Origin of the sequence: Nocardia sp. NPDC005998 (genome assembly GCF_040614395.1) — a bacterium.
Taxonomy (GTDB): Bacteria; Actinomycetota; Actinomycetes; order Mycobacteriales; family Mycobacteriaceae; genus Nocardia.
Genome location: NZ_JBEXUI010000001.1, coordinates 663,576 through 720,516 on the forward strand (window position 1 = coordinate 663,576; position 56,941 = coordinate 720,516).

Sequence of the window (56,941 nt, forward strand, 5' to 3'; positions counted from 1 at the left end):
CGCAACGGCGCGGAACGCCAGGAGGTCAAGCAGTGAGTACAGAGCGTGACCCCGATATGGAGTTGGACTGCACGGCGGTACTGGCCGATGTCTGGCTGTTGCTCGATAACGAGTGCGACCAGGCCACGCGCGAGCGGCTGCAGCACCACATGGAGCACTGCTCGCCGTGCATCGAGGCCTACGGCATCGAGGAGAAGATCAAGAGCCTGCTGAGTCGCAAATGCGGTGGCGACCGGGCACCGGATACGCTGCGCGATCGGCTGAGCGTGGAGATCCGTCGTTCCGTCACGGTGACGCGAGTCGAGACCACCGAGTAGTCCCTCCTGGTTGTGCTCATCGCCCTGGACACAGAAACAGCTCCGCGACACAAAAAACACCGAGCGCCACGTTCTTCCTGGTGGAAGTTGCTGGCCCTCGGTGTTTTTCGTATTCGTTACGGCTCAGGCGTTAGGACGCTTGCCGTGGTTGGCTGCGCTTCCCTTGCGGCTGCGCTTCTTACGACCACGCTTACCCATCGGTAGTCTCCCTTCTGCGGATCACCCCCGCGTCCGCGGGGAGCACTCTGATCGAAGGTCATTGTTCCATGTGTGGTTGGCTGTACCTTCAGCGGATACAAGCGAACCAACGGATGGGGTGTCATGGCTGAGGAAGTGCTCTCGGAGCTGGTGTCGGTTGTGCAGGAGATCGTCGTTGCCGAGGGTGACGAGGTGCGTGAGGGTGACACGCTGGTGATCCTCGAGTCGATGAAGATGGAGATCCCGGTGCTGGCCGAGAGCGATGGCACGGTGACCTCGATCGGCGTCAAAGCGGGCGACGCGATCAAGGCCGGGCACCTAATCGCTGTCATCTCTTAGTATCTGGAGCGAGTATCTAGAGCGGGTAGACCGAATATGGCGACACTGAGTGAGCTGCTGGCCGAACACACCGACCTGCCCGGTGTCGCTGTTGACCATCTGCAGCGGGTGGTCGGAGATTGGCAACTGCTCGCCGATCTGTCCTTCGCGGATCTGCTGCTGTGGGTCGGCGCTGGCCCCATTGCCGACGGCGCGGATATCGTCTGCGTCGCGCAGTGCCGCCCGACGACGGCGCCCACTGTTCATCCCGAGGACCGGGTGGGTGGCATCGCCTCGCAGGCCGATCACCCGCAGGTTTTCGATGCGCTGATGACCGGCAGGATCGTGCGTGCGGATAGCGAGGTCGAGGCCCAGGGCGTCTACCATCCGCATCCGGTGCACGCGATCCGTGAGGCCATTCCGGTGCGCTGCGGTGACGATGTGATCGCCGTGCTCAGCCGCGATACCGATCTGCAGCGTTCGCGGGTGCGCAGCGCGCTGGAGGTCGCCTATGTGGCCTGTGCCGACGATCTGTGTCAGATGATCGCCGACGGCACCTTCCCGACCACCGAGGACCGCGCCGCGACACATTCCAGCCCGCGCGCTGGCGACGGCTTCATCCGCCTCGATACCGATGGCATCGTCGTCTACGCCAGTCCGAATGCGCTGTCCGCGTACCACCGGATGGGGCTGCAGTCCGATCTTGCGGGCCAGGATCTGGCCGTCACCACTCGCTCGCTGATCACCGATCCGTTCGACGCGCAGGAGGTCGTCGGGGATATCCAGGCCGCGCTGGCCGGACGCACCGGACGCCGGATGGAGGTCGAGGCGCGCGGTGCCACCGTGCTGCTGCGCACCCTGGTGCTGCGCCCGCACGGCGAACTGGCGGGGGCGGCGGTGCTGGTCCGTGACGTCACCGAGGTCAAGCGCCGCGATCGCGCGCTGCTCAGCAAGGACGCGACCATCCGGGAGATCCACCACCGGGTGAAGAACAATCTGCAGACCGTCGCCGCGCTGCTGCGGCTGCAGGCGCGGCGCACCGAGAACGAGGAGGCGCAGGTCGCGCTGACCGAATCGGTGCGCAGAGTCACCTCCATCGCCTCGGTACACGAGATGCTGTCGATGTCGGTGGACGAAGAGGTCGATCTCGACGAGGTCGTGGACCGGCTGCTGCCGATCATGGCCGATGTGGCGACCGTGCACACCGCCCGAATCAAAGTGCGCCGTGCAGGTTCGCTCGGCGTCTTCTCCGCCGAACGCGCCACCCCGCTGGTGATGGTGCTGACCGAATTGGTGCAGAACGCCATCGAGCACGCCTTCGATTCCGGCGAAAACGGCACTGTGACAATCCGTTCCGAGCGTTCGGCACGCTGGCTGGACGTGATCATCAGTGACGACGGTCGCGGCCTGCCGCCGGGTTTCAGCCTGGAATCCTCCGACCGCCTCGGCCTGCAGATCGTGCGCACCCTGGTGACCGCCGAACTCGGCGGCTCCATCGGTTTACACCCTGGCGCCGATATCGGTACCGACGCGGTGTTGCGCGTCCCTCTGGGGCGCCGCTCGGGGCGCTGAGACAATCACGAACTTGGCGGCAATCACGAACTTGGCTGGTAGCCAATAGGATTCAGATTCCACCAGGAGGCCGCGCCGCGGGCGCGGCAAATCGGATACGGGCACAAAATAGCCCGGCACCTTGGTGCCGGGCTTGACTGCGTTACCGGGCCGGGCTGGAAGGTCCGGTAACGCTTGTCGTCCTACTAGACGACGGTGCGGGTCCGCGTGCGAGCGTTGCGACGCTTGAGCGCGCGACGCTCGTCCTCGCTCATTCCACCCCACACGCCCGCATCCTGCCCGGACTTCAGGGCCCAGGACAGGCAATCGGCGGTAACGGGGCAGCGAGCGCAGACCAGCTTGGCATCGGCAATCTGCGCGAGCGCAGGACCGCTGTTACCCACCGGGAAGAACAGCTCGGGGTCCTCGTCGCGACAGATGGCCTTGTGGCGCCAGTCCATTCCTCTGCTCCTTTGCTGGGCGCCGCAAAGGGCGCCGATGGTTTGTGGATCGTTCACTTGTGCGACTCGAATGTTTCCGCACGGTTGCTTGTGAATGCTTTCACGAACACCGTAGATGTCAATAGGTATCTGGTGCACCGTGGGGAAGCTCACGCTCTCAAAGTCCCCCTACGGGGAACCTGCCCGGTCCTTTGTACTCGCTCTACCTGGTTTTCGCAGCACAACACCCGGATTTTTCGCGCGTTTCGCGCTCATTCCGGACGCGGAGCGACGACCTCGAGCACGTTCGGCACAGCTGTGAAATCCACCATGTTGCGTTTTCCGATAAAGTCGCCATCGATTTGCAAACCGATGGGTTCGCTGGCCACGATTCGCACCGTCGGTACATCGTCCTCGCGAAAGAGGTTGCGGGACTTGGGATTTCCGCCGGTAGCCAACAGCTGGCGGGCGAGCAGCAGGGTGGAGATCACCGACATCGACCGCACGGCAAACACGCCGAGACCCGTTTCGAAGGCCGTGCCCGGGTTGGTGTGCACCGGTGTGTCGTTCAGATAGGTCCACGGAGTCGCGTTCGTCACGAAGGCGTAATGGACGCCCTCGACGGGTTCGTATCCCGGAATCTCGAGCCGAACGGTCGGTTCCTTACCCTTCGCTTTGAAGAATTGTCGCACGGTTGTTCGAACATAGCGCGCGGGGGTGGCCGCATGACCATTGGCGCGACTGTTGTCGATCGCCTCGCACACGTCGGCGTCGAGGCCGACGCCCGCGCTGAAGCCGAACCAGCGGTCATCGGCCAGTCCGAGGCCGATTTTGCGGTCGCGGTCGAGAGTGAGCAGATCGATGAGCTGGTTGGTCGCGGTCACCGGATCCGGGGAGATGCCCAGTGCCCGCGCGAATACATTCGCCGAGCCGCCGGGGATCACGCCGAGCCGTGGCAGCCAGGCCTGTCCGTCGTTCAGTTCGGGTAGCGGCAGGAAACCGTTGATGGTCTCGTTGACCGTCCCATCGCCGCCGTGTACCACGATCAGGTCCATCTCGTTGGTCGATGCCCACTGCGCCAATTCCGCCGCGTGGCCGCGATGCTGGGTATGCGCGACGGTCAGCTGTGTCCGGCTCTCCAACGCGTGCGCGAGCAGATCCCGAGTCGCTGGTGTAGTCGAGGTGGCATTCGGGTTCACGATCAGCAGCGTCCGCACCTTCGGAAGCCTAATCGGCTGCCGGCCCGGTCCGAAAAGCCGGGAAGTGCGTTCTAGGCTTGGCGCGTGGCGGACAGCGGCAAGGACGAGGTTGACAGCGGCGCGCGGGCCGAGGGCGTGCCGGCGACGGTGCGTGGTGCCGGCGGGTTGGTCGCGCTGGAGGGTGCGGTCGCGGTGATCGTGGCGATCGTGCTGATCGTGCGCGGACTGCTCGGGCACGATCAGAGTGCCGCCAGCGGGTACGGCACGGCCGCATGGTTCGGCATTCTCGGCGGTGCGGTGCTCGCGGCCGGTATCGGTCTGGTGTTCGGACACCGGTGGGGACGGGCCATCGCCGTGATCGCGCAGGTGCTGCTGCTGCCGGTGACCTGGTCGCTGCTGACCGATTCGCATCAGCCGGTGTTCGGCGCGCTGCTCGGCGTTGTGGTGATCGGCGCACTGGTGCTGTTGTTCGCGCCCGCGTCGAATCGCTGGATGGCGGGGGGATACCCGACACCGCCGAGCTGACCGGCTTACGTCGGGTATCCCCAGACGCTGGATTGTGACCGGGACCGCTTCGCTCACCCGGTCGATGTCTGCCTATTCGGGGGTTGCAGATCCGAGCGAGCAGGGGTTCAGCGCACGGTGGCGTCGCGCAGTGCCCGACGGCACAGGTGATCGGCCTGCCGGGTGGTCTCGGGCTGGCGGTAGCGCGGGGTGAGTGCGAGCACCTGCGTGCATGCGGTGTCGAGGTCGATGAGATGTCCGACCGAGACGAATACCGGTTTGATGGCGCGCTGGGTGCGCAGGGCGCGCCCGACGAGCTGACCGTCCATGGTGATATCGCTGGCCGCACCACGTTCCGGGCCGGGCGGCCGATAGTCGCCCCACGGTGTCTTGGCGACGCCGATCGTCGGTGTGCCCGTGCGGATTCCGACATGGCAGGCCAGGCCGAAGCGGCGCGGGTGGGCCAGTCCCTGGCCATCGCAGATGAGCAGATCCGGTGTGGTGTCGAGCTTTTCGAGGGCGGCGAGGGTGGTCGGCAGCTCGCGGAAGGAGAGCAGACCCGGCACGTAGGGGAAGGTGACGGTACCGCGCGCCACCGCGGATTCGACGGGTTCAAGTGTGTCGCTGTCCAATACGACCACCGCCGTGGCGACGATGCCGGTCTCGTCGTCATAGGCCGAGTCGACTCCGGCGATGGTGCGGAACCGTGGTGGGCGCGGGTCGGATGCAATCACCAATGGCCGCAACGCATCCTGGACAGCTATCGCATCGTCCGCGGTGGTCGGCCATTCGGCCGGTGTGTCAACCTTCATCGCTGTACTCGAAATCCGAATTGCGCCAAGCTGATTCACTACCGAACGGATTCGGTCACCAGGCTTCGGCCGCGAGCTTGTCGATGGCCGCGCCGGTGAGGCGGTAGCCGACCCATTCGTCCTGGGGGTTGGCGCCGATGGATTTGTAGAACTCGATGGAGGGTGCGTTCCAGGTCAGCACCGACCAGTCGACCCGGCTGTAGCCATTGGCAGCGGCCTCCTCGGCGAGCGCGGCGAGCAGCGCCTTGCCGTACCCCTTGCCGCGGGTCTCCGGCTTGACGTACAGGTCCTCCAGGTAGATGCCGTGCACGCCGGTCCAGGTGGAGTAGTTCAGGAACCAGATCGCACAGCCGACCACACCCGTCTCATCCGCGGCGACGTGGGCGAAGACCGCGGGCGACGGTCCGAACAGGGCGGTGTGCAGCTGTTCGGTGGTGAGTGTGCACTCGTCGCGGGCCTTCTCGTATTCGGCGAGGTCTTCGACCAGGCCGACGAGCGCGGGTATATCGGCGGGGACGGCATGGCGGATCTGGCCGGGGTGAGTCATAGTGCGGCTCCATTGTTGGCGGGAACTAGGTTGTGCGCCAGGATGGTTCGATCCTCGTGTTCGTACCCGAGGACGGTGATCGCGGCGGTGGACATGGCAAAGCGCCGCCCCTCCCGGATATCGAGTTCGGCCCAGCGGGCGATCAGTGCCCGGGAGAAATGACCGTGCCCGACCAGCACGATATCCCGGTCCGGCAGCGTGGGTTCGACCGATGCGAGCACGCGGTCGGCGCGGGCGCTGACCTGCGCGGCGGTCTCGCCGCCCGGCACAGTTCCGGTCCAGATGGTCCATCCTGGATCGTGCTCGCGGATCTCGACGCTGGTCCGGCCCTCGTAGTCGCCGTAATCCCATTCGGCCAGATCGTCATCGACGACGGCATCGGTGAGTCCGGCGAGCGCCGCGGTGTGCACGGCACGCTCGCGTGGACTGGTGAGCACCAGCGGGTCGCGCAGCTTCAGCTCGCTCAGCAGTCCGCCCGCGGCGCGGGCCTGCGCCGCACCGCGTTCGGTGAGCGGCAGATCGGTGCGGCCGGTGTGGCGCCGCTGCTTCGACCAGGTGGTTTCGCCGTGCCGGAGCAGGACCAGCCGGGCGTCGTCGAGTGCGGACATAGCTAGCCCGCCTCCCCGAATCTTTTGCCGGTCGTCGGTGCCTCGATCGTCATCTTCCGGGCCGGCGGCAAGTGGGGGCGGATTCTTGGCCGTGCCCGACGAGCTACCCATGTTCTTACTAAATCAGTCATCACGAGCCCAGTGCGTACATCTCGGCTCCGCGTTTCTCCAGTACGGTCGTGCCGAGTACGGCGAGCGAGATGGGGGAGCCGTCGTAGCCGGGGCGGGCCACCGGAATCCGGGTGACCTCGGTGCCCGAGGTGGGGTCGAGGACAGCGATCGCGCCGTCCACCGGCATGAGCAGTCGGCCCGCCATGAAGACCGGGCTGCCGAGTGCGCCGGGGGCGGCCCAGATCGGATCGAATGTGCTGGCGTTCAAGGCGATCAGGCTATTGCCGGTGAATACCAGGAACAGTGAGCTGATCCGGGTGGTGGTCGTCTTATCGCTCAGCGGTGCGGAGAGTTGGTGCACCACCAGCGCATTCCCGGTGCTGTCGAAGACCTCGAGTCGCGGCGCGGTCGCCTCGGCGCCGGCGGTCGCCGCCGCACCGGGTAGGTACACCACGATTCGGTTGTCGGACACCGCGATTACGCGCGCGTCGGGGGAGTCCGCGCCGGTTCCGTTGAGTATGTGCGAGCCGTACTCTTCGGGCACCGTATTGTCCTTCGGTGCCGGATTGAGGACGGTCAGGCGGTCGGTGGGGTCTTCTGGGCAGCGCTCGAGTACGGCGAGCCGGGTGGAGCTCGAACTCGACGAGAGCAGTTTGCAGCCCTTGCGCGGCTGGGTTTTCACATTGACCGGTGCATCGACATAGCCGTATTCGATGGTGCGCACCAGATCCGAGCGCCACATTTCCAGCCGCCGCGGTCCCTGGGCCAGCACATAGGTGCCGTCTACGGATAGCTGCACCGCCGGATCCATATAGCTGCTGCGCGCGGTTCGCCGTGAACCGTCCTCACCGGCCAGCAGGATGGCCTGGCTGCAGCCGCGCTGATCCTTGTACACCGCGATCACCGTGCCGAATTGCGATTCGACGCCGCACAGGGATAGGTCGCGGCGATAGTGCCACAGGTCGGCGCCGGTGCGTGGATCGTGACCGGTGACCGTGCCGTCCGCGCCGGTGACCACCGTGCCAGCGGCCACCAGCGCGCGATTCGCCGCGGGGTCGGCGGCATGCCAGAGCTCGTGCAGACTGGTCGGCACCTGATCCGCGGCCGCCGGAGTGGAAAGCGGATGTTCGGCCGTCACCGACTCGGTACCCCTGGCGTCACTGCGCGCCCACACCACGACTGCCGCGATCACCACGACCACGGCGATCGCGACTGCGGAGATGATGTCGGCGCGCGTTCGCCGCTCGGGTGCGAGCACGTTTGCGAGACTACAACGTGTCGGCCGACCGATGTGAGCGGCTCTCGTCCGGATTGCCCCCCCACAGGCGCGCCCGTCCATGACGGACGCGCCCGGGTATCAACTATGCCGATGCGGTAACCGTCGCGGGGGCGGTATCCGCGGCCACTTCGTCCGCGGGCTTGCGACGGCGGCGGCGACGGCGCGCGGGCTGATCGGTGGTGTCGGCCTCGTCGGAGCTGGTGTCCGCCGCGGCGGGTGCGCCGTTTTCGTTGTCGCCGTTGCCATTCGACTCGGTGCCGGGCTCGGTGTCTCCGGCGGACCTGCGGCGACGGCGGCGGCGACGGGCGGGCTTATCCGCCGTGTCGTCGGCGTCACCGTTCGGCGCGGTGTCGGATGCCGCTGCGGCGGTATCGGTTTCGGCGTCGTCGAGCGCATCGCCGTCGGTGCCGTTGACCGCGCCGTCGATCGGCTGGCCGCCACGAGTGCGTCTGCGATTGCGCTTGCGCGGCGTGCGGGCGGGGCGCTCGACCACTTCGGCGTCCTCATCGCGCACCGGCCTGGCCTTGCGGATCGTGCCGGTGACACCTTCGGGAATGCCCAGGTCCGAGAACAGGTGCGGGGAGCGTGAATACGTCTCGACCGGGTCCGGGATGCCGAGGCCGAGAGCGGTGTCGATGGCGGCCCAGCGGTTCAGCTCATCCCAGTCGATCAGCGTCACCGCGACACCGGTGCGTCCGGCCCGGCCGGTGCGCCCGATCCGGTGCACGTAGGTCTTCTCATCCTCCGGGCACTGGTAGTTGATGACGTGGGTGACGTCGTCGATATCGATGCCGCGCGCGGCGACATCGGTCGCGACCAGCACGTCGATGGTGCCCTTGCGGAATTTGGCGAGCGCCTTCTCCCTGGCGATCTGCCCGAGGTCACCGTGTACGGCGCCGACGGCGAAGCCGCGCTCGGCGAGTTCATCGGCGACCTTCTGTGCGGTGCGCTTGGTCCGGGTGAAGACCATGGTCGCGCCGCGGCTCTCGGCCTGCAGCACCTTGGCGATCAGCTCGCTCTTGTCCAGTGCGTGCGCCCGGTAGACGAACTGCGCGGTGCGGTCGTGCACGGCGGAGTCGTGTGGCTCCTCGGCGCGGATATGGGTCGGCCGGGTAAGGAAGGTGCGGGCCAGGGTGATGATCGGGCCCGGCATGGTGGCCGAGAACAGCATGGTCTGGCGCTGCGCCGGAACCATGCCGAGAATGCGCTCGATATCGGGTAGGAAGCCCAGATCCAGCATTTCATCGGCCTCGTCCAGGACGAGTACGCCGATCTTGCCGAGAATCAGGTGGCCCTGATCGGCCAGATCCATGAGTCGGCCGGGAGTTCCGACCACGACGTCGACGCCCGCGCGCAGTGCGGCGATCTGGGATTCGTAAGGGCGGCCGCCGTAGATCGAGAGCACGCGCAGTTGACCCTGGTGGTTCTTCAGGTGCTTGCTCGCGTTCTCCAGATCCTCGGTGACCTGAATGCAGAGCTCACGCGTCGGCACGATGACCAGTGCCCGCGGGGTGCCGTCCAGCGGGGTCGTCCCGGAGTCGGCGGTGGTGATCCGGTGCAGCAGCGGCACCCCGAATCCGAAGGTCTTTCCCATACCGGTGCGGGCCTGACCGATGAGATCTTCACCGGCGAGTGCCAACGGCAGGGTCAGTTCCTGAATTGCGAAAGTTCGTTCGATTCCGATCTCACCGAGTGCTCGCACGATTTCATCGCGAACCCCCAATTCGGTGAATGTCGGGGCGGTGTGGGATTCGTCCAGTTCGGCGGTCAGCAGCGTATCTGCCAGACCTGGTTCTTGTTCGACAGTGATCTTGCTCAGGTTCGTGCCTTCCTCGTTATCGCGTCACGCGCGCACGAGGCGTGGGGCGGACCGGTCGGTCCGCGACGACCACGTATCCGCCTGTGATACTCACCTCGGCCACTGCCCTTGATGTCGGCGGGAGCTCGTCGTCGTGTCGGCTACCTCGGGAGACATCGGCGCGGCGCAAGGGTGATGCGGATCTGGTGCGCGCACATATTCCTGAACGTCGAAAACCTCGCCGCCGGAACTCTGGCGCCCAGGTGATCGGCGCCTCGATGGGACGAAATTTCCGTTGTCCGCAGAGATTGTAGCGTGATATTGTGCACGGCTCGAATTGCAGCCACGTTAGCGGCCGCATACGGGTCGCTGGAAAAGGTCCGCATTTCCGGGGCAAAAGTCCGGTTTCCTCGTATCGCTCTTCGACGTACGCTGCGCCACATGGTAATTCACTTGGCGCGCCGAATCTGGACCACGATCGAACCGCTACATGATGTGGTGTATTTCGGTGCGGGTGTCAAGGAGGCCGGAGTGGCGCTCGGGTTGCGCGGATTCTGGCAGACCTACTTCGCGTTCCGGGCCGCTCCGCTCGGCGCGGTGAGCGCGGGCACGGTATCGGCGACCTTCGCCGGATTCCATCCCGATATGGTCGGCAAGGCGGTGCCCGACGCGTGGGTCAGGACGACGCCGGGGGAATGTCTGGCGGCCCGGCTCGACTATTCGACCGGTCTGTTGCGCGGGGCCGGAGCCGGTGACGCCGAATGCGCCCGCGCGGTGGATCTGCTCGAACCGGTAGCGCGCGCGGCCGATGCGACCGGCCGGGCGCTCTACGCGGCGAATGCGGAATTGCCCCTGTCCGCCGATCCGGTGGCCGCGCTGTGGCAGCTCACCACCACACTGCGCGAGCACCGCGGTGACGGACATGTGGCGGTGCTGATCAGCCACGGGCTGACCGGATCGCAGGCGCTGGTACTACAGGTGGCGGCGGGTAAGGCGCCCGAATCGGTGATGCGGCCCGCGCGCGGCTGGTCGGAGCAGGAATGGTCCGATATCGCCGACGAGTTGCGGGCGCGCGGGTTGATCGAAGGTGAGCCGACCGGCCCGGCGCTGACCGGCGCTGGCGCCGAATTGCTCGATCAGGTGGAGGCCACTACCGACGAGGCCGCCTGGAACGGCGCGTTGTCGGCGCTGTCGCAGGACGCGATCGCCGAGTTGACCGATACGCTCGCGCCACTGGTGCAGCGCGTCCAGGAAAGCCTGGTGCCGCCGATCAACCCGATCGGCATGGTGCAGAGCTGAATCGGCGTGGCGTACGGCGGAATATGCGGTGGTGCTCACAAAACGAACTTGCCTGTTACCGCCGGTACCGAGATGTGAGAGATTCTTGGATGTGAGTCTCACCGACACCGTCACCATCGCTGCGCGCAATGCCTGGGCGCTGACCTTCGGCCAAGGCGTCGAAACACCGGATCCCGCCCCGTCGACGGTGCTGTGCGATGAACCGCATCGGCAGCTTCGCCGCTTCGAGGCGGGTGAATCCGCCACTGCCACAACGGATTCGGCGGTGCTGCTGGTGCCGCCGCTGGCCGCGCCCGCCAGTTGCTTCGATCTGCGCCCCGATCAGAGCGTGGCCAGATTCCTGCTCGAGACCGGCCGCACGCCCTATGTCGTCGACTATGGCGAGATCACCTTCGCCGACCGGCGGATGGGCTTCGAAACCTGGATCGACGACATCCTGCCGGAGGCGATTCTGCGCACCTCTGCCGATCGCGAGGGTAAACCCGTCGATCTGGTCGGCTGGTCCATCGGTGGCACTCTGGCGCTGCTGACCGCGGCGGCGCACGCCGAACTGCCGATCCGCTCCATCACCGCGGTCGGCTCGCCGCTGGACTACGACAAGATGACCGGCATTCCGCAGGTGCGCGCGGTCGCCAAATTGACCGGCGGCATCGCGACCTCGACCGCGGTGCGCGCGGCGGGCGGCATTCCGGCCGCGCTGACCAGAATCGCCTACCGGGTCACCGCATGGGACCGCGAACTCACCCGACCGTGGTTCGTCGCGAGCAATATCGCCCGCACCGAAACCCTGGCCAAGATGGAGTCCATCGACCGCTTCATGGCGCAGATGCCCGGCTATCCCGGCCGTTTCTACGGCCAGCTGTGGGGCCGCCTGATCCTCAACAACGACATCGGCCGCGGCGTCGTGTGGCTCGGCGACCGCCGCATCGAATTGGCCGAGGTGACCGCGCCGGTGCTGCTCGTGGGCGGACCCACCGATGTCATCACCCCGGCCGCCGCCGTCGCGGCCGGGCAGCGCACCCTCACCGGTGCGCGGTTCGTCCGCTACGAGACCGCCCCCGGCAGTCATCTCGGCATTCTCACCGGCGAAACCGCGCGCGATACCACTTGGACCTATCTCGACAAGTTCCTGGCCGAGCTGTCCTGAGCCACCGCCGGTTCCGGGCGTTCGCCGCCACGACTCCGACATGTACCGGGATGACGCTGACACGTAACGGGCCGGGGCTAGGCTGTCTCGATATGGGAGCACAGTCATCCGCAGCGCTAGGAGCACGGCAAGCTGCCGCGCAGGGGGTTTCATTGTCCGGCTCGTCCTTCGCGGCCGATGATCTCGGCGTGGTCGACCTGTTCGCGGTGCTCGCCTACGGTGAGATCTCCGCGTTCTATCGGCTGGCCGAGGAGGCCAAGCTATCGCCGACGCTGCGTGGCAAGGTGGCCGTCGCGAAGATGGCCGCCGCCGAGATGCGGCACTTCGAAACCCTGGAGTCCGCACTGGCCGAACGTGGCGTCGACATCTTCGACGCGATGGCGCCGTTCGTGCGTGCCCTGGACGCTTACCACGACTCCACCGATCCCTCGACCTGGCTCGAGTCGATGGTGAAGTTCTACGTCGGCGACGGTATCGCCGCCGACTTCTACACCGAGATCGCCGGTGCCCTTTCTCCCGAGGTCGCCGCCGTGGTCCGGGATGTGCTCGCCGAGACCAGCCACTCCGAATTCGTGGTCGAGGAGGTGCGCCGCGCGGTCGCGACGAGCCGCTCCGAGCGCGACCGGCTGACCCTGTGGGGCCGACGGCTGCTCGGTGAGGCGATCACCCAGGCGCAGTACGTGATGGCCCAGCGCGATGAGCTCACCGAGCTGGTGCTCAGCGCGACCGGTGATCTCAACGGCATTGCCGCGCTGTTCGAGCGCATGCAGGCCAGCCATGCCGAGCGCATGGCCGTGCTGGGCATCTGATCAGTCGTTCACGGCACGGACCAGTCGCAGGCCGGGGGATTGCGCCTGCGCCTGATCGGTGAGGCAGACGACGATGCTCTGATCGCGGTCGCCGTTGAGCGTTTCGAACGGGATATCGATATGGCCGTGCTCGGGATGGTCGAAGCGCAGCGTGCCGGAGATCAGTTCGTCGACATGTTGTGGCTGCCAACGGCTTTCGAATTCCGGATATTCGCGCAGGGTGGCGATCAGGTCGAGTAGCCGGTCCTCGCCCGGCCAAAGCACGGTTGCCCGGCGCAGTGCGGCCGAGAAGCTGTCGGCCACCTCGTCCCAGTTGCGCAGTACCTGCTTGGCGCGCGGATGGGTGAAGGTGAACCAGGCCAGATTCGAGGTTTCCGGATCGTCGAGCAGCCCAAGGGGTTTCGCGATGGCCTCCCACGCCGGATTCCAGCCGAGCACATTGAGCCGTCGCCCGAGCACAAAGGCCGGAGTCGGCTGCAGTGCACGCAGGATGGTCTCCATCGCGGATGTCGGATGTTCGGCAGCGGATTCGGTCGTGGGGCAGCGGGATTCGTTACTCGAAGTGACGGCGAGCCAGCCGAAGTGATGGCGATCCTTACCGTCGATCAGCAGCGCCTGCGCGAGCGCATCGATGACCGCGCCCGAGGGGTTGGTATCGCGGCCCTGCTCCAGCCGGGCCAGATAGTCGGCGCTGACTCCGGCGCGCACCGCGACCTCTTCGCGGCGCAGGCCCGGGGTCCGGCGGCGGCGGCCCTCCGGGAGACCCACATCCGAAGGCCGTAACTGGGCGCGCCGCGCCACGAGGTACTCCGCGAAGGGGTTCGGTGCCATGCGTTTCATCGTGCCCTGTCCTGGGATGGTTAGCCGCGCCCTGCGGGGTCCAGGATAACGGCGGTCTGGTTAACGGACCACGGTCCGGTCATGGTTTATCGCATGACATCTTCTACCGAATCCACCACCGCCACCGCGCTCGCCCCGGGTTCCTGGACCCTGGACGCCATGCACTCCCAGGTCCAATTCACCATCCGCCACCTCGGCATTTCCAAGGTCCGCGGCCGTTTCAGCAAGTTCGAGACCGAGTTCGTCGTCGACGACAAGGGCTTTGCCACCCTCGGCGCCACCATCTACCTCGACTCCTTCGACACCGGCAATGCCGACCGCGACAACCACGTCCGGACCGCCGATTTCCTCGATGTCGCCAACCGCCCCACCCTGACCTTCCGCGCGGTCGAGCCGGTGCAGGTCGCCGAATCGTTCGTGGTCGAGGGCGAGGCCACCCTCGGCGGGATCACCAAGCCGGTCACCCTCGACGTGGAGTGGGGCGGTGTGCAGGTATTCGCCGGAACCGGGGACCGGCATGCGGGTTTCTCCGCGACCGGCGCCATCAAGCGCACCGACTTCGGCGTCGGCGGCCCGCTGCCCGGCATGCTCAGCGATACGGTCAAGATCGAGTTGGAAATCCAGCTCATCGAGCCCAAGTAGTGGCATTTCCGCCGAGTGGGTACGGCGTTCGCGACAGGCGAACGTCAGCCCGCGCGCTCGGCGGAGCGGGCTGTCGATTCCGGACGTGACCACTGATTTCGCAGGTACATGGGTAACTCGTCGGGAACGCCCAGAGCTGAATTGTTGCCCGAGGCGTCGGCCGCCGACGTGGATTTCGCGGCTGCTAGTGGGGCGCTGAATACCCGGGGAGGCGGGGGAGCATTAGCCTTGATTTCGACAGCACACAGGACTCTAGGTTCGGAGGTTGGCCGTGGAGGTCAAGATCGGTATTTCGGATAGCCCGCGCGAGCTCGTGATCAATAGCGGGCAGACCCCGGACGAGGTCGAGGCGCTGGTGTCCGGTGCGCTGAGCGGCGAGGGCGGCGTCGTCGCGCTCACCGACGAGAAGGGCCGTAAGTTCCTGATCCAGGCCTCGAAGGTCGCCTACGTCGAGATCGGCGCCGCCACCGGCGGGCGGGTCGGCTTCGCTGCCGTCTGAGCCGAACCGCGGCACGACAGCCAACAGCCCCTGCACTCACGCGAGTGCAGGGGCTGTTGTCGTTTTCGTCCGCGGTGTCGGCTCGGCTCAGTTGATCGGGTGCAGCGGCACGTGCGACAGACCGCCCCAGGCCAGCGCGACAGTGGTGTCGACCGCCTCTTCCTTCGGGATCGGTCGGTCCGCCTCCAGCCAGTACCGCGCGGTGAACTGGCTGGTGCCGACCAGCCCGACCGCGAGGATCCGGGCCCGGTAGGGATCCAGGCCGGAATCGTGGGCGACCAGATCGAAGACCGCGTCCACACAGGCCTCGGTGGCCTGCTCGACCCGGCGCTGCACCTGCGGCTCGCTGATCAGATCGGATTCGAAAACCAGTCGGAAGCCCTGCATTTCATTGTCGACGAAGTCGAAGTAGGCCTGCACGGCGGCACGGACGCGCTGACGGTTGTCGGTGGTCGAGCGCAGCGCCTGGCGCACACTCGACACCAGCATGTCGACGTAGTTCTGTAGCACCGCCAGGTAGAGCTCGAGCTTGCTGGCGAAGTGCTGATACAGCACCGGCTTGCTGACTCCGGCGCACTGCGAGATCTCGTCCATGCCAGCGGCGTGGTAACCGCGTTGCACGAAGACCTCACTGGCCGCCAGGAGTAGCTGTTGACGACGCTCGTCGCGCGGAAGCCGGGTACCGCGCTTGGTCGGCGCCATGGCGTCGGACGACGTTCTGCGCGACGTCATCCGGTCCACGAGGTCAGTCATTTCGGCTCTCCCAGTCGATGCCCCGGTTATATGGGGTTGTACACCGGGTATCCAATGAACGATACCCGGTCGTAGCTCACATGCGGCTCGGGGCCGGAGATCAAGCCCACTCGGTGAGATATGTCGCATCCGTTCCGGCCCGTATCCGGCCCGGTTCAGCGGTATTGCCCCCTGTGAGACGCTGGTCAGTGTGACCGACCGCGCGGAAAGATCCTCCGGCGGCGGGCGAGATGAGCACCGCCCCGCTGGCTACACCGCGTTCGGTTCCGTAGTCTCGGGCCCTGTGGAAAGGCCGGACCCCGAGGTGCGTACGGGGGCAGCCGCTAGAAATGGTGCTGCTGCCCGAGCTCGCGTCGAGGTCTCCAACGACCGGTCGTCCAGACTCGGGGCGGCGCAGCGGGATAAGAGCGATGTCGAGATCTACGATCCGCTCGGCCTGTACGAACCGCCCATCGATCGCTCCTATCAGCCGCTGCGAGCGCGCTGGGATCCCACCGCCGCCGACGAGAATCGCTCGCGCCCACCGAGACCGGAGCGCGATGCCAAGAAACAGAGCGCACTCGGTCGCTTCATCCGCACCTACGGTTGGCGTGCCTACGCCCTGCCCGTGCTGTTCGTGGTCACCGTGCTGGTGATCGTGGACGCGGTGCGCGGCGGCACCGATCCCGCGAAGATCGCAGGCGGCGCACCGGGATTCGGGCAGCTCAGTCCGCACACGGCCTCCGCCGGCATCATCGGCGCACCGCCCGGCGACGGCCACTTCCCGGCCAACCTGCCGACCGGTGCGCTGCCCGACGGTGGACCGTTCACCGAAATCGGTGCGGGCACATGGCATGTGGTGCCGGGTAGCACCGTGCAGGTGGGCACCGGATCGGGATCCCAGTTCAAGTACACGGTCGAAATCGAGGACGGCATCGACACTTCCGGATTCGGCGGGGACGAATCCGTTGCCAAGCTGGTCGACAGCACACTGAACAATCCGAAGAGCTGGGCGCACGACAGCAAATTCGCCTTCCGGCGCATCGATCACGGCGAACCGGACTTCCGCATTTCGCTGGCCTCCCGCGAATCCTCGCGCAAGGCATGCGGTTTCGATATTCCGATCGACTCCTCCTGTTTCAATGCCGACCTGCGCCGGGTGGTGCTGTCGGAGGTGCGCTGGGTGCGCGGTGCGCTGGCCTTCGAGGGCGATATCGGCTCCTACCGGCAGTACCAGGTCAACCACGAGGTCGGCCACGCCATCGGCTATCACCAGCATCAGCCGTGTGAGACCGACGGCGGGCTGGCGCCGGTGATGATGCAGCAGACCTTCGGCACCAAGAACAACGACATCGCCGCGCTCGACCCCGACGGCGTGGTCCCGATGGACGGCAAACGCTGTCGGTTCAACCCCTGGCCATATCCCCGCGGGTGAGTCTGTTCGCCGTGCTTTCGTGTGATGGTGCTGGCGGCCGTGCTTCGTGTGATTGTGCCGATGGTCGTGCCTTGCGTGACTGAGCCGATGGCCGTGTCTTCGTGTGATGGTGCTGGTGGTCGTGCCTTTGCGTGATGGTGCTGGTGGCCGTGCTTTCGTGTGACGGTGCTGGTGGCCGTGTCTTCGTGTGATGGTGCTGGTGGCCGTGCTTTCGTGTGATGGTGCTGGTGGCCGTGCTTTCGTGTGATGGTGCTGGTGGCCGTGCTTTCGTGTAATGGTGCTGGTGGCGCACCTTCGCGTGACTGTGCCGATGGCCGAGCCTTTGCGGTGACTGTGCCGATGGCCGAGCCTTTGCGGTGACTGAGTCGATGGCCGTGCCTTCGCGCGGACCTGGGACGGGCCGCGAACTGGTCTCTCGTAAGACTCTCGGCGTGGTGGCCGCCGCGAGCGGGGCGGTTGCCGGGCTCGGTTGTCGATACGAGACGATAGGCGGGAAGAACGGTCCGGTTGTCGGTGTTGATTAGTAGGCGCTGAGCCACCACAGTGCGATCGGCCAATTGATTCGAGGAGTCCAGGACGTGTCATCACCGAAGTCCCTGCCACCGCTGGTCGAACCGGCCGCGGAGCTGACCAAGGACGAGATCGCGCGCTATAGCCGTCATTTGATCATTCCGGATCTGGGCGTCGACGGGCAGAAACGTCTGAAGAACGCCAAGGTGCTGGTGATCGGTGCTGGCGGCCTCGGCTCCCCCGCACTGCTCTACCTTGCGGCCGCCGGTGTCGGCACGCTGGGCATTGTCGAATTCGACGAGGTCGACGCCTCCAATCTGCAGCGCCAGATCATCCACGGCGAATCCGATATCGGCCGCCCGAAGGCCGATAGCGCGCGCGATTCCATCCTGGAGATCAACTCCGGCATCGACGTCCGGCTGCATAAGATCCGCCTGGAGCCGGAGAACGCCGTCGAACTGTTCGCCGAATACGACCTGATCGTCGACGGCACCGATAACTTCGCCACCCGCTACCTGGTCAACGATGCCGCGGTGCTGGCGGGCAAGCCCTACGTCTGGGGCTCCATCTACCGCTTCGAGGGCCAGGTCTCGGTCTTCTGGGAGGACGCACCCGACGGCCGCGGCATCAACTACCGCGATCTCTACCCGGAGGCCCCGCCGCCCGGCATGGTGCCCTCCTGCGCCGAGGGTGGCGTACTCGGCGTGCTGTGCGCCTCCATCGGTTCGATCATGGTGACCGAGGCGATCAAGCTGATCACCGGCATCGGTGAGCCGCTGCTCGGCCGTCTGATGGTCTACGACGCACTGGATATGAACTACCGGACCATCAAGCTGCGCCGCGATCCGGAGCGTCAGCCGATCACCGAACTGATCGACTACGAGGCGTTCTGCGGTGTGGTCTCCGAGGAGGGCCAGGCCGCGGCCGCGGGTTCGACGATCACCGCGCGCGAACTCAAGGAGCTCATCGACGCGGGCAAGGAAATCGAGCTCATCGACGTCCGCGAACCCGTCGAATGGGACATCGTGCATATCGATGGCGCCAAACTGATCCCGAAGGATCGGTTCCTCTCCGGTGAGGCGCTCGCGGATCTGCCACAGAACCGGCCGATCGTCCTGCACTGCAAGACGGGTATCCGCTCGGCCGAGGTGCTCGCGGTGCTCAAGAGCGCGGGCTTTTCCGACGCCACGCACGTGCAGGGCGGCATCGTCGCCTGGGCCAACCAGGTCGACAAGTCACTGCCGGTGTACTGAGTCCGACCGCGCCGGCCTGCTCGGCGCGGCGCCTCTGTCCGCATTGACCCCCAGCGGTACCGTACGGCCGTGACTTCTGTGGAACCCCCCGAGCACGTGCGCGCCACGTTCGGTCTGCGCGAAGTGACCCCGGTTTCCCTGGGAGACTGGGACGGCGGCTGGCGCCTCGGTGATGTGGTGCTGAGCCCGGTCGCCGACCATGCCAGGGCGGCATGGTCGGCGAAGACTCGCGAAACCCTGAAGGTAGACGGTCTACGCCTGGCCCGCCCCGTGCGCGCCACCGACGGCCGCTATGTCGTATCCGGTTGGCGCGCAGACACATATCTGGAGGGTGTGCCGGAGCCGCGGCACGACGAAGTCGTCTCGGTATCGCTGCGACTGCATCAGGCCACCGCCCAACTCGAACGTCCGCGCTTCCTGGTCCAGCCGCCGACCGCGCCCTGGGTGGATGTGGATGTATTCGTAGCCGCCGACCGCGCCGCCTGGGAGGCGGTACCGCTGCGCGGTCTGCACGCGGGCGGGACGCCGTCTGCGACCTCGCCGGACGGTCAGCGCAGTTTGGAACTCATCGGCCAATTGGCGACGCTGCGCAAACCGGTCCGAACACCTGCCCAACTGGTCCACGGGGATCTGTTCGGCACCGTTCTGTTCGCCGGAGTATTCACTCCCGGTCTTACCGACATCACGCCGTACTGGCGACCGGCGCCATGGGCCGCCGGTGTCATCGTCATCGACGCACTCGCCTGGGGTGGTGCCGACGACGGTCTGCTCGAGCGCTGGTCCGATCTCCCCGAATGGCCGCAGATGTTGTTGCGCGCGGTCATGTTTCGGCTTGCAGTGCATGCGTTGCATCCGCGATCCACCCCGGACGCATTTCCGGGGTTGGCGCGCACCGCGGATATGGTTCGACTGATGCTATGACGACCACTGAACACTGGCAACTGTCCAGTGATCCGATTCCGGCCATGTGCCGAACCGGTTGCTCTATGCTCTGACAACCGCCATTGGATTCGGCGGTCACTTCAAGCTCTGCGGGCCGCCGAATGCTCCGTGGTTGCCCGTGCTCCGAAAATAGATGTTCTATTTCGGAAATACCGGGCAGTTGGTTTGGGGATACCGGAATGGGACTTTTTGTGGGGCCGCATTGCGGTGGTGTCCGTGTTATTTTGACGTTCGCAGCAGCGAGGTGGATGAGCGCCGCCTGCGACATGGGGTGAGGACGGCGGCAGGTGAGAATCCAACCGAGACAACAGATTCTGGATGTGTGGCGGGCGCTGGTCGATGCGTGCTGGGATGCGAAGTCCTGGCGCTGGGACGGTGTGATGCCGGCCAATTCCATCAGCGATTCCGAGCAGTTGCTCTGCCTGCTCTATCCCGCAACCGAGATCGAGACCTTCGCTCTCGACGAACCGGATCGCATGGAGGAAGACGTCGTTTCGGTCCTCGGCGGCAAGCTGGGCGATCCGAAGCAAATCGGCACCTTCATAGTGTCGCTGCTCGAGGAGTACATCGAGCACAATACGCGCGAGGACGGACAGCCGAACTTTTCGGCGGGTAGTTATCTGCGTTCCGGTGAAAAGCGCGAACCCACTGAGGAACAGCGCAAGATCGAGGTTGTCGACTCGTATTCGATGTCGCTGACCGTCTGCATGGCAGGTCTGCGTTTCCTGCGCTCCTTCGAGCGTACTGCGCGCGGGCGACTGAAAGACCGGATCGAGGAGCTGTCCGGCCAGCTGAGCACGCGACTCACCGCCGCCATGACGGGCCTGGTCCGTAGTTTCGTCGTCAATACGGTGCGGCCGAAATCCCCTGAGGGACAAGCGATGCTCGGCATGCTGAATCAGACCGGCATGTCCGAGGATGCCCTGCTCCAGGGTGTGCGCAGCAGCTTGTCGCGGGTCAGGGCGCGACTGCGCAGCGATGTCACCCTTGGCCAGGAAGAGACGGTCAAGGAGCTCGAAGACGAGAACCTGCTGTTCGAATGCGGCTGGAGCTGGGGGATCGCCCGCGACGCCAGCCCCGTCAAGTTCGTCACCGAAAACATCGGAGGCCAAACGGGAATCGCCGATCCGCGCCCCTACCTCTACTTTACGATCGTCGCGCTGGACGGCATCAATGACCTGGTCTCGCCGCGTACCGGTGAGCTCGGCCTGTTGGACGAGACCCAGCATCGGTTGGCCCAGGCGTTGCGTACCCGCTGGGAGCTGACCCAGCGCTATTGGTCCACGATCGCGCGATTCGGCTCGGGCAGTTGGCCATTGGAGGACATTCCATGGCGGACTTCCGACGGTGAGCAGTCGGACTACTTCAGTCTCATCGTGTCGGCCGTGCTGATCCAGGACCTCGTAGCCCGCACCGCCTCCGACGACGATCTGACAAGGGCGGTGGCCATTTTCGACGAATTGGCCGGTCGTGGCCGAATCATTCGTCGAGCCGCCGGGGACGATCCGGCTGTCCAGCTGCACACACCCGGGGTGCGGCTGACGCTGCGGGGCAGCGAGGTGGTCGATAGTGGTCCGGTGCTGCAGTGGGAGGTTTCGGACTTCTCGGCGGTGCTGCTCAAACGAATGCTGCAGGCGGCCCGGTTGTCCAACAATGTCGCGGCCCGCGACAAACTGATGGAATTGTCCAAATCGGCGATGGAGCATCTCGATCGGCGCATGCTCCGGGCGGGCGCGGCGGGGTTGTGGGACGATCCGGCGGGCGTATTCGGCGTCAATGGCGACCCGACGGTGACCGAACCTTCTTGGTATATGACCGAGCGAGTGGTCGAGTGCCTGGTGGCCGCGGATCGGACCTATCGGGAACCCCCGCCCAATTGGACCGAATTGCAGACGGTGGCGCGGGTCACCCTGAATACCGCCGAGCACCGGTTCCATCAGGAGATGCTCGGCATCAGCATCGATGACAAATCGCCCCGGCGTAAGACGCTCAACCGCGTCGAGGAACATATCGACGAGGCCAGGCAGCAGATTCGCGAGGATGCCGCGACGACGCTCGTACATACCCTCGATGCCCTGCGCGAACTCGACGGTCTGGCGACCGGGCGCCGCGACGCGACCAGGAACGTCTGAGCACATGATCGTGTTCGCGACTTCGGATAAGGGCGGCACCGGCCGTTCGGTAACCAGCTGCAATCTGGGCTACCGCATGTGCGTCAAGGGTAAGCGAGTCGCCTATCTGGACTTCGACTTCGGCTCGCCGACCGCGGGTGCGTTGTTCGAGATCAGTGGTGCGGAGCGTGGGGTCCCCGACAATGCGGGGCTGCATTCGTATCTGCAAGGGAAAACCGGGGTCGCCACCCGAATCGACGTGCGGGACAACACCGATCGTCACCAGCTGCGCAAATTGCGAAACAGGACAGGCAAACTGGTCCTATTGCCCGGTGATTCCGGTGGCGCGGAGTTCAAGCAGATCGACAACGGCATCGTCGCGAAATGCGCCCAGCTGCTGCTGGAGGTGGATCAGAGTTTCGATGTGTGCATCGTCGACCTCAGCGCGGGGCGCTCGGTGGCCATGGAGCTCGCACTGAAGGCGACCGCGCTACCGCAGCTCGCCGAACGGATGGTGCGCTGGTTGGTATTTCACCGGTGGACCCGCCAGCACATCATCGCGGCGCACGGATTGGTGCGCGGCGAGCATGGCTTATTGGACGGCGGCAAGAGGGTCGGGCACGATCCGGATGCGTTACTGGACCGGGTCCGATACATACGCACCGCGGTGCCGGTGCTGAACGATGAGACCGAGGGATCAGGGCCGCAGGCCGCGTGGCTGCACGAGCAGCACACCGAACTGAAGCGCCTGGCACTGACGAACAAGGTCGGCGCGAGCGCGCTGCTCGGGGAGACACCGGTCGAACCGATCCTGCAATGGCGCGAACAGCTGATTCTGGATATCGATGTGGATAGGAAAATCGCCAACAGGGCGACCGTCGAGGCTTTCGAAAAGCTAGCCGATCGCGTGCTCGATCCCGCGAGCTGGAAGCCAGTCTGAACCGACGGCTCTCGAGAACAACATCCTGGAAAGGGATTTCGAGCACAGTGGATAATGTCCCGGGCTACATCGAGGCGACCGAGCGCACGCGGGTCGCCAAGGTACCGCTGTCCCATTTATCCATCGAGGTGGGACATTTCTACATGAACGACCTCAGCAATGGCGAGGAAAGGATTCGGGCACAGTTTCGCCGGATCGTTCCGTTGGTCCGGGCATTCACCGAGGCCGCGAAGGACGAATTCGGACCGCGGGCCAGGGTCAGCACCTGCTTTCTTATCGACGACTATTTTCGGTCCGACACCGACCCCGCCGAGATTCTGGACAAGTTGCTGCGCAACGCAGATGAGTGCGGCCTGACCATCGACTATCTCGCCCGCGAGGCGGGATGCTGGGAGGTCCCGGAAACGGGTGACAGTGCCGCGAGCACACCGCGCATCAAGTTGGCCGAGATGGTCCGGTCGCGCATCGTGGCCGAGCCGCCCGAAGGCTCGAACGGCCGCAGGCCGCCCACCGCTGAATCCGGCTGGTTGTGCAATGGTCGCCGTGCCTCCGATGATTCCGAGGGGCAAGCGCTGCACGACGAACCCTATGTGCCACCCGAGGAGTTCGGTCGTCGCGAGCATTCTATTTTTCTGGATGTCCAGATGTGGAGTTCGTACGTTCGGAAGGTGAACGGGCGTGACGAGGTATCCATCAAATGGTCCTGTCCGTACCTCGCCTCGATCTGGCAATTGCTGCGCCTGGGAATGCTGCGCTTCAACGGACAGCCGGTGGTCGAACCACAGCTGTGGCAGCCGAGCGACGGGTGGCCGGCCCGGTGGTGGGAGATGCCTGCGGTGCTGCAGCTGAATCCGCGGGCGAAACCCTTTGCCGCCTACCGTTCCCTATCGCTGCTACCGCAGCGATATTTGGGTATCGAGCATGCGGTGCGGGTAATCCTGGACCACGTCCAGCTCGATGCCGAGGTGATCGAGCAGATCGTCGAGCGGGGCCTGGAAGAGGGAATCATCGTGCCGCCCAAGGTGACCGCGCGCCTCACCCATTTCCTGCTGGATGGGTCCTGAGGTGACCGAATCGAATGCGACGGCCGCACGCCGGATACGTGCGGTTCGCGCGACGCCACTCGATCGGGAGCGGCGGCGCGCGCGGGCCGTGCGATTACTCGTCCGCGCCGCCGAGGGGCAGCCGCGCATGCCGGTGCGCCCCTCCGGCCCGCTGATCGCGCTGGGGCAGATCGACACCTGTCTGCTGCCCGCCGCCACCCCGTGGTCGCGCGATGACCTGGAGGGGCTGCTCGAGCTGATGCCAGGGCGCCCGATGCTGTGGCGGGAGCGGCCGATGTCGCTGGCCGTCTCGCCGACCACCGCGGAGGGAGTGGATTGCCTGCTCGCCGCTCCGGCGCACCCGAGCGTGCGCGGAATCGGGACGGTCGCGACACGTGCGGTCGTCGTCGGTGGGCGGGTGCTGCAGAGTTCGGCGTGGTCCAGTGTGGTGCGGGCCGGGAACGATCAGCGCCGGAACTGGTCTCATTATCTGAGCAACCCCGGGGTGATAGAGGTGATCTCCAAGGTCAACGGCGAGACCGGTGCCCGGCTCGCCGAGGGCTTCCTGGCGGCCGGCGCCGCACCGGCCGGCACCCTCGATCTGGCGTCGATCGTCAACCGGCTGCTCGGCCGCGTCCGCATGAATCCGCATCTCGATCAGAACGTACCCCTGCAGACGGGGACGACACAGCTGCGCTGGGCGGTGCGCATCGATGCCGTGGAACGGCCGCGGGTGGCCTTCCGGTTGCAGAACGATACTGTTCGCACGGTGCTGCTCACCGTGCGCGACGAGGATGAGCTGGCACAGGCGCAGTGGTTCTGTGAGGATCTCGCGGTGCACGACTGGCTGCTGACCGTCATAGCGGCAGCCCTGGTGCAGTCCGATCTATTCGACCCGGGCAGCGATGAGTCGGTGGCGGTGCTGGCGCCCGTCCTACACCATTTGGCACATCTGTGGGTGCCCGGCGCGCACACGCCCCGGCCCCTGCGGGGGCTGTGGGCGCAGTTGCAGGAAGACCCCGACTTCACCGCGGACCGACAGGGGTTGATCGACCAGGTGCGCAACCGGGTACTGGTGGCGGCCCTGGATGCGGCGCAGCGCAGGGCCGAGACCAAGGACTACTCCCCCGACTAGGGGAGGGGCGATATCAGATACGGAACCATCGCCGCACCAGTAGTGCGAAGAACAGCGAGTTGAATACGAGGCCGCAGTAGGCCTCGACGATCAGCAGGGTGCGCCCGGCACCCTTGACGTCGTCGAGGTCACCCCGGCCCAGCGGGTTGAGGTAGTTGATCAGGCACATGTGCAGCGTCGTCGCGATCGGCAGGCTATCGGTCAGGCGCAGCACCACCGTGCCGATCAGCAGGATCGCAGCGATCCAGAAGAGCAGTCGGAACGGCCGAAAACCATAGCCGCACAACACTTCCAAGGTCCAATACGGGATTCGGCGCCAGGTCGGGGAGATGGAGCGGCGGCGGGCCTGCGCCAGCGCGAGCCCGCAGCGGTCCTGTGCGTCGAAATCTTCCTCGAGTCGGTGTAGGCCCACGGCGCGTTTGAATGCCAGCGCGGCGTGTTCGGGCAGCGCCGATGCGATCAGGCTCCGGCCGAGGTCCTCGTACGTTTCGGCGAGACGCATGTTCTGGATCCGGCTCAGTCGCCGCGGGCCGCGGAATTCGAATTCGGCCGCCAGCAGTGCGGTCAGCACTGCGATCGGTGGGTGCTCCGAGTCGTCGCCGTCGGCCGTGGGCCGTTCGGCCGCGGTGTAGATGTGGGCGAACACCAGACTGTCCCGGCGCTGTGGAATCTTCTTGGCCTCCTCATAGTCGAGCAACTTTTCGACGTGGTCGTTGAAGAGGTCAAGGAGAAATTGTTCGGAAGGTCGTTCGGATTCGGGTCTGGTCCGGTCGAAGTGTTCGGCAACCTCTTCCGCATAGTAGCGGTCGGCGTGCCGGTCGATCAGTGTCGTGATCGACATAATCGCATGTGGAAGCTGTGACAGGCCGGCGTATTCGGTCATGTGGTAATTCCCCCGGGGTGCTGCCGTCGATAGCGACGTGATACCCACCATACCAACGGAATTCGACTATCAATCGGGCGCGCGGCCGCCCTTGAGCCAGCGCTTGTCGTCGGGTCCGGGGAACGGTGCGCCGAGCGGCTGGCGTTCGATGGAGTGCACCAGCACATCGCGCGGTTCGCCATCGCCGAAATATCGTCCTTCGTGCCCGGCCCAGCGGAATCCTGAAGTCTTGTACAGATTTACCGCGCGCTGATCGGTCGGCCGCACGGTGAGATACACCGAATCCGCCAGGGCGCTGCGACAGCTGGATACGGCTCGTTCCAGTAACGCCCGCCCGACGCCGCGGTGTCGGTATTTCGGCGCGACCGCCAGCCCGATTACCCAACCGCGTCGCCGGGTACCGACTCCGACGAGCGCGTATCCACAGACACTGCCGCCGACCTCCGCCACCACCCACTCCGATCCGTGTAGATCGAACAATTGGCGCAGTACGACGTACTGGTAGCACAGGTCGCCGAAGTGTTCTCGTTCGAGCTGAGCGATATCGTCGAGATCCGCCAGCCTCGCGGCCCGGAACACCGGTTCCCCCGGCCCCTTGGAAATATCCAATGCGCAGCGCCCCCTTACGCCGCATGCCCGCTCGGCGTGATATCAACCATAGCAATGGGATTCGCGGACCGAGCCCGACTCGGGATCGAACAACGCGACGGAACTCCGCCTGCACCGGGTCGATGTCGCCGGTGAAATCGTTGGATCGAAGTGTCCGCCCTCGATCGGCAAGTGCGACAATGGAATCCGCGTGATCTGCGGCCGATCGGTCGCTTCGCTGTATTCCCTTCGCCGCTTATGAAGTTCGCGAAAACGCCGAATGCCGCGCCGGAGGACCTTCCCGGAGCGGCATTCGGATCTATCTGTGGCGCGGTTGCTGGCCCGCAGAGGGTCGGGCTCAACCGCACCGGGCCTGCCGATCGGGGGTTCCGGCCGAAAGGCAGGCGGCGCAGGCGGTTACACGTTGGCGTAGGCCAGCGAGGAAACGCGGGATACGGCGAACGAGGACCGCAGATAGAAGAACCAGGTGACCGCGGCCATGACCAGGAAGGCTCCGGTGTAGGCCCAGAATGCCGGGTTCATGCTGTGGAAGTTGATGTTGGACAAGCGAAGTGCCTGCTGGAGCAGGTAGCCGCCGGAGGCGCCGACCGCACCGATGACACCGATCGCGGCACCGGCCTGCCGCTTGGCCGAGGCCGTCGCGTCGGTGAGGTCGAGGCCGTGTTCGGAGGCGTACTTCTTGGCTTCGGCGTTGAAGATGGACGGGATCATCCGGTAGGTCGAACCATTGCCGATGCCGGTCAGGACGAACAGCAGCAGGAATGCGACCAGGTAGAGCGGGAAGCTCTTCGCCTTCAAGCCGGCCATGATCAGCACGCAGGCGACCGCCATACCGCTGAAGACATAGATGGTGATCTTGGCGCCGCCGACCTTATCGGAGATCCAGCCGCCGAACGGACGGCTGAACGAGCCGACCAGTGCGCCGAGGAAAGCGAGGTTGCCGAGTGTGGTGATCCAGCCGATCTTGGCCAGATCCGGGAAGTTGGCCTTGATCAGGGTCGGGAAGGCGAAGGAGAAGCCGATGAACGAACCAAAGGTGCCGATGTAGAGGAACGACATCACCCAGGTGTGCCTATTGGTCAGCGCCAGCCGGTAGGACTTGCCGTCCGCCTTTGCCGTGCTGATGCTGTCCATGTAGCGCAGTGCCCCGACCAGGGCGACCAGGATGAACGGGATCCAGACCAGCACCGACAGCGTGATGCCGAAGCGGTAGCCCGCCGTGTCCTTGGCCATGATGTGCGTGCCGAGCGTGATCAGCAGCGGCAGCACCAGCTGGGTCTGCGCGACGCCGAGATTGCCACCGGCGGCGTTGATGCCAAGGGCCGCACCCTTTTTCCCTTCCGGGAAGAAGAACGAGATATTGGCCATCGAGGACGAGAAGTTGCCGCCGCCGAAGCCGGCCAGTGCGGCCAGGATCATGAACACCCACATGGGGGTGCCCGGGTGGTTGACGAAGTAGGCCAGGCCCAGCGTCGGGATGAGCAGCATGGCCGCACTGAATGCCGTGAACGCGCGCCCGCCGAACTTCGGAATGGCAAAGGTGTACGGAATGCGCAGTGCCGCACCGACAAGCGTCGGAGTGGAGGTCAGCAGCAGGGCGTTGCTGACCGCGGTCGGGTTGCCCTTGCCGAGTCCGGCGAGGAAGTCGAAACCCGCCAGGCCCATGCTGGTCACCACGGTGCCCCAGATGACCCATACGCTGAAGCCGAGATTCTCGGCGAAGACGGAGAAGATCAGGTTCTTGCGAGCGGTGAGTTTGCCGCCCGATTCCCAGAATTCGGTGTTGTCGGGCTCCCAGTGCTCCAACCAGCGCCCCTTTGTCTGGTGTGTGAATGCTGGGGTGTCCGACTGCTGGCCGGTGGCAGCTACTGCGGCGGTCATCGGCTTCCTCTCGATCTGGCTCGGTGGGTTGCCGAGCTACGGTCGAGACAAAGGTAGGAGCCGGTTGTTGCGGGTGAATGGCGCTCGATGACGTTCGCGGCAAATCCAACTCACACACCGGGACGTCGCTCGGTGACCAGTTGGTTACCTGGTGATCGGCGGGATCTTTCGGTCATCCGACCAGGATTTTACCGGTCCGGATACTCCGCGATGAGCGAGCCGAGGAAGCAGCGCGCGGCCTGGGCGGCTTGCTCCGGATTGCCATCGATGACGGCCTGCACCAATTCAATGTGCTCGGCATCGTAGGCGTCGTCGGATTTTGCGGTCCGGGCGCGGATCCCCTGCTCGATAATGGGCAGCAGCGAATCGTAGAACTCCAGATATACCGCGTTGTGACTGGCGACGACGATCGCGCGGTGCAACTCCACATCGGCCTCGATGGCCGCGAAATTGTCCACGTCCCAACGCTGTTGGCTGCGTTCCTCCAGCAGCCGTTGCAGATTCGCAATATCGCCCTCGTCGCGGCGGCGTGCGGCCAGTGCGGCGGCATTGGTGTCCAGTGCCATGCGCAGCTCGAGGACATCGCGTTCCTCCGCATCGGCGAAGTACTTCGCGAGCGTGCCACCGACCTCCGAGGCGGCGATGACATAGGTGCCCGACCCTTGGCGACGTTCCAGCATCCCGGCATGGACGAGGGCCTGAACCGCTTCGCGAACCGTGTTTCGACCGGTTCCGGTGAGCTCGGTGAGCTCCGGTTCGGTGGGGATGCGGGAGCCGATCGGCCAACGGCCGGAGCGAATTTCGGCACGCAGCTGCTCGGTTACCTGGGCAATGAGGCTGGTCCGCCGGACGGGTTGCACGTGCAACAGAGTACCGTCCATCACAAATCCTCGCCTCCCATCATCGGGTCATCCTATGATTTTGCGGTGACTGCGACTCTCTCGGAAACTGCGACCCGCCCGGAATACGCCCGGGTCGAGCGGCGTAAACGTGCGCTGACGGAAGGGCGAGCGCTCGTACTCGCCGCCATTGTGATGTCCGCGCTCACCCTCCGAGTCGCCGTCACCGCATTCTCTCCGCTCGCCGAGCGCATCGGCGCCGATATCGGGTACTCGACGGCCGTCGTCGGTGTCTTCGGCATGATCCCGACCCTGATGTTCGCGGTTTCGGGTCTGCTCACCCCGCTGTTCGTGCGCAGACTCGGGCTGGAGCGCACCGCACTGGTCGCGATGTTGCTGGCCGGATTCGGCATGCTGGTCCGGGCTCTGGTCGGCGGCACCGCCGAACTGCTGATCTTCTCCGGGCTGGCCCTCGGCGGCATGGGCATCGGCAATGTGGTGATCCCGCCGCTGGTCAAGCGGTACTTTTCGGACCGGCTCGCGGTGGTCAGCTCGCTGTACATCACCATGGTCCAGCTCGGCACCGTGGTGCCCGCGCTGATCGCGGTGCCCGTTGCCGAGGCGCATGGCTGGCGGATCTCGCTGGGGCTGTGGGCGGTGCTCGGCTTCGCCGCCGCACTGCCGTGGATCGGTGTGCTGCGGGACCGTCGGGGCCACGATCGAGTCGACAGCACCGCTGTGCCGACGCGGACGCACGAGCCCAAGGGCAAGGTGTGGCGTTCGCCGGTGGCCTGGGGCATGGCGGGCATGTTCGGTATGACCTCGTTGACCACCTACTCGATATTCACCTGGCTGCCGAAGATCCTGTCCGAAGCTGGCGCGAGCGCCGGGTACGGCGGGACCATGGTGGGCCTGTTCGCGCTGGTCGGTCTGGTGTCGGCATTCACCGCACCAACGATCGTCGCGCGGTTCCTTAACCCCTTTCCCTTCGTAGTCGGTTGCGCCGTCTTCTTTTTCACCGCGTTCGCCGGACTGCTGATCGCGCCGATGACCGCGACCCTGCTGTGGGTCGTCCTGCTCGGACTCGGTCCGAGCACCTTCCCGATGGCGCTGACGCTGATCAATATGCGCACCAGGACGCCGCAGGGCTCGGCCGCCCTTTCGGGTTTCACCCAGGGCGTCGGATACGCGGTGGCCTGCATCGGTCCGGTGCTGTTCGGCATGCTGCACAGCGCGACCGACGGCTGGGCCGCGCCGTTCGCGATGCTGGTCGTCGCGGTGCTGGTGCTGCTCGCCGGTGCCTGGCAGGCATGCAAACCGCGCATGCTCGAAGACACCTGGAATTAGTAGCTCGGCGGATCTCACCGCTCGAGTTGCGCCCCTGTGCGATGACCGTCATTCTGGGCCTGATCGATCCCACCGTGACAGCTGATTTCGTCACACCTCACCGGCCGCTGATCGAGAAGTCGGCGGTTTGTGACGCGCGGAAACCGCTGTGTCACGCGCCCGAAACATTTTATTGAAACTCACCCGGGGTCCCCGGTAATCGTGAGCAACCGTTGATTTGACGGTCATTCTGGGCAGCATTTCGGCAATACCCGTTTCCTACCGTGGGGCTAACCGATTTTGGGAGGCCCCTGTTGAGCACGCTGACGCGTAACCACAACATCGAGCATTGGGATGCCGAAGACGTCGCGGCCTGGGCGGCCGGCGGCAAGGACATTGCCAAGCGCAATCTGATCTGGTCTGTTTTCGCAGAGCATGTCGGTTTCTCGGTGTGGTCCATCTGGTCGGTCATGGTGCTGTTCATGCCCACCGATAAGTTCGGCATCGATCCGGCGGGCAAGTTCTTCCTCGTCGCCATGCCGACCCTGGTGGGTGCGGTGCTGCGGATTCCGTACACCGTCGCCACGGCGCGTTTCGGCGGCCGCAACTGGACCATCTTCAGTGCGCTGCTGCTGCTCGTTCCGACGCTGCTCACGCTGTACTTCATCAACCAGCCGGGCACCTCGTACACGACCTTCCTGATCGTCGCGGCCTTCGCCGGATTCGGTGGCGGCAACTTCGCCTCCTCGATGACCAATATCAACGCCTTCTACCCGCAGCGGTTGAAGGGCTGGGCGCTCGGCCTGAACGCGGGCGGCGGAAATATCGGCGTACCCGTCGTCCAGCTGGTCGGCCTGCTGGTCATCGCCACCCTCGGCAATGGCTGCGCCTCGGTGATCTGCGCGTTCTACCTGGTACTCGTCGCGCTGGCTGGTGTCGGCGCGGCGCTGTACATGGACAACCTGCGCAACCAGAAGGCCGATCTCTCCTACATGATCACGGCGCTGAAGGTGCCGCAGTCCTGGGCAATCGCCTTCCTCTACATCGGCACCTTCGGTTCGTTCATCGGCTACAGCTTCGCCTTCGGCCAGGTGCTGCAGATCAGCTTCAAGGCCGGCGGTGACACCGTCGCGCAGGCCGCACTGCACGCCGCGCAGATCGCGTTCATCGGTCCGCTGCTCGGTTCGCTGGCCCGCCCGTATGGCGGCAAGTTGGCCGACCGGATCGGCGGCAGCCGGGTCGCCATGTACACCTTCGCCGCGATGACCGCCGCCGCGGTGTTGGTGGCCGTGGCGAGCGCCGCCGGTGACCGTAGCGGCGGCGTGCCGAGCGGTGCCGCGATGGTCGCGCTGGTGGTCGGATTCATCGCACTGTTCGTCGTATCGGGCATCGGCAACGGGGCGGTCACCAAGATCATCCCGTCGGTCTTCGACGCCAAATCCAAGAGCCTGGAGGCGAGTCCGGCCGACCGGGCCGCATGGTCGCAGAACACCTCCGGCGCGCTCATCGGTTTCGTCGGCGCGATCGGTGCGCTCGGCGGCGTCGGAATCAACCTGATGCTGCGCTCCTCCTACGCCGCAACCAAATCCGCGACCACCGCGTTCTGGGTCTTCATGGCCTTCTACGTGGCCTGCGCCGCAGTCACCTATGTGGTGTTCCTGCGCCGCCCGCGCATCGCGATCGACTCCGAGGTCGTCGTCGAGGCCGAGGCACTCGTGCTCGAAGCCGAATCCGTCGGCACCACATCCCAGTCCGCCAGCCCGTCGGCCCGAGCCTGACGCCGAACCATCAACGGAGGACAGTCATGAACTCGACAGTCGACCCCACCCTGCGCAAGACCGCCGTGGTCGTCGGCCACGGCATGGTCGGGCACCGATTCGTGGAGGCGCTGCGGTCCCGCGATGAGGCCGGTCAGTGGCAGGTGGTCATCCTCAGTGAGGAAAAGCTGCCCGCCTACGACCGCGTCGGACTCTCGTCCTACGTCGGCAACTGGGAAGCCAGCACGCTCGCCCTGCCCGGCAACGAGTACGCCGGGGACGACCTGGTCGAGCTGCGGCTCGGTCAGGCCGCGCAGACCATCGCCCGGGAGGCCCGCAAGGTCACCACGTCGGCGGGCGACATCATCGCCTACGACGCGCTGGTGCTGGCGACCGGCTCGTACCCCTTCGTGCCGCCGGTGCCCGGCCACGATCAGCCGGAATGCTTCGTCTACCGGACCATCGATGACCTCGACGGCATCCGCGCGGCCGCCGCCGCGGCCGGACCCGGTGCGGTCGGCGTGGTCGTCGGTGGTGGTCTGCTCGGATTGGAGGCGGCCAACGCGCTGCGGCTGCTCGGCATGACACCGCATGTGGTCGAGTTCAATGCCCGCCTGATGCCCGCCCAGATCGACGAGGGTGGCGGCGCCATCCTGGAGAAGCTGGTCACCGACCTCGGACTGCATGTGCACACCGGTGTCGGGACCGCGTCGATCGAAGCCGATCCGGCCGCGGAAACGGCGGAGCGCCTGACGATTACGCTCTCCGACGAGTCGGTGATCAAGGCCGGACTCGTGGTCTTCTCCGCCGGTGTCCGCCCGCGCGACCAGATCGCCCGCGACAGCGGCATCGAGGTCGGTCCGCGCGGCGGCATCATTACCGATCTGGGTCTGCGGACCTCGGATCCGAATATCTACGCGATCGGCGAATGCGCCGCGGTGGAAGGCGTTTGCTACGGCCTGGTCGCTCCGGGCTACACCACCGCCGAGATCGTCGCGGACCGATTGCTCGGTGGCGCTGGCGAATTCCCCGGCGCGGATATGTCGACCAAGCTGAAGCTGCTCGGTGTCGACGTGGCCAGCTTCGGTGACGCACACGGCAGCACCGAGGGCGCGCTATCGGTGGTGCTGCACGATGCCGCAAAGGGCACCTACGCGAAACTCGTTGTCTCCGATGACGCGCAGACCCTCCTCGGCGGCATCCTGGTCGGCGATGCGACCGCGTACTCGGCGCTGCGTCCGCTGGTCGGGCGTCCGCTGCCCGCCGAGCCCGCCGCGCTGATCTCCCCGGCGGGTGCCGAACTCGGGGCCGATTCGCTGCCCGACGACGCCCAGATCTGCTCCTGCAACAACGTTTCCAAGGGCGCGATCTGCGGGGCCATCGACGAGGGCGCCTGCGATATCCCGGGCATCAAGAAGTGCACGTCCGCGGGTACCTCCTGCGGTGGCTGCGTGCCCATGCTCAAGAAGCTGCTCGAGCAGTCCGGTGTGCAGATGTCCAAGGCGCTGTGCGAGCACTTCGCGCAGTCGCGCGCCGAGCTGTTCCAGATCGTCCAGGTCACCGGGATTCGCACCTTCTCCGCCCTGATCGCCAAGCACGGCAAGGGCACCGGCTGCGATATCTGCAAGCCGACAGTCGCCTCCATCCTGGCCTCGACCTCGAGCGAGCACATCCTCGACGGCGAACAGGCCGCGCTGCAGGACACCAATGACCACTTCCTGGCGAATATGCAGAAGAACGGCACCTATTCGGTGGTGCCGCGGATGCCCGGCGGTGAGGTCACCGCGGATCAGCTGATCACCATCGGCCAGATCGCCAAGGAATTCGACCTCTACGTCAAGGTCACCGGCGGTCAGCGGATCGACCTGTTCGGCGCGCGGGTCGAACAGCTGCCGCTGATCTGGAAGCGGCTGGTGGATGTGGGCATGGAGTCCGGCCACGCCTACGGCAAATCGCTGCGCACCGTGAAGAGCTGCGTCGGTTCCACCTGGTGCCGCTACGGCCAGCAGGATTCGGTCGGCATGGCGGTGCTGCTGGAGAAGCGCTACCGCGGCCTGCGCTCGCCGCACAAGCTGAAGTTGGCCGTCTCGGGCTGCGCCAGGGAATGCGCCGAGGCCCGTGGCAAGGACGTCGGCGTCATCGCGACCGAGCACGGCTGGAACCTCTACGTCGGCGGCAACGGCGGTCTGACCCCGAAGCATGCGGTACTGCTCGCCGGTGATCTCGATGACGAGACGCTGATCAAGTACATCGACCGGTACCTGATGTTCTACGTGCGCACCGCCGACCGGTTGCAGCGCACCGCGCCGTGGCAGGAATCGCTCGAGGGCGGTATCGACTACCTGAAGCAGGTCATCTGCGAGGACAGTCTCGGCATCGCCGACGATCTGGAGGCGGCCATGGCCCAGCATGTCGCCGGCTACCGCGACGAATGGGCCGCGGTGCTCGACGACGAGCAGAAGTTGTCGCGCTTCGTGTCCTTTGTCAATGCCCCCGAAGCGGCCGATCCGACCATTTCGTTCGATGAGAGCGGGGAACGGAAGGTGCCCGTCTTGTTGGGCATGCCGGACGTCCCGGTCGCCACACGCGGGCAATAGCCGCTTAACCCCGAAGAAACAGGGCGCCGGTACCAATGGGTAAGGCGTTTGGAGGATGACACCGATGACCGTGATGGACACCCCCGGCATAGCCACAGCTACCGCTGTGTTTACCCACCCCGTCGGCTCCGCCGACTTGCCATCCCCCTCGGGTTGGACGCAGGCGTGCCGACTCGACTACCTGATCCCCGGCCGCGGCGTCGCGGTATTGCTGAAAGGCGGCCGTCAAGCCGCGCTGTTCCTGCTGACCGATGGCACCCTGTACGCCGTCGGCAATATCGATCCGATCGGTCGGGCGGCGGTCATGTCGCGCGGGATCGTCGGCGATCGCGGCGGGATCCCCGTCGTCGCGTCGCCGCTGCTGAAGCAGGCCTTCTCGCTGTTGGACGGGCGCTGCCTGGACGACGATTCGGCAGCGCTGCCGGTTTACGCGGTGCGCGTCGACGACGGCATCGTTTCGGTATCCAATGAGCTGGTCGCCGCCGGACTCGACGCCACGGACGGTGGATCGGCATGACAACAATCGATACGGGCGCCTGTCTGGCCGGATTCACGGTCGGCGTCACCGCGGCCAGGCGGGCCGACGAGTTCGCTACGCTGCTCGTTCGACGGGGTGCCGGTATCGTCGCGGCCCCCGCGATCCGGATCATTCCGCTGGCCGATGACAACGAGCTGGAGCGGGTGACCCGCGAGATCGTCGCCGATCCACCGCAACTGGTGGTCGCCACCACCGGCATCGGCTTCCGCGGTTGGATGGAAGCGGCCGAGGGCTGGGGCATCGCCGAGGATCTGCGCACGACGCTGGGCGCGACCAGGATGCTGGCGCGCGGACCGAAGGCCAAGGGCGCCATCCGCGCTGCCGAACTGCGCGAGGAGTGGTCCCCGGCCTCGGAATCCTCCGCGGAGGTGCTCGACCATCTGCTCGCCGAGGGCGTGGAGGGCGTGCGGATCGCGGTCCAATTGCACGGCGCGACAACGGAATGGGAGCCGGTACCGGACTTCTGTGAGGTATTGCGGTGCGCGGGTGCGGATGTCGTTGCTGTCCCGGTGTATCGCTGGGTGCCGCCGGATGATCAGGGGCCGATGGACCAGCTCATCGAGGCCACCGTTACCTCCAGCCTGGACTGTGTGACCTTCACCAGTGCGCCCGCCGTCGCATCGATGTTGATGCGCGCCAAGGAAACCGGGCTGCTCGAGAGTGTGCTGCACAGCCTGCGCGGCCGGGTGCTGCCCGCCTGCGTCGGACCGATCACCGCGGCACCGCTGGAGGAGCTCGGCGTGCCGACCTCGATGCCGGGACGCGCCCGGCTCGGTGCGCTGGCCCGGCACGTCGCCGAGGAATTGCCGCGGCGCGCCAATCGCATTCAGGCCGCCGGACATACGATCAGCGTGCGCGGTGCCTGCGTGGTGGTCGACGGTTCGGTGCGTCAGCTCGCACCGGCGCCGATGGCGCTGATGCGGTCGCTGGCACGGCAGCCCGGCCGGGTCGTCTCCCGGGAGGACCTGCTCGCGGCGCTGCCCGGCGGCGGTGACGACACCCATGCCGTGGAAACCGCGATCGCGCGGCTGCGCGCGGGGCTGGGTACGCCGAAAGCCATTCAGACCGTGGTCAAACGGGGCTACCGACTCGCGCTGGACGCCGCGGAATGCGCCGACGACTTCCCGCGCACTGTGGCTACCGAACGTCCGCGGGTCGCCGGTATCGCAACCCCGGCGCGTGCGCCGAGGTACGCCCAGACGGCGGGGAGCTGGTGACGGCTCCGGCCCTGGTCCTGGTCGCACACGGCACCAGGAGTACCAGGGGTGTGCAGATGATCGCCGCGCTCGCCGAGGCGGTGACACGGGAGCTCAGAGGGATGGCAGCCGGCGGGGTGGGGGAGCACGGCGCCGCGATTTCGGGCGGCGGCGAGGCTTGCGCCGGTACGGCTCCGGTCGGCGAACATCGCGCCGTCGTCCGTGGGGCGGAGACCGACGAGAAGCCTTGGGTGCGTACCGCTTTCGTGGACGTACTCGGTCCATCGCCAGCCGAGGTGCTGCGCGATCTCACCGATGCCGAGGGGGAATCGGTTCCCGCAGTGGTGGTCCCGGCATTTCTTGCCTCCGGATATCACGTCTATCAGGATGTGCCGCGCGAGGTGGCGGAGAGCGGTCATCCCGGGGTCGCCGTCACGCCCGCGATGGGACCGGATCCGGCCCTGGCCCGCATCATGGCCATGCGGCTGCGTGCCGCCGGATGGCGGCCAGGTGATGCGGTGGTCTTCGCGGCGGCCGGATCATCGGATGCCCGTGCGCGCAGAGATGTTCGGCGCGCGGCGGCCATGCTGGCCGAACATCTCGGTGTCGCGGTTCGCATCGGCTATGTCGCCACCGGAGCTCCGCGGGTACCGGAAGTTGTCGCCGAACTTCGTGAGTCGGGTGCGCAGCGAGTCTTCATCGCGTCGTATCTGCTGGCTCATGGGCTATTCCAGCAGCGCCTGCATGAGGCTGGAGCCGATGGTGTTGCCGAGCCGATCGGTGTGCACCCGGCTGTTGTCCGTCTGATCGCCGACCGGTATCGCGCCGCCGCCCGAGAATTGATGCGGGCCAACGCATTACCTGTGGAAGTCAGAGGGGCGTAGCGCATAGGCGAGGCAATTGGCATCGATTACGTCGGTTTCGTCCAGGTCGTCGTAATCGTCTGATCGCCGACCGCTATCAGGCCGCCGCCCGAGAGCTGGTGCGTGCCAAAGCCTTTCCTGTGGAGATCAGCGGTGCTGACCACATTCGCGATCCAATACGAAAGCGCGTCCGGTAGCGACGGGATTGTGTCGCGCACCATTTCTCGCGCCGCACACGAATTCGGGAAACGGTGATCGGCGGCTGCACCCGTCAGTTCGTCGGTCGGTTGGGCGCGCTCGGCGTCCCGGTCATGGCCAAACCTCGCCCGGTGGGCGCCCATGCCTGGACGTACTGGTGGGACGACGTGCACGAGTCCCGGCCGCTGTTCGCCGCCGCGCTGGGCGGCTGATCGGCGACCTACCCGAGCGGTGTGAGCTCGCCTCGGACCGATTGCGGGATCGGAACAGACCTGTTCGGCCCGAAGAGATCCAGCCTGATCACGGCGTCCAGGGGTCGAGTCCACCGTCGGGATCCAGGTGATCGAGATTGGCGACGCGCCTGGCCGAGTGCAGCAGAGCCTCGCGGTTGGCTTCGGTCGGATTCGCGTGGTAGGCACGCGCCGCGTCCCGGTGCATGGTCGCCACTTGGTGTCCGATGTGCCAGCGGGTGTCACGGCCCGCGCCGTCCCACTCGGCCGGGGTGATCGCCGCGCGCAGTGCCCGGTCCGAATGCCAGTTGCTCTCGACCCTTTGCACGAACGCTTGGTCGATCGCGGCGCCCTGGGCCGGCGCGTTACTGTGCCGGAGGAAGCTGTCTGCCGCGATGACCGCTTGGGCGGCGAAGGCATCGTGCGCCTCGTGGTCGACATGGTTCTCGACGGCAAACGCTGTCGCGATCGCCTTCTGCAACGGTGCGAAGCCGTACGGATTCTGCGACATGGTCGATTCCTGGGTCGACAGCGCGTTCAGCGAGTGGTTGACCATCTCGTCGCTGGCACCCGCGGCGAGCAGGACGTGATGCACACGCGATTCGGGAACCTTGCTGTCGCGCAGGGCCTTCAGAGCGCGGGAAACACCCATTTGGCTGTTCATGCCCCCGTGTTGCCCAGCCGCGGCAACCGCAATGCCCCGCCAGTTCGTGCGGGACAGCTCGTGCTCGACGTAGCCCGCCTCGCGGCTGGCCAAGATTCTCCTGGTGGACCGTTCGATCCTCTTCCGTGTGTTGGCCAAGGGATTCAACGGATTGATGGTTCCTCCGGCGAGCCAAGCCGTAACGGGCGAGGTGTTGACGGTATTGAGCCTGCCGAGTGTGTTCACGAATCCCATGCCGGGTGCGGCTTTCGCGTTACCACCGGCCATGCCGAGGGCCACACCGCCGCTGCTCGACGACTTGGTCTGACTGCCCTGGATCGCCAGGGAGAATCGGTTGGCGATCCAGTCGTTGCCACGGGACAGGCCGCTGCTGAGTCGTTTCAGCTGGAGGATGGCGACGATCTCGACGGTGCCGGCGATGATGATCACAGCGATGACCTGGCCGCGCGCTTGCGCGAACAGGTTGCCCATGAACAGCACGTAGACACCGAGGAATATGGTGTACGCGGTCATCCGCGCCGCCGCGACGAAGCTGTCCACGAGGTTGCGGACCAGGAACGTCTGCGTCGGGCCGTACACGAATCCGCCCGCGGCGAAGCCGAATATCGACATAATCCCGTGATAGATAGTGTCCAGGGCGGCCTTGATGACCTTGAGTCCGAGGAACATCGCGAATAACAAGAGGATGCCGCCGCAGATCAGCAGCATCAGCCCGGTGGCGACCTGCCCCATCGTGGGATTGTCGGCGTTGGCATACGCGGCAGTGTCTCCGCATGCCTTCATGCCGTTGATCACCCTACCGTCGTCACCGGCCGTCACCCCTGCCGACCATGCCGACCGGCAGGCGGGCCGCTGGTCGACCGTATGCCCGAAATTCCACACTTGCAGCGGTTGACGGGCGAAATTGTCGGCCAGATCGCTCTGCATGGTCGCCACCAGCTGGGTCGGATTCGGGTTGGCGTTCCCGTTCAAGCCGGCCGCCACAGAGATGCCCAGATCGCGGCCGTGCGCCAGCAGCCCATCCGAGGACAGCACATCAGCCAGCGGCTCGGCCAGGAACACCGGCCCCAGCACGGCCACCCCGACCATCGTCACCACCTGCATGGTGGCCTTCGCGTGGTAGCCGCGCACGATGAACCACGCGACGAAGAACGCGCCGATACTCGCCGCGGTGACCAGCATGATCGGAGTCGCGAGCTGCCCCGCCAGAGCATCGGCCACGCCACGCAACGCCGCACTGAACATATCCAGCCACCGGAAGCTCAACGCGTAACCGATCAACCAGATCGCGGTCGTCACAATGGCTATGTAGCCGATGAATTCGAAGCCCAGCACCGCCCACAGGATGGTGGCGCGCGGCTTGAACAGGCTTTCGTCGCCGGTCGCGAACCTATAGTCGGACAGCCGAATACCCGACGAGTCACGGATATTCATCCAGCTGAGTCCGTCGATCCCGGATGTCCGAGATGTCCCGGCCACCGTGCCCGCCGCGTCCTGGGCGACGGCTATCGCACCGACGAAGCCGGGGAATACGAAGAGCGCGAAGGTGATCAGCGCGAGCCAGGCCAACCGCCGCCGGGCGCCGGTCTCCAGGCGCAGCCGCCTGCCCGTCGCATCGCGGTGTGCATATCGGCGTCGGCCGAACGTGCCGGGAACTTCAACCGAATGCGGCCTGGATGAACTGCGGCTGGCAGTGAATGTTCGCACCGCCGGGGAGCAGATGTGCACAGAAGAGTCCTTTGCCCCGTTCCTGGGCGCGCGATTGTCTGTGAATTCTGAAACGGGTTGTGCACGAACGGTATTGACAAGCCGGGATCCTCGTCTCACTTGGGGTATTAGAGACGAGTATGGAAACATTTGGTTGAACGCCCAGCGACATCCATGTGGCTCGGGAGTGTATGCAAGAACCTGGGGCGGCTGTCCGGGCCAGCGCCAAATGTGCTGTGGTGCAGGCTGATTCGAAGTAGCGGGCGGCCGCTTTGGTTCGTAGGCGGCCGTTCGTGACGACCTCGTCCCGGGATGCGGCTCTGGCGTGGAAGACGCTGTCGCGCAAGGCAGGTGATCTGGTCAGCCCGCACGTAGGGATGGTCGACGACACCGGGCAGGCCACAGACGGAGACGCCTCATCGTCTGTGGCCCGACCCGGACTGTCCGGCGATCATGGCGCATCCGGCAGTGCGCTGGTCTGCTCGGCATCGACTACTTCGGTTTCGTCCAGGTCGTCATATTCGACGAGCCAGCCGTCCGTGCCCACTGCGTACAGCGAGCCGTCCGCGGAATGACACAGCGGGACGCTATTCGTGGGAGCCAGTTCGAGTTTGCGTCGGGTGTCTTCGTGGAAGACGGTGAGCAGCAGCTCTACGGCGGGGGCGATTTCGTCTCGGCGACGCTCGATTTCATTCTTCAGCATTGTGCTCCAACGAGTTCGGGAGGCCCGCCGCGCACAGCAGCGCGGTCCAGTAGTCATTGCGCACCACGTCCCAGAGGTCGTCGTGCGCGGGCAGCAACTCGCGCGCGTCGGCTAGATCCGGATTTACGTCGAACAGGATTGTTCCGGGCTGTGCCTCCGGAAGCGGCGTGCGTGATGGGAGCCGGTGCGCGGTGAACGACTCGCGGGGAAACTGCACCCGCAGTACGCGCGCCGAGCTACTGACCAGCTGCCACACCGCAATCTTGTCGCCGTCCCGAGTTCGGGTGGTTCGCAACATATCTCGCCGCATCACAGCACCTCACTGCTGGCACGCCCGATGCCGGGGGAATTGACACCCCGGCACCGGGACGACTCGGTGGGCGTGATCTGAGCTGCCCACTCGTGAATCGCATGGGCGAACAACTCGACCACTTTGGCCGACGCACCGACGTAGCTGGTGGGTGGCCCAATGAATGGATCTCGTTGGGGAAGCTCATGGTTCGGCATCTGCCGACCTCCCGGACCTCGATGGTTGTAGTTGTGCCCGGCGCTGACTGCCCTCGTCCCACGCGAAAAGCCGCCACTTCGGGAGCTGCTGCGGCGGGTGTTCCATACCGTCGGGATCGACGGTTTCCACCTGCACCCTGTGGCCGGGTTCCACTGCCGTAGGGCTGCGACGAACCGCACGATCACATCGGCCGGGGCGGTGTAGGTGACCGCGGGATGTCGTGGCCCGGTGGCGAAATCGACCCAGACCACGGCCCGCTGCGGAAGTTTCGGTATGTCCAATGCTCGCCCCCTTGCTGCGCCCGGCTGGTGTGGCATCAACCTTCGCCGTCTATAAGCCGATGGAAGGACAGGGAAGGGACAGCAAGACACCATTCGACCATCGGTCTACGCTCGGGTCATGGGGCATCATGCAGGCGAAGCCGTCGCGAACGAGCGCAAAATAGCTGGGCTTACGCAACGCGCATTAGCGACCCGCACCAACTATTCGCTGTCGATGGTCAAGGCGGTGGAACAGGGCCGGGAACCGGCGTCACCCGGTTTCCTGTCGGCCGTGGCGAAGGTGCTGCGCATTACCCCGGAGCAGTTGACCGGCGCGCCCTACGCGGACGGGAAACCACTCTCCGACGCCGTGAACAACCTCTCGGTGCTACTCACCGAGGGCCGGTACGCCCGCGCCACCGAACCCGGCGATCTCGCCGAGATAGAAACCGACCTGGCTGCGGCGCAACGGTTGTACCGCAGCGACCGAACCCGCCAAACCATCGAAGTGCTGCCCGGCGTCATCCGACGGATACACGGCGCGGTGCGGGAGGAAACCGGCGACCGAAAAGCCCACGCCTACACCCTATTGACCTCAGCGTATGTGCTCGCGGAATGGTCAGTGCGGCGCACTGGGCATTTGATGCTCGCGCTTCCCGCGCTGGATCTGGCCGACATGTACGCCCCGCATGCCGACGACCCGAACTATGCGGCGTTCTCGGCGTTGGCGCGTGCCCGCGTGCTCACCCACTACGGAGAAACCGGTGTCGCCGCCCATTTGGTCGACACGGCCATAGCTACCGCCGGCGACTCCCACGCGGGGCATGTGATGGCCGGATACTCCCATCTCGCGGGGGCGATCAATCAGGCTCGCACCCTCGACTACGCCGGGGCGTTGGATCACGTGACGGCGGCCCGCGACTATGCCCGCCATACTGGGGAAACAGACCTGTACATGACGGCGTTCGGGCCGTTGAATGTCGAGATCCACTCCCACGCAATCGAGTTGGAAGCGGGCGACCCGAACAAAGCCGCCATTGAGGGGGCGAAACTCACTTACCCGGCCGACGCCGCGCCGACCAGGGTCGCGCACCACTGGCAGGACAACGCCCGCGCCTGGTTGATGTCCGGGAAACCGGACAAGGCGCTCGCGGCGTTGAACAAGGCTCGCGCCGCCGCACCCCAACAGACCCGGCTGCATCCCTCGGTGCGTGAAACCGTATGCGGCATCGCATCGGCGCAGCGACGGCAGTCGGATGGGTTGCTGGGGTTCACGTCGTGGCTCGGAGCGACGGTGTAAATCGCGTCCCTCTGTGGCCGTGCGTTGCTGCGGCAGCAGCTGAACGCAGCAGCGACGAAGATGGAGATAGCCGGGCCGTCCCTTGCTCTGGACTGTCCGTTCCGCGGGAACGCGGCGGGCGCTGGCGAGCTGTGGTTCGCCGAGTAGATCTGGGCGGACCGAGTTCCGACTGTCCAGAGAGGGCGGCGGCCTCCGTGGCCCGATCACGAATCGGTTCCTCTGCCCCAGCTGGCGCAAACATCGTGCTGCGCAGACTGTTTCGGATCGGTGAGACGGTGTGGGTTGCTGCCATCGCGGTTCATCACCCAGAATTCCTGGAACTCGGCTCCCTGGTCGGACGCTGGATCTGGGGTGAATCGGGTGTAGACGATTTTCGTGCCGTCCGGCGAGAACGACGGGTAGGCCGCGTCGTCGTTGAGCAGTCGGATGTTGTGACCATCAACATCCACCACGTAGATCCCGGACCGGCCATTGTGAGCGCGATAGCTGGTGAAGACGATCCCGGCTCCGTCCGGGGTGAAGACCGGCGCGAGATTGGTATTCGGATCGTCCGGCAGCAGCGGCCGTGCACCGGTTCCGTCGGATGCCATCACCCAGATAACTCCGGAGGAGGGGGCGAACAGGATCTTGGAACCGTCCGGTGAGAATGCGGGACGATCCGTCGATCCGTCGACGTTAGGGTTCGCGACGGGGAAGTAAGGGGCTGGAAGGGGGATGGGGCCGTAAGGGGTGTCGATGCTGGTGACGGGGCCGGTCGGTTCGGGGTCTGGGTTGAGTTGCTTCGGCTCGCCGCCATCGGCATTCATTATGTAGACGATATGACCACGCGTGAACGCGATCTTGGTGCCGTCGGGGGAGAACGTGGGGTAGGTGGACGCACCGTGGGTGAGTTTCCTGACATTGCTGCCGTCGGGATCCATGACCGCGATCGTGTACCCGCCGACGACGATTTTCGAGCCATCGGGGGCGAAGCTCGGACAGGCGCCGTAACTGATGCGGGTGACCCCGGTCCCGTCGGGATTCATCACGAAGATCGAGTTCCGGTCACCAGCGAATACGATCTTGCCCGGAGGCGGCGACTGGTCGAGATCCGCACCGCAGCCGAGGGCCAGCCCCGACACAGCGACGGTGACGGTGACGGCCCGCACCAATCGGCTTCTTGCCCCGACCATGCCGATCACCTTGCTGGTCCGCTGAGCGATATCGGCCCACCGCGTGGGCATGAGATGACTGCTCGACATGTCGAGCATCGTCCCCGGACATGGCCTGCATGCCTTACCGGTCCTGGGAATCCCGTCGGCGCCGGCGTCGCCGCGCGTCGGCGCCGACACGTGCTCTGGCCTGACCTCCCAAACAGTAACCGCCGCATCGACATCGGCCTGCTTCCGGAGGAATCGGCAGTCAGCGTGGTCACCTTCGCTGAGTTGCGGTGGGGTGTGCTGATGTCCGTCGATGACGAGTCCCGTTCCCGCAGGCTTGATACCTTGACAGCTGTGCAACGCTTGCAACCGATTCCGATCGATGAGCGCGTGGTGGCGGCGTGGGCGCTGCTGCGACAGCGGCCCAAGGCGGCAGGGACGAAGATGGAGATCAACGATTCGTGGATTGCCGCGACTGCGATGGCACACGGATGGCCGGTCGTGACTCAGGACACCGGATTTCCCTCTGTCGTGCCGGGGCTGACTGTCATTCAGGTGTAGCGTGGCCGCCCCGGGGTTTGCTTACGCGGATCGGTGTGGGGTGCGGGTGAAGGAGGCGCGGTAGGCGCTCGGGGGAAGGCCCACGTGGCGGATCATGTGTTGGCGCAGGGATTCTGCGGAGCCGATGCCGCTGTGGCGGGCGACCTGGTCCATGGGCAGGGTGGTGGATTCCAGGAGTTCGCGGGCGCGCTGAATGCGTTGGTGCAGTAGCCATTTCTGCGGGCTGAGGCCGGTTTCCTCGTGGAAGCGGCGGGTGAGGGTGCGCACGCTGGTGCGGGCGTGGGTGGCCAGATCGTCCAGGGATAGGGGAGTGTCGAGGCGTTCCAGGGCCCAGGTGCGGGTGGCCGAGAGGGACAGGCCGTTTTCGGGCGGCAGTGGCGAGTCGACGAATTGGGCTTGGCCGCCGGGGCGTACCGGTGTCACCACAGCGGCGCGGGCGGCGGCATTGGCGACCGTCGCACCGTAGTCGGTGCGAATCAGGTGCAGGCACAGGTCGATTCCGGCGGCGGCACCGGCGGCGGTGGTCACCGGTCCGTCCTCGATGAACAGGGCGTCGGAACGCACGGTCACGTCCGGGAACATCGCTGCGAGTTCGTCGGCCAGACCCCAGTGCGTGGTGGCGGTGCGTCCGGACAACAGCCCGGCCTGCGCCAATACGAATGCGCCGCTGCAGATCGAGGTGACGCGCTTGCCTTGTTCGACGGCTTTGTGCAGTGCCGCGATGGTGGCCGCATCGGCGGTGCCGCGACTGCCGGTGCTCGGCACGATGACGGTATCCGCCTCGTCGAGCGCATCCAGTCCGCGCGGCACCACGACATCGAAGCCGCCCAGCGCACCGGGAACCACGCCGGGTTCGGCGGTGCAGACAACCATCCGATAACACAGCTCACCGTCCACCGTCACCGTGCCGAGCATGGTTCCGGGCATGGCGAGTTCGAAGGGCTTCACCGGCGCGACGGCGACAACGGCCACGGTCTTCATGGCTGGATCCTTGGGATAGATGGCTAACCGGCCACTAGTCTAGCGGTCCCGCTCCCGGCAATGTTGATGGCACGCGATCGACAACCGGCTCCGAAGTCCCCGTCGATTGTGTGAATTATCTTGTCCGAGAAGGGAAGTCGCATGCCTTCGCATGTCATCATCGGCCGGGGTGGCACCGCCTCGGCAACCGCCGTCCGGTTGGCCGAATCCGGTGACCGGGTGCGGATGATCAGCCGCAGCGGCGCGGGTCCGGAGCATCCGGATATCGAGCGCATCGCGGCCGATGCCGTCGACGCGGCCGCGCTCGCCGACCTCGCCAAGGGCGCCGATACCGTCATCAATGCCGCCATGCCCGCGTATCACACCTGGCCGGAGGCGGTGCCGCCGCTGTTCGGCGCCATACTGTCGGCCGCCGAGCAGACCGGTGCGAACTACGTGATGCTCGGCAACCTGTACGGCTACGGCCCGGTGGACGGAGTGGTCACCGATCACACGCCCTTGGCCGCTACCGGACACAAAGGACGGGTGCGCGCCCGGATGTGGCTCGAGGCCAAGGCGGCACACGATGCGGGTCGGGTGCGGGTCACCGAGGTCAGGGCCGGCCAGTTCCTCGGCGCCGGTGCGATATCGGTGTTCTCGCTGCTGGTGCAGCCGAAAGTGGTCGCGGGCCAACTCGCTCTGGTCCCGCAGAACCTGGACCTGCCGCACGCCTACACCGCGATCGGCGATGCCGCCGACGCCCTGGTGGCGGTCACGCGCAGCGAAATCGCCTGGGGCCGTGCCTGGCTCGCCCCGACCATCACCAGCACCCTGCGCGAAGCCGCCGAACGCTTTGCCGCCGCGGCCGCGGCCGCGAGTCCGCGCCTGGCGGAGATGTCCGACCGCGAACTGACCCTGCTCGGCCTCACCGATCCGTTCTGGGGCGAGTTGTTCGAGACCTATCACATGTCGCACCGGAAGTTCACCGTTGACGATGCGGCGATCCGGGAGACGTTCGGGGTCACCGCGAGCGACCTCGACACGGTCTTCGCGGAGGTGGTTTCGGCGTCCTGAACGGGTCGCCGCGGTCCCCGGTGCCACGCCGACATCCAGGCGGCGCGCGATGTCACGGTCTGCGGCGGCCACCCGTAGTTCCTCGCCACCGAAGCCAATTGTCGGATAAGGACTTCGGAACTCGTCGCGCCGACCGGCGGTTCGCGGCGCAGCGGTCCGATAGTGCTGCTACGCGAGTTGCGTTGGGCGGGCGTGGTTCTGGGCGCGGTCGCTCTGCGGGGTGGTCCGATAGTGCTGCTGCCCGAGTTGCGTTGGGCAGGTGCGGTTCCGGACGCGGTCGCCCTGTGCGACGGTGGGCGCGCGATGACCTATCGGGAGTTGGACGCCGTGCGCCGGGCAGCCCGTGAGTCGAGGTTCAGACGGGTGCCCGGTGCGCGGAGTTGAGCGTCAGGCCTGGTCGTGGGCGTCCTGGAGAACCTTCACGTCGAGTTTGGACATGGACCGCAGGGCAGTGGCGACCGCGGCGGTTTTGGTGGGATTCTCGCCGTTCATGAGGGTGAGCAGGGTGGCGGGAACCACCTGCCAGGACAGTCCGTAGCGGTCGGTCAGCCAGCCGCACGGGCCGGGTTCGCCGCCGTCGACCAGGGCGTCCCAGAGTTGGTCGACCTCGGCTTGGGTTTCGACGACGACCTGGATCGAGGCGGCATCGGTGAACGGGTGGCCGGGCCCGCCGTTCATCAGCGTGTAGGGGTGGCCGTCGAGTTCGATGGCCACGATGAAGGCCGAACCGTCGGGGTGGCGGTTCACCTCGACGATGCGGGAGTTGGGGATCAGGGCGGTGTAGCGTGCGGCGGCTTCCTCGGCGTCGCTGTCGAACCAGAGGAAGGTGTTGACCGACATGGTGGGCTCCTGGGGTTGTCGATGACCTACTGTCACCCACTGGTCGGAGCCGATCGGACACCTTCGACCTATCGCCACGGATTTCTCGAGATTTTTCGCCGCCGCCTCAGACGCTCGCGATGGCGACGAACTGATCGGGAGTAATGGTGATCAGCACCCGCGCGCGATCCTGCTGATCCAGCGCCGATCCGCCGTACTTCTCCCAGATGCGCTGGGTCCACACACCGTCCGGATCGATGGTCAACTCGGCGTCGCCAATGATCCGGACCTGCCGGTTCGGCCGCTGGCCGTCCGCGCGCCTGCCGACCTCCCGATCGATCACCAACCCGACCCGCGGATTCGCCCGTATCCGCCGCAGATGCGGACGCCCGGCCCAACTGGTGAGCCGGAAAGCATGCTGATCCCACAGAAACCAGATGGGCGTGACATGCGGATATCCGGCCGCGTCAATGGTGGCCAGGTGCGCGACGATATCGCTGGCCAGCAAACCGGCGATCTCGGCAGGACGTAGCGTCCGCATCTCCAACCCCCTCGATTCGAACCTATGTTCGAGTCTACCTCGTTCTAGCGAGTCGAACTTTCTGGCAGGGTTGCTCGGTTTACGCTCCGGGCACATCGAACCAGGAAGGAGCAGGTCTGCGGCGAGATCACGGCGGTTGAAGATTCCGGTCGAGGACAAGGTGCGAGTGGTGTTGTCGGTGCTGGCCGGGGAGATGAGTGCCGCCAAGGCCACTCGCGGGGTGAACACGGCATCGGTCGGTAAGTGGAAGCAGCGAAATACGCCGAGGAATGGCCGGCGTGGGGGCATCGCAAGATCGCGGCGCTGATGCGCGCCGACAGCTACGAGGTCTCGACTTCGACGGTGCAGCGGGCACTGCGGCGGCGCGGACTGTTGCTGCCGCAGGGCTATCGGGCGGACCGCAAGTCATGGGCGATGCTGCGGCGCATGGTGTTCCACGATCTACCGACACAACGCAATCGAGTCTGGCAAACCGATTTCAGCGAATTCGAAACCAGCGGTGGTGGCATCTGGCGGATCTGCGCGGTCATCGACTACGCGACGAAATACTGCTGTGCAGCTCTTCCAGCGCCCAGGTAGCCATTGCCGCCAGAGCATGCGCGGCGATGCCATGGCCGCGGGCAGAGCGGACCACCCAGTAGCCGAGCGATGCGCGGCCTTCGTCGATGTCCTTCAACCACAGGCCGATACTTCCCAGTGGTGTGTTGTCCCGTCGCCGGACGATCACCATCGGGTATCCGGTTCGATCGGTCGCTAGTTGCCACTGGCGTTCGACAAACCGCGTTGCGGCCTCGCGCGAGAAGGTCGCCGGCACCGTGGTTATAGGAATCAGGTCCGCGAGCTTCTTTGTCACACGGGTGTCGCGGGGTTATCCGGACTTAGCCTGGATCCGTTGAGAGGATCACCAATGGCCCGCCATTTCGACCACTACGAGAGCCGGACTCCGGCACCGGGAACCGTCGCAGCCTGGCTCGTACTCGGCACCGCACCCTCCGAACGCGTCCCCTGGTGGGCCGCGCAGTGGCTCGCAGACGGCCACGACGGCCCAGCGCTACGGGAACTGGCGGGTCTGAACGGGCGCGAACCCCATGCCGTGCGCGACTTGCTGCCCGCGGCCTTGGCCGAGACCGGTGTCGAACTGCCCATGACGCTCACGGCCGCGGCGAGTGAAGCCTTCGGGCTCATCGCCGAACTGCACCTGACCGGGCAGGTCAGCGCACTATGGGTCGGCCAACAGGTCGAGCAGATCGTCTTCCACGCCGACTACGACGCCGAAGTCCACGCGCTTCCCCTTGGCGATCTCTACGGCCTCGCCGACGAATGGGAGGGCGGCTGGGGCCGCACCGTGGAGAAACTCGAAGCCGAGGTCCGCGAACGCTGCATCGAGCAAACGCAGGCCGCACAGCACCCGCGAGATCCTTGACCGCGGGGCCGAAGTACGCCACGCACAGGGTGCCAGCACCGTCAGGGGACCACGCGATCAGAACATCGATCAGCGTCTGCCACGACTCCCGATCGAGCCCTCAGCGGGCGGGCGGATGCTCACCGGCCAACTCCCGTTCGAGTGTGCGCCAGGCAGGCTGCGGGAGCCGGGGTCGCGAGTCGCTTCGGGAAGCTGATCATCGTGCTTCAGCAGTGCCGCGATCTTGCGAATCTGCCTTTGTCTCAACGGCTTCTGTGGGCGACTGATCCTCCACTGGCTCCAGACCGCCGGAGTGATGTCGGCGATGGACTGTGGTGGGGGGTCCAGTTGCGCGAGCCCCCACAAGAAATTGAAGAACACCCGATAATTCGTGGTGTACGAGCGCTTCGTCGTCTTGCGAAGATTCGCGAACGACGACCGGCCGAAATAGCGTGTCAGCCGCGCATCCACCCGGAAATCCGGATCCACCATGAACGGGTCACCCGGATCCGGCCCGAAGGACTCCTCCCGCTCGACGAGATCCCGCCACTCATCCAGCAGCGGATGCCGACCAGGCGGCGCAACCAGCTCCGCAGACACCCAATGCACCGTCCACAACCTGGACATCACCTTCCTCCATGTACTGCAACATGATCAGCTGCAACACACAGAGTTAATAGGGAAGCGGCGGCACTGGATATCGGCCCGGTGTCACCATTACCACGTTAGAGACCGCATTCGACGGACCGGACCCGCTGCTGCGGCACATCCGCACCCGGGTCCGGTCGTCGCAGACCAACGTCGTGATCGAGCGACCCTGTTCCGCGCGCCTCGGGGTGTTGGTCAGGAGAGTTCGGCCAGGGCCGCGGTGATCACGCCGGTGACCTCATCGGGATGGGTCTGCATGACCAGGTGGGGGGCGTCGAGTTCGACAACCTTGCGCAGATCGGCGCGACGGTAGCCGAAGCGCTCCACCTCCGGATTGATGGTGTGGTCAGCGCTGGAGACAATTCCCCAGCCGGGCTTGGTCTTCCACGCCGCCGCCGACGCCGGCTCGGTGAAGGCGAACGCCGACAGCGGGCGTTGGGATACGGCGAATACCCGAGCTCGAACAGGATCCATACCGGCGGCGAAAACAGCGGGGAACGCGTCGATCTCGACCGACACGTCGGTACCGGGTTCGCCACCCTCGACCGGATACGGGGTATACACCAGGTGGGCCGCGAGATCGGAATCCGGGAATCCGCCCTGCAGCTGGCCGAGACTCTCGCCTACTTCGAGCGCGTATCCGGAGACGTAGACCAAGCCGATCACATTGTCGGCCATACCGGCGATGGTGATGACCGCGCCGCCGTAGGAGTGGCCGGCCAGCAGCACCGGGCCGTCGATCCGCTCCACGACCGCGCGGATGGCAGCGGCGTCGGCGGAAAGGCTCCGGTTGTAGACCGGCGGGACCAGTACCGGAACATCCTGTGCGAGAAGACGTTCGGTCACCGGGGACCAGCTGGCAGCATCGGCGAACGCGCCGTGGACCAGGATGACAGTTGGTTGGGCCGAGGCGGCCATAGCTTCCCCTTTTTCATTGGGCGGAGTGGACAATGGATGAGTGTCCGTGCACCAATGAGTTTCGGCCGACGATGCGCGACGCGCCCCTCGCCGCGGGCCGCGAATCCCGCAGATCAGGACACCGCCGCATCGGCATCGTGCTCGAATGTGGCCGACCCGGTGGAGCGGAATCGCTGCTGATACTTCTGTGGCGAGACGCCGAGGCGCGCGACAAATGCCCGGCGTAGGGCCTCGCTGTTGCCGAATCCGGCGGATATCGCGGCCTCGGTCACCGAATGCCCGGCGTGCAGGAGATCTCGTGCGGCGCAGAAGCGGATGAACCCGACGTACTCCGCCGGTGCGCGTTCCAGCTCGGTGCGGAACAGCCGGGTCAGGTGGCGTGGGCTGATGTGGGCGTGGGCGGCCAGCGTTTGCACAGTGTGCGGGAAGGCCGGATCCGCACAGATCAGATCCACTACACGCCGTACCAGTGCGCTGCGTGGAGCGGGTCCGGTCAGCGACGCCGAGAACTGCGATTGGCCGCCCGCGCGCTGCGTGTAGACGACCAGTGACTGTGCCACCCGCCGCGCGGCCTCCGAGCCATGGTCCTGCTCAACCAGCGCGAGCGCGAGATCGACCCCGGCCACCACCCCGGCCGAGCTGTACAGGTTCCCGTCGCGCACGAAGATCGCGTCCGGCTGCACGTCGATCTGCGGATAGTTGCGCGCCAGGTCCGGTACGAATTTCCAGTGGGTGGTGGCCTGCCTGCCGTTGAGCAGTCCGAGCTCGGCCAGCACGAACGCGCCGCTGCAGATCGAGGCGAGTCGGCGGGTGTTGGCCGCGAGGACGCGCGTGGCGCCTAGCACCTTGTCGGTGACGAATTGTGCAGGTGGCAACTCGCTGCCGGGGACCATCACCGTGTCGAATCGCCCAGCGTCGCCGGCCGCGCCGCTCACCTCGATGGGGCCGCCGATCGAGGTCTGCACGCTGGCGCCGTCGGGCGAGACCAGCACCACTTCATAGTCCGGAATCGACTGGTTCGCTTCCACGAAGACCTCGGCCGGACCGACGAAGTCGAGCATCTTGATGCCGTCGTAGATCAGGATGCCGATGCGGCGGGGGGACTTTGCTGTGGGCGAGTATGACACGTCCACCAGTATTCTGGAGGAGTCCCGGTACCGCAGATGCCGGAAGGGCCTACGCGCGCTGGCCGCCCATTCGCCGGTGTCCTGATTTCAGGGATTTGTGGCCCCACGAGCGGGGCGATCGTTGTCCCCTCCGCCAAAACTGATCGTGTGCACGTCGACCCGGTCAGATCCCGCTGGACCGATTGCCATGCACGACAACGGAAACCGAGGAGAGTGGAAATGACAACGTCGGAGACAACGTTCGACCCTGCCCGGTACGAAATCGTCCCGCCCCGTACCTTCGAGCAGTTGCGGATCGGAGAAGTCTTCCGCGCTCCCAGCCGCACCCTCACCGACGCTCACGCCTCCGCGTTCCAGGCGGTGTCCGCCGACAACCATCCCGTCCACTACGACGTCGAATGGGCACGAGCCCATGGCCATTCCGCCCCGGTCGTGCACGGCCTGCAAGTGCTGGCCTTTACCGCACCGGGCGCAACCTTGTTCCCGCACATCATCGGCGAGGTATTCATCGCGTTCACCGGTCTCGCGTGCACCTTCCATGCCGAGGTCCACACCGGCGACACCCTGTACTCGCAGCTCGAGATCATCGACCTCACGCCCGAAGGCGACAATGGCCTGGTCACCACCCAGGTAACCGTCCACAACCAACGCGGGGACCTCGTGTTGTCCGGTAGTCACACCTACCTGCTGCGCCGCACCCCCTCCGACGCGATCCAGCACGGATAACGCTGATGGGTGCATTACGCCGAACCGTGGCCGATGATTTGCTCGAGGTACTCGTCCGGGCCGGGGTACATCGGATTTACGGGCTGGTCGGGGACAGTCTGAATGCGTTCAGTGACGCAGTGCGCCGCGACGGGCGCGTCGAATGGGTGCACGTGCACAACGAGGAGGCCGCGGCCTTCGCCGCCTCGGCCGAAGCGCAACTGACCGGTCGCCTCGCGGTGTGCGCGGGTAGCTGCGGGCCCGGCAACACCCACCTGATCCAGGGCGTGATGGACGCGCACCGCTCCGGAGCTCCGGTGCTGGCCTTGGCTTCGCACATCGCCAGCCGCCAGATCGGCACCGGCTACTTCCAGGAAACCAAACCCGAGGCGCTGTTCGCCCAGACCAGCCACTACTGCGAGACGGTCGCCCACCCCAACCAGGTGGTTCGCCTGGCCCGCAGCGCAATTCAAAGTGCGGTCCTGGACCGCGGCGCCGCGGTACTGGTGCTGCCGGGTGACATTCTGGCCGATCATTCCAGCGGCCGACCCGCCGGGAACGTGACGATCGCGGCAGGGTCGCGGCAGGTTCCCGACGAGGGGGCCATCACCGAACTCGTCGAACGCATCGGGAATGCCGAGCGCATCGCGATCTTCGGCGGCATCGGGTGCGCCGACGCCCGCGAACGCGTGCTGCGCTTGGCCGAGCGGTTGTGCGCCCCGATCGGGCACACGCTGCGCGGCAAGGAGATACTGCAATACGACAACCCCTATGACGTGGGGATGACCGGCTTGCTCGGCTACGGCGCCTGCTACGAGGCATTGCACGCCGCGGACCTGGTGCTGTTGCTGGGCACCGACTTTCCCTACGACGATTTCCTACCCGAGCACAACAACATTCAGATCGACCTGTCCCCGGTGCGGCTGGGTCGGCGCGCGCCGCTGGCCCAGGGCATCGTCGCCGATATCGGCGCGGCCCTGGACGCGCTGCTGCCTCGTCTGCCGCAGCGCACCGACCGCACCTTCCTCGACGAGATACTGCACGCACACCATCGCGCGCTGCGGCACAGCATCGACACCTACAGCACCCACATCGCCACCCACCGTCCCATTCACCCCGAGCACCTGGCCGCACTCGTCGACGAATTCGCCGCTGCCGATGCGGTTTTTACCGTCGACACCGGCATGTGCTGTACCTGGGCGGCCCGCTACCTCACACCCAACGGCCGACGTCGGCTGATCGGCTCGTTCGTGCACGGTTCGATGGCCAATGCGCTGCCGATGGCCATCGGCGCGCAGGTCTCTCATCCCGGCAGGCAGGTCGTCTCGCTCTCCGGTGATGGGGGGCTGGCGATGCTGCTGGGTGAGCTGCTCACCGTCAAGACCCACCGGCTGCCGGTGAAGGTCGTGGTGTTCAACAACTCCAGTCTCGGCATGGTGCGACTGGAGATGATGGTCGCCGGTGACCCGCCGTTCGAAACCGATCACGACGAAGTCGACTACGCGGCGATCGCCGCTGCCGCAGGTTTCTACACCCGCCGCGTCACCGAACCCGGCGAGCTGCGCGCGGCCGTGCGAGCCGTATTCGAGCACGACGGCCCCGCGCTGCTGGACGTGGTCACCACCCCGGACGCACTGGAAGTTCCCTCGCACCTCACCGTCGAAGAGGCACGCGGGTTCGCCCTCACCCTCGGCAAGACCGTACTGTCCGGTGGCATCGGAGAAGTCGTCGAGATGGCGCGACTGAACCTGCGAAACATCCCCCGCCCCTGATTGATTCGTGCGCTGCCGAGCAGAATTCGGCGCTGACATCGAAGCCATCGGCCGTGTTCTGGCGACCGGCCGATGCGCCACCGACAGCACTGGTTATGCGGAAATGCGCACCGCCGGAAAACGATTCACCGACCGAACGGTTGGTCAACTGTAGTTGGCTTGTGGGGTGGGTTTCGTCTAGCGGGTTCGGTGTAGGGCGCGCAGGGTGTGGGTGAGTGCTTCGAGTGCGGCTGGGTAGGCGTGTTCGGGTGGTGTGCTGTAGCCGAGGACGATGCCCTGGGGGTGGTTGCCTGGGGTGTGCCAGCGGTCGCCGAGATATCCGACGGCTAGGTCGAATTCGGCGGTGACGCGTTTGGTCTGGTGTTCGGTGAGTTCGCTGGAGTCGAAGCGGACCAGCGTTTTGAGTCCGGCGGCGATACCGTGGATCGAGAGGGTGCTGCGCGGTCCGGTTGACCATGGTCGCAGGCAGTCGAGCAGCAGGTCGCGGCGTCGGCGGTAGCGTAGGCGGGATGCGCGGATGTGCCGGTCGTAGGCGTGGGTGGTGATGAGTTCGGTCAGGGTCAGCTGTCCGAGTGATTCGGTGTGCCGGTCGGCGTGACGTTTGGCTTCGATGACCGGTTCGAGGAGTCGTGGTGGCGTCACGATCCAGCCCAGGCGTAGTGCCGGACCCAGTGTTTTGGAGACGGTGCCGACGTAGGCGACGTGGTCGGGCGCGGTGCCTTGGATCGCTCCCACCGGTTGGCGGTCGTATCGGAATTCGCCGTCATAGTCGTTTTCGATGATCAGGCCCCCCCGGGATCGAGCCCATGCGATCAACAGTTGGCGGCGCTGTGGGTGCAGCGTCGCGCCGGTCGGGTATTGGTGTGCCGCAGTGACTTCCACAGCATCGATGGTTGTGAACTCAGGATTGGTGAGCAGGTCCGTCCGGGCGCCGTGTTCATCGACGGGAAGCGGGACGATCACAGCTCCGTGGTGGCGGGCGATTGCGCGGTGAAAGTCGGCTCCGGGGTCTTCCATAGCGATGGTAGGTGTGCTGTTTTCACCGAGCGCCGTGGTGAGCAGTGCCAGCGCTTGGGTGTAGCCGTTGGTGATCACGATGTGGTCCGGATGTGCGAGCACTCCTCGGCTGCGTCCGAGATATTCGGTCAGTGCGGTGCGCAGTTCGATGCGTCCGCGCGGATCGTCGTAGCGGTAGATGTCGGCGGGCAGGCTGGTCAATGCCCGACGGGCGGCGCGCAGCCAGGCCGTGGTGGGGAAGGCACACGCGTCGGGCCCGCCCGGACGCAGATCGTGGCGAATCCGGTCCGGCACGGGGTCGGGGCCGGGCGGATCTTGTTGGTGTGGGGGAAGACGAGCGACCGTGGTGCCTGATCCTTGGCGGGCGGTCAGGTAGCCCTCGGCAATGAGCTGGTCGTAGGCCGCTCGCACGGTGCCACGGGACAGTCCCAGTTCGGTCGCGAGCTTGCGTGTTGCCGGCAGCCTCGACTCCGCGGCCAGCCGCCCGCTGCGGATGGCGGTACGAAGCGCATTCTCCAGGCCGGACTGCCGCCCCATTGTCGCGTCGAGCTCCAAGTGCAGATCTACACCGGAATTGGGCCAATGTTCCGACATCACAATGGATCTTATCGGTAGACCAATCTCTTCCTAGGGTCGCCACCGTGAACGTGCTCGCACTCCTACCCCGAACACGATCGTGGGCCGACCGGTCGGTGACGCGGCCGACGATCCCCCTGGTGGCCTTCGCCTATAGCCTCACAATCGCCAACCTGTACTACTGCCAGCCGCTGCTGCCGCAGATGTCGCGGTCGTTCGCGGCGGGATCCGCGACGGCGCTGCTGCCCGCCCTCGGGCAGATCGGGTACCTGGTCGGGCTGGTGCTGGTCGTACCGCTGGGCGATATCGTGCGCCGCCGCAGGCTGATCTGTGCGCTGCTGTGTCTGGACGCAGCGGCATTGCTGGCCACGGCCATCGCGCCGGACGTCACGGTGGCCCTCGCCGCGGGCACGATGATCGGTCTCACCAGCGCCAGCGTGGTCAACGTTCTGGTGTCCTATGCCGCGGGCTTGGTCGATGACCGCCAGCGTGGGCGGGCCGTGGTCACAGTCCTCAGCAGCGGCATGACCGGGGTGCTGCTGTCACGCACCGTCGCGGGCCTGATCGCCGAGCTGACCGGCTGGCGTACCGTGTTCCTACTCGC

56 protein-coding genes (2 of these 56 only partly in view) are annotated in these 56,941 nt (G+C 65.9%); 31 read left to right on the top strand and 25 right to left on the bottom strand.

Annotation, left to right across the window (positions count from 1 at the left end; genetic code table 11):
* The 4 genes from ABZ293_RS03115 to ABZ293_RS03130 form a co-directional block, all read left to right on the top strand.
* Positions 1–36 carry the final stretch of a sigma-70 family RNA polymerase sigma factor gene (locus ABZ293_RS03115; protein ID WP_245567342.1) on the top strand. It extends 588 nt beyond the left edge of the window, so 36 of the gene's 624 nt are visible here — the last part of the coding sequence; its start codon lies beyond the left edge, outside the window; the stop codon is at positions 34–36.
* A 20-nt stretch (positions 37–56) separates the two neighbouring features.
* Positions 57–317 carry a mycothiol system anti-sigma-R factor gene (gene rsrA / locus ABZ293_RS03120; RefSeq protein ID WP_354961574.1) on the top strand — a complete coding sequence of 87 codons (261 nt, stop codon included), beginning with the start codon at positions 57–59 and terminating at the stop codon, positions 315–317.
* A 321-nt stretch (positions 318–638) separates the two neighbouring features.
* Positions 639–854, top strand: a complete 216-nt coding sequence (locus ABZ293_RS03125) for a biotin/lipoyl-binding carrier protein (protein ID WP_354961571.1) — start codon at positions 639–641, stop codon at positions 852–854.
* Between the two features lie 36 nt (positions 855–890).
* On the top strand, positions 891–2,405 hold the full coding sequence (locus ABZ293_RS03130; RefSeq protein WP_355177020.1) for a histidine kinase N-terminal domain-containing protein: 1,515 nt from the start codon (positions 891–893) through the stop codon (positions 2,403–2,405).
* Positions 2,406–2,590: 185 nt separating this feature from the next.
* On the opposite strand, the gene ABZ293_RS03135 is transcribed toward ABZ293_RS03130, so the two are convergent.
* Both ABZ293_RS03135 and ABZ293_RS03140 read right to left on the bottom strand, forming a co-directional pair.
* Positions 2,591–2,845: a WhiB family transcriptional regulator gene (locus tag ABZ293_RS03135; RefSeq protein ID WP_011211115.1), complete on the bottom strand. Its 255-nt coding sequence runs from the start codon at positions 2,843–2,845 to the stop codon at positions 2,591–2,593.
* 251 nt (positions 2,846–3,096) lie between these two features.
* Positions 3,097–4,041 (bottom strand): diacylglycerol kinase family protein, encoded by a 945-nt coding sequence (locus ABZ293_RS03140; RefSeq protein ID WP_355177021.1) that lies wholly within the window; start codon positions 4,039–4,041, stop codon positions 3,097–3,099.
* Positions 4,042–4,107: 66 nt separating this feature from the next.
* On the opposite strand from ABZ293_RS03140, the gene ABZ293_RS03145 reads away from it, so the two are divergent.
* The gene (locus tag ABZ293_RS03145; RefSeq protein ID WP_355177022.1) at positions 4,108–4,548 is read left to right on the top strand and encodes a hypothetical protein; all 441 of its coding nucleotides are present in this window, start codon (positions 4,108–4,110) and stop codon (positions 4,546–4,548) included.
* A 107-nt stretch (positions 4,549–4,655) separates the two neighbouring features.
* Here ABZ293_RS03145 and ABZ293_RS03150 read toward each other — a convergent pair whose 3' ends face one another.
* The 5 genes from ABZ293_RS03150 to ABZ293_RS03170 form a co-directional block, all read right to left on the bottom strand.
* Entirely contained in the window at positions 4,656–5,339 is a 684-nt protein-coding gene (locus tag ABZ293_RS03150; RefSeq protein WP_355177023.1) for an endonuclease V, read from the bottom strand.
* A gap of 55 nt (positions 5,340–5,394) precedes the next feature.
* Entirely contained in the window at positions 5,395–5,886 is a 492-nt protein-coding gene (locus ABZ293_RS03155) for a GNAT family N-acetyltransferase (RefSeq protein ID WP_355177024.1), read from the bottom strand.
* Positions 5,883–6,494: an acid phosphatase gene (locus tag ABZ293_RS03160; RefSeq protein ID WP_355177025.1), complete on the bottom strand. Its 612-nt coding sequence runs from the start codon at positions 6,492–6,494 to the stop codon at positions 5,883–5,885. The genes ABZ293_RS03155 and ABZ293_RS03160 overlap by 4 nt, the downstream gene beginning before the upstream one ends.
* 130 nt (positions 6,495–6,624) lie before the next feature.
* Positions 6,625–7,863 carry a hypothetical protein gene (locus ABZ293_RS03165; protein ID WP_355177026.1) on the bottom strand — a complete coding sequence of 413 codons (1,239 nt, stop codon included), beginning with the start codon at positions 7,861–7,863 and terminating at the stop codon, positions 6,625–6,627.
* A 103-nt stretch (positions 7,864–7,966) separates the two neighbouring features.
* On the bottom strand, positions 7,967–9,670 hold the full coding sequence (locus tag ABZ293_RS03170) for a DEAD/DEAH box helicase (RefSeq protein ID WP_355177152.1): 1,704 nt from the start codon (positions 9,668–9,670) through the stop codon (positions 7,967–7,969).
* A gap of 453 nt (positions 9,671–10,123) precedes the next feature.
* On the opposite strand from ABZ293_RS03170, the gene ABZ293_RS03175 reads away from it, so the two are divergent.
* The 3 genes from ABZ293_RS03175 to ABZ293_RS03185 all read left to right on the top strand — a co-directional run bounded on the left by ABZ293_RS03175 (position 10,124) and on the right by ABZ293_RS03185 (position 12,937).
* Positions 10,124–10,981: a hypothetical protein gene (locus ABZ293_RS03175; RefSeq protein ID WP_355177027.1), complete on the top strand. Its 858-nt coding sequence runs from the start codon at positions 10,124–10,126 to the stop codon at positions 10,979–10,981.
* Between the two features lie 91 nt (positions 10,982–11,072).
* A complete protein-coding gene (locus tag ABZ293_RS03180) occupies positions 11,073–12,128 on the top strand; it encodes an alpha/beta fold hydrolase (protein WP_355177028.1) in 1,056 nt (351 codons plus the stop codon).
* 92 nt (positions 12,129–12,220) lie between these two features.
* A complete protein-coding gene (locus ABZ293_RS03185) occupies positions 12,221–12,937 on the top strand; it encodes a ferritin-like fold-containing protein (RefSeq protein WP_355177029.1) in 717 nt (238 codons plus the stop codon).
* Here the strand turns inward: ABZ293_RS03185 and ABZ293_RS03190 are convergent, their stop codons facing one another.
* Positions 12,938–13,768 (bottom strand): helix-turn-helix transcriptional regulator, encoded by an 831-nt coding sequence (locus tag ABZ293_RS03190; protein ID WP_355177030.1) that lies wholly within the window; start codon positions 13,766–13,768, stop codon positions 12,938–12,940.
* 102 nt (positions 13,769–13,870) lie between these two features.
* Here ABZ293_RS03190 and ABZ293_RS03195 point away from each other — a divergent pair, with 102 nt between their 5' ends.
* Both ABZ293_RS03195 and ABZ293_RS03200 read left to right on the top strand, forming a co-directional pair.
* Positions 13,871–14,419 (top strand): YceI family protein, encoded by a 549-nt coding sequence (locus ABZ293_RS03195; protein WP_355177031.1) that lies wholly within the window; start codon positions 13,871–13,873, stop codon positions 14,417–14,419.
* Positions 14,420–14,690: 271 nt separating this feature from the next.
* Complete coding sequence (locus ABZ293_RS03200; protein WP_062984284.1) at positions 14,691–14,918, top strand: DUF3107 domain-containing protein; 228 nt, start codon at positions 14,691–14,693, stop codon at positions 14,916–14,918.
* A gap of 87 nt (positions 14,919–15,005) precedes the next feature.
* On the opposite strand, the gene ABZ293_RS03205 is transcribed toward ABZ293_RS03200, so the two are convergent.
* Positions 15,006–15,671 carry a TetR/AcrR family transcriptional regulator gene (locus ABZ293_RS03205; protein ID WP_355177032.1) on the bottom strand — a complete coding sequence of 222 codons (666 nt, stop codon included), beginning with the start codon at positions 15,669–15,671 and terminating at the stop codon, positions 15,006–15,008.
* 418 nt (positions 15,672–16,089) lie between these two features.
* On the opposite strand from ABZ293_RS03205, the gene ABZ293_RS03210 reads away from it, so the two are divergent.
* From ABZ293_RS03210 to ABZ293_RS03240, 7 genes are all read left to right on the top strand, one after another.
* Positions 16,090–17,085 carry a DUF3152 domain-containing protein gene (locus tag ABZ293_RS03210; protein WP_355177153.1) on the top strand — a complete coding sequence of 332 codons (996 nt, stop codon included), beginning with the start codon at positions 16,090–16,092 and terminating at the stop codon, positions 17,083–17,085.
* 578 nt (positions 17,086–17,663) lie between these two features.
* Positions 17,664–18,848 (top strand): adenylyltransferase/sulfurtransferase MoeZ, encoded by a 1,185-nt coding sequence (gene moeZ, locus ABZ293_RS03215; RefSeq protein ID WP_355177033.1) that lies wholly within the window; start codon positions 17,664–17,666, stop codon positions 18,846–18,848.
* 69 nt (positions 18,849–18,917) lie between these two features.
* The gene (locus ABZ293_RS03220; RefSeq protein ID WP_355177034.1) at positions 18,918–19,769 is read left to right on the top strand and encodes a TIGR02569 family protein; all 852 of its coding nucleotides are present in this window, start codon (positions 18,918–18,920) and stop codon (positions 19,767–19,769) included.
* A 308-nt stretch (positions 19,770–20,077) separates the two neighbouring features.
* Entirely contained in the window at positions 20,078–21,922 is a 1,845-nt protein-coding gene (locus tag ABZ293_RS03225; RefSeq protein WP_355177035.1) for an SCO2524 family protein, read from the top strand.
* A 4-nt stretch (positions 21,923–21,926) separates the two neighbouring features.
* Positions 21,927–22,841 (top strand): SCO2523 family variant P-loop protein, encoded by a 915-nt coding sequence (locus ABZ293_RS03230; RefSeq protein ID WP_355177036.1) that lies wholly within the window; start codon positions 21,927–21,929, stop codon positions 22,839–22,841.
* Positions 22,842–22,888: 47 nt separating this feature from the next.
* Positions 22,889–23,905, top strand: coding sequence for an SCO2522 family protein (locus ABZ293_RS03235; protein ID WP_355177037.1), 1,017 nt, complete (start codon positions 22,889–22,891; stop codon positions 23,903–23,905).
* 1 nt (position 23,906) lies between these two features.
* Positions 23,907–25,019 (top strand): SCO2521 family protein, encoded by a 1,113-nt coding sequence (locus ABZ293_RS03240; RefSeq protein WP_355177038.1) that lies wholly within the window; start codon positions 23,907–23,909, stop codon positions 25,017–25,019.
* A gap of 13 nt (positions 25,020–25,032) precedes the next feature.
* On the opposite strand, the gene ABZ293_RS03245 is transcribed toward ABZ293_RS03240, so the two are convergent.
* From ABZ293_RS03245 to ABZ293_RS03260, 4 genes are all read right to left on the bottom strand, one after another.
* Positions 25,033–25,902, bottom strand: a complete 870-nt coding sequence (locus tag ABZ293_RS03245; protein ID WP_355177039.1) for a hypothetical protein — start codon at positions 25,900–25,902, stop codon at positions 25,033–25,035.
* A gap of 69 nt (positions 25,903–25,971) precedes the next feature.
* Positions 25,972–26,511: an N-acetyltransferase gene (locus ABZ293_RS03250; protein WP_355177040.1), complete on the bottom strand. Its 540-nt coding sequence runs from the start codon at positions 26,509–26,511 to the stop codon at positions 25,972–25,974.
* Between the two features lie 396 nt (positions 26,512–26,907).
* Entirely contained in the window at positions 26,908–28,392 is a 1,485-nt protein-coding gene (locus tag ABZ293_RS03255; RefSeq protein ID WP_355177041.1) for a nitrate/nitrite transporter, read from the bottom strand.
* A gap of 188 nt (positions 28,393–28,580) precedes the next feature.
* Positions 28,581–29,252: a FadR/GntR family transcriptional regulator gene (locus ABZ293_RS03260; RefSeq protein WP_355177154.1), complete on the bottom strand. Its 672-nt coding sequence runs from the start codon at positions 29,250–29,252 to the stop codon at positions 28,581–28,583.
* Positions 29,253–29,318: 66 nt separating this feature from the next.
* Between ABZ293_RS03260 and ABZ293_RS03265 the strand changes: the two genes are divergently transcribed.
* The 6 genes from ABZ293_RS03265 (at position 29,319) to ABZ293_RS03290 (ending at position 37,529) form a co-directional block, all read left to right on the top strand.
* On the top strand, positions 29,319–30,578 hold the full coding sequence (locus ABZ293_RS03265) for an MFS transporter (RefSeq protein WP_355177042.1): 1,260 nt from the start codon (positions 29,319–29,321) through the stop codon (positions 30,576–30,578).
* 293 nt (positions 30,579–30,871) lie between these two features.
* Positions 30,872–32,335 carry a nitrate/nitrite transporter gene (locus ABZ293_RS03270; RefSeq protein WP_355177043.1) on the top strand — a complete coding sequence of 488 codons (1,464 nt, stop codon included), beginning with the start codon at positions 30,872–30,874 and terminating at the stop codon, positions 32,333–32,335.
* A gap of 26 nt (positions 32,336–32,361) precedes the next feature.
* Positions 32,362–34,911, top strand: a complete 2,550-nt coding sequence (nirB, locus tag ABZ293_RS03275) for a nitrite reductase large subunit NirB (protein ID WP_355177044.1) — start codon at positions 32,362–32,364, stop codon at positions 34,909–34,911.
* A gap of 64 nt (positions 34,912–34,975) precedes the next feature.
* Entirely contained in the window at positions 34,976–35,428 is a 453-nt protein-coding gene (gene nirD / locus ABZ293_RS03280) for a nitrite reductase small subunit NirD (RefSeq protein WP_355177045.1), read from the top strand.
* Positions 35,425–36,666 carry a uroporphyrinogen-III synthase gene (locus ABZ293_RS03285; protein ID WP_355177046.1) on the top strand — a complete coding sequence of 414 codons (1,242 nt, stop codon included), beginning with the start codon at positions 35,425–35,427 and terminating at the stop codon, positions 36,664–36,666. The genes nirD and ABZ293_RS03285 overlap by 4 nt, the downstream gene beginning before the upstream one ends.
* Positions 36,663–37,529, top strand: a complete 867-nt coding sequence (locus tag ABZ293_RS03290; protein ID WP_355177047.1) for a CbiX/SirB N-terminal domain-containing protein — start codon at positions 36,663–36,665, stop codon at positions 37,527–37,529. Before ABZ293_RS03285 ends, ABZ293_RS03290 begins: the two co-directional genes overlap by 4 nt.
* Positions 37,530–38,006: 477 nt before the next feature.
* Here ABZ293_RS03290 and ABZ293_RS03295 read toward each other — a convergent pair whose 3' ends face one another.
* The 3 genes from ABZ293_RS03295 to ABZ293_RS03305 form a co-directional block, all read right to left on the bottom strand.
* The gene (locus tag ABZ293_RS03295; RefSeq protein ID WP_355177048.1) at positions 38,007–40,307 is read right to left on the bottom strand and encodes a hypothetical protein; all 2,301 of its coding nucleotides are present in this window, start codon (positions 40,305–40,307) and stop codon (positions 38,007–38,009) included.
* Between the two features lie 451 nt (positions 40,308–40,758).
* A complete protein-coding gene (locus tag ABZ293_RS03300) occupies positions 40,759–41,010 on the bottom strand; it encodes a hypothetical protein (protein WP_355177049.1) in 252 nt (83 codons plus the stop codon).
* A complete protein-coding gene (locus tag ABZ293_RS03305) occupies positions 40,997–41,320 on the bottom strand; it encodes a hypothetical protein (protein ID WP_355177050.1) in 324 nt (107 codons plus the stop codon). Before ABZ293_RS03305 ends, ABZ293_RS03300 begins: the two co-directional genes overlap by 14 nt.
* 597 nt (positions 41,321–41,917) lie before the next feature.
* Here ABZ293_RS03305 and ABZ293_RS03310 point away from each other — a divergent pair.
* Positions 41,918–43,078 (top strand): helix-turn-helix transcriptional regulator, encoded by a 1,161-nt coding sequence (locus ABZ293_RS03310; RefSeq protein WP_355177051.1) that lies wholly within the window; start codon positions 41,918–41,920, stop codon positions 43,076–43,078.
* Between the two features lie 203 nt (positions 43,079–43,281).
* On the opposite strand, the gene ABZ293_RS03315 is transcribed toward ABZ293_RS03310, so the two are convergent.
* A complete protein-coding gene (locus ABZ293_RS03315; RefSeq protein ID WP_355177052.1) occupies positions 43,282–44,319 on the bottom strand; it encodes a hypothetical protein in 1,038 nt (345 codons plus the stop codon).
* Here ABZ293_RS03315 and ABZ293_RS03320 point away from each other — a divergent pair.
* Positions 44,305–44,778: a type II toxin-antitoxin system VapC family toxin gene (locus ABZ293_RS03320; protein ID WP_355177053.1), complete on the top strand. Its 474-nt coding sequence runs from the start codon at positions 44,305–44,307 to the stop codon at positions 44,776–44,778. The genes ABZ293_RS03315 and ABZ293_RS03320 overlap by 15 nt on opposite strands.
* 21 nt (positions 44,779–44,799) lie before the next feature.
* Here ABZ293_RS03320 and ABZ293_RS03325 read toward each other — a convergent pair whose 3' ends face one another.
* Positions 44,800–45,759, bottom strand: a complete 960-nt coding sequence (locus ABZ293_RS03325) for a helix-turn-helix domain-containing protein (RefSeq protein ID WP_355177054.1) — start codon at positions 45,757–45,759, stop codon at positions 44,800–44,802.
* A gap of 141 nt (positions 45,760–45,900) precedes the next feature.
* Here ABZ293_RS03325 and ABZ293_RS03330 point away from each other — a divergent pair, with 141 nt between their 5' ends.
* Complete coding sequence (locus ABZ293_RS03330; protein WP_355177055.1) at positions 45,901–46,812, top strand: NAD-dependent epimerase; 912 nt, start codon at positions 45,901–45,903, stop codon at positions 46,810–46,812.
* A gap of 387 nt (positions 46,813–47,199) precedes the next feature.
* Here the strand turns inward: ABZ293_RS03330 and ABZ293_RS03335 are convergent, their stop codons facing one another.
* Together ABZ293_RS03335 and ABZ293_RS03340 are read right to left on the bottom strand one after the other, a co-directional pair.
* On the bottom strand, positions 47,200–47,652 hold the full coding sequence (locus tag ABZ293_RS03335) for a VOC family protein (RefSeq protein WP_355177056.1): 453 nt from the start codon (positions 47,650–47,652) through the stop codon (positions 47,200–47,202).
* Positions 47,653–47,758: 106 nt separating this feature from the next.
* Positions 47,759–48,172, bottom strand: a complete 414-nt coding sequence (locus ABZ293_RS03340; RefSeq protein ID WP_355177057.1) for a pyridoxamine 5'-phosphate oxidase family protein — start codon at positions 48,170–48,172, stop codon at positions 47,759–47,761.
* Between the two features lie 243 nt (positions 48,173–48,415).
* Between ABZ293_RS03340 and ABZ293_RS03345 the strand changes: the two genes are divergently transcribed.
* Positions 48,416–48,751, top strand: a complete 336-nt coding sequence (locus ABZ293_RS03345; protein WP_355177058.1) for a hypothetical protein — start codon at positions 48,416–48,418, stop codon at positions 48,749–48,751.
* On the opposite strand, the gene ABZ293_RS03350 is transcribed toward ABZ293_RS03345, so the two are convergent.
* On the bottom strand, positions 48,699–48,986 hold the full coding sequence (locus ABZ293_RS03350; protein WP_355177059.1) for a GNAT family N-acetyltransferase: 288 nt from the start codon (positions 48,984–48,986) through the stop codon (positions 48,699–48,701). The genes ABZ293_RS03345 and ABZ293_RS03350 overlap by 53 nt on opposite strands.
* 93 nt (positions 48,987–49,079) lie before the next feature.
* On the opposite strand from ABZ293_RS03350, the gene ABZ293_RS03355 reads away from it, so the two are divergent.
* On the top strand, positions 49,080–49,595 hold the full coding sequence (locus ABZ293_RS03355) for a hypothetical protein (RefSeq protein WP_355177060.1): 516 nt from the start codon (positions 49,080–49,082) through the stop codon (positions 49,593–49,595).
* A 69-nt stretch (positions 49,596–49,664) separates the two neighbouring features.
* Here ABZ293_RS03355 and ABZ293_RS03360 read toward each other — a convergent pair whose 3' ends face one another.
* The 3 genes from ABZ293_RS03360 to ABZ293_RS03370 form a co-directional block, all read right to left on the bottom strand.
* Complete coding sequence (locus tag ABZ293_RS03360) at positions 49,665–50,201, bottom strand: hypothetical protein (protein ID WP_355177061.1); 537 nt, start codon at positions 50,199–50,201, stop codon at positions 49,665–49,667.
* A 216-nt stretch (positions 50,202–50,417) separates the two neighbouring features.
* Positions 50,418–51,140, bottom strand: a complete 723-nt coding sequence (locus ABZ293_RS03365) for an alpha/beta hydrolase (RefSeq protein ID WP_355177062.1) — start codon at positions 51,138–51,140, stop codon at positions 50,418–50,420.
* 113 nt (positions 51,141–51,253) lie between these two features.
* Positions 51,254–52,267 carry a GlxA family transcriptional regulator gene (locus ABZ293_RS03370; RefSeq protein ID WP_355177063.1) on the bottom strand — a complete coding sequence of 338 codons (1,014 nt, stop codon included), beginning with the start codon at positions 52,265–52,267 and terminating at the stop codon, positions 51,254–51,256.
* Positions 52,268–52,486: 219 nt separating this feature from the next.
* Between ABZ293_RS03370 and ABZ293_RS03375 the strand changes: the two genes are divergently transcribed.
* On the top strand, positions 52,487–52,993 hold the full coding sequence (locus tag ABZ293_RS03375; RefSeq protein WP_355177064.1) for a MaoC/PaaZ C-terminal domain-containing protein: 507 nt from the start codon (positions 52,487–52,489) through the stop codon (positions 52,991–52,993).
* Positions 52,994–52,998: 5 nt separating this feature from the next.
* The gene (locus tag ABZ293_RS03380; RefSeq protein WP_355177065.1) at positions 52,999–54,744 is read left to right on the top strand and encodes a thiamine pyrophosphate-dependent enzyme; all 1,746 of its coding nucleotides are present in this window, start codon (positions 52,999–53,001) and stop codon (positions 54,742–54,744) included.
* Between the two features lie 177 nt (positions 54,745–54,921).
* Here ABZ293_RS03380 and ABZ293_RS03385 read toward each other — a convergent pair whose 3' ends face one another.
* On the bottom strand, positions 54,922–56,355 hold the full coding sequence (locus ABZ293_RS03385; protein WP_355177066.1) for a PLP-dependent aminotransferase family protein: 1,434 nt from the start codon (positions 56,353–56,355) through the stop codon (positions 54,922–54,924).
* A 47-nt stretch (positions 56,356–56,402) separates the two neighbouring features.
* On the opposite strand from ABZ293_RS03385, the gene ABZ293_RS03390 reads away from it, so the two are divergent.
* Positions 56,403–56,941, top strand: the 5' portion of a protein-coding gene (locus tag ABZ293_RS03390) for an MFS transporter (protein ID WP_355177067.1). The gene runs 703 nt beyond the window's last position; the window shows 539 of its 1,242 coding nt (coding positions 1–539); its start codon is at positions 56,403–56,405; the stop codon falls past the right edge of the window.

Coding starts and splice junctions, on each gene's coding strand:
- ABZ293_RS03150 (WP_355177023.1), bottom strand. CDS start 5,339: ATGAAGGTTGACACACCGGCCGAATGGCCGACCACCGCGGACGATGCG.
- ABZ293_RS03255 (WP_355177041.1), bottom strand. CDS start 28,392: ATGACCGCCGCAGTAGCTGCCACCGGCCAGCAGTCGGACACCCCAGCA.
- rsrA (WP_354961574.1), top strand. CDS start 57: ATGGAGTTGGACTGCACGGCGGTACTGGCCGATGTCTGGCTGTTGCTC.
- ABZ293_RS03160 (WP_355177025.1), bottom strand. CDS start 6,494: ATGTCCGCACTCGACGACGCCCGGCTGGTCCTGCTCCGGCACGGCGAA.
- ABZ293_RS03375 (WP_355177064.1), top strand. CDS start 52,487: ATGACAACGTCGGAGACAACGTTCGACCCTGCCCGGTACGAAATCGTC.
- ABZ293_RS03185 (WP_355177029.1), top strand. CDS start 12,221: ATGGGAGCACAGTCATCCGCAGCGCTAGGAGCACGGCAAGCTGCCGCG.
- nirD (WP_355177045.1), top strand. CDS start 34,976: ATGACCGTGATGGACACCCCCGGCATAGCCACAGCTACCGCTGTGTTT.
- ABZ293_RS03205 (WP_355177032.1), bottom strand. CDS start 15,671: ATGACTGACCTCGTGGACCGGATGACGTCGCGCAGAACGTCGTCCGAC.
- ABZ293_RS03155 (WP_355177024.1), bottom strand. CDS start 5,886: ATGACTCACCCCGGCCAGATCCGCCATGCCGTCCCCGCCGATATACCC.
- ABZ293_RS03330 (WP_355177055.1), top strand. CDS start 45,901: ATGCCTTCGCATGTCATCATCGGCCGGGGTGGCACCGCCTCGGCAACC.
- ABZ293_RS03360 (WP_355177061.1), bottom strand. CDS start 50,201: ATGTCCAGGTTGTGGACGGTGCATTGGGTGTCTGCGGAGCTGGTTGCG.
- ABZ293_RS03245 (WP_355177039.1), bottom strand. CDS start 25,902: ATGACCGAATACGCCGGCCTGTCACAGCTTCCACATGCGATTATGTCG.
- ABZ293_RS03385 (WP_355177066.1), bottom strand. CDS start 56,355: ATGTCGGAACATTGGCCCAATTCCGGTGTAGATCTGCACTTGGAGCTC.
- ABZ293_RS03325 (WP_355177054.1), bottom strand. CDS start 45,759: ATGAAGACCGTGGCCGTTGTCGCCGTCGCGCCGGTGAAGCCCTTCGAA.
- ABZ293_RS03135 (WP_011211115.1), bottom strand. CDS start 2,845: ATGGACTGGCGCCACAAGGCCATCTGTCGCGACGAGGACCCCGAGCTG.
- ABZ293_RS03125 (WP_354961571.1), top strand. CDS start 639: ATGGCTGAGGAAGTGCTCTCGGAGCTGGTGTCGGTTGTGCAGGAGATC.
- ABZ293_RS03190 (WP_355177030.1), bottom strand. CDS start 13,768: ATGGCACCGAACCCCTTCGCGGAGTACCTCGTGGCGCGGCGCGCCCAG.
- ABZ293_RS03355 (WP_355177060.1), top strand. CDS start 49,080: ATGGCCCGCCATTTCGACCACTACGAGAGCCGGACTCCGGCACCGGGA.
- ABZ293_RS03285 (WP_355177046.1), top strand. CDS start 35,425: ATGACAACAATCGATACGGGCGCCTGTCTGGCCGGATTCACGGTCGGC.
- ABZ293_RS03340 (WP_355177057.1), bottom strand. CDS start 48,172: ATGCGGACGCTACGTCCTGCCGAGATCGCCGGTTTGCTGGCCAGCGAT.
- ABZ293_RS03300 (WP_355177049.1), bottom strand. CDS start 41,010: ATGCTGAAGAATGAAATCGAGCGTCGCCGAGACGAAATCGCCCCCGCC.
- ABZ293_RS03230 (WP_355177036.1), top strand. CDS start 21,927: ATGATCGTGTTCGCGACTTCGGATAAGGGCGGCACCGGCCGTTCGGTA.
- ABZ293_RS03315 (WP_355177052.1), bottom strand. CDS start 44,319: ATGTCGAGCAGTCATCTCATGCCCACGCGGTGGGCCGATATCGCTCAG.
- ABZ293_RS03305 (WP_355177050.1), bottom strand. CDS start 41,320: ATGCGGCGAGATATGTTGCGAACCACCCGAACTCGGGACGGCGACAAG.
- ABZ293_RS03175 (WP_355177027.1), top strand. CDS start 10,124: ATGGTAATTCACTTGGCGCGCCGAATCTGGACCACGATCGAACCGCTA.
- ABZ293_RS03310 (WP_355177051.1), top strand. CDS start 41,918: ATGGGGCATCATGCAGGCGAAGCCGTCGCGAACGAGCGCAAAATAGCT.
- ABZ293_RS03335 (WP_355177056.1), bottom strand. CDS start 47,652: ATGTCGGTCAACACCTTCCTCTGGTTCGACAGCGACGCCGAGGAAGCC.
- nirB (WP_355177044.1), top strand. CDS start 32,362: ATGAACTCGACAGTCGACCCCACCCTGCGCAAGACCGCCGTGGTCGTC.
- ABZ293_RS03380 (WP_355177065.1), top strand. CDS start 52,999: ATGGGTGCATTACGCCGAACCGTGGCCGATGATTTGCTCGAGGTACTC.
- ABZ293_RS03365 (WP_355177062.1), bottom strand. CDS start 51,140: ATGGCCGCCTCGGCCCAACCAACTGTCATCCTGGTCCACGGCGCGTTC.
- ABZ293_RS03130 (WP_355177020.1), top strand. CDS start 891: ATGGCGACACTGAGTGAGCTGCTGGCCGAACACACCGACCTGCCCGGT.
- ABZ293_RS03195 (WP_355177031.1), top strand. CDS start 13,871: ATGACATCTTCTACCGAATCCACCACCGCCACCGCGCTCGCCCCGGGT.
- ABZ293_RS03320 (WP_355177053.1), top strand. CDS start 44,305: ATGACTGCTCGACATGTCGAGCATCGTCCCCGGACATGGCCTGCATGC.